The 57,671-nt window shown below is 59.8% G+C and carries 52 protein-coding genes and 1 riboswitch (1 of these 53 running past the window's edge); of the genes, 16 read left to right on the forward strand and 36 right to left on the reverse strand.

Annotated features, from left to right (window positions below):
* Window positions 1-252 precede the first annotated feature (252 nt).
* Window positions 253-801: a hypothetical protein gene (locus tag HY795_11730; protein MBI4805893.1), complete on the forward strand. Its 549-nt coding sequence runs from the start codon at window positions 253-255 to the stop codon at window positions 799-801.
* On the opposite strand, the gene HY795_11735 is transcribed toward HY795_11730, so the two are convergent.
* Together HY795_11735 and HY795_11740 are read right to left on the reverse strand one after the other, a co-directional pair.
* A complete protein-coding gene (locus tag HY795_11735) occupies window positions 798-1,433 on the reverse strand; it encodes a class I SAM-dependent methyltransferase (GenBank protein MBI4805894.1) in 636 nt (211 codons plus the stop codon). The genes HY795_11730 and HY795_11735 overlap by 4 nt on opposite strands.
* A 109-nt stretch (window positions 1,434-1,542) precedes the next feature.
* A complete protein-coding gene (locus HY795_11740; protein MBI4805895.1) occupies window positions 1,543-2,730 on the reverse strand; it encodes a pyridoxal phosphate-dependent aminotransferase in 1,188 nt (395 codons plus the stop codon).
* 210 nt (window positions 2,731-2,940) lie between these two features.
* On the opposite strand from HY795_11740, the gene HY795_11745 reads away from it, so the two are divergent.
* Complete coding sequence (locus HY795_11745) at window positions 2,941-4,920, forward strand: U32 family peptidase (GenBank protein ID MBI4805896.1); 1,980 nt, start codon at window positions 2,941-2,943, stop codon at window positions 4,918-4,920.
* A gap of 198 nt (window positions 4,921-5,118) precedes the next feature.
* Here the strand turns inward: HY795_11745 and HY795_11750 are convergent, their stop codons facing one another.
* From HY795_11750 to HY795_11760, 3 genes are read right to left on the reverse strand one after another with little or no spacing between them, the layout of a single operon-like run.
* Window positions 5,119-5,496, reverse strand: a complete 378-nt coding sequence (locus HY795_11750) for a hypothetical protein (protein ID MBI4805897.1) — start codon at window positions 5,494-5,496, stop codon at window positions 5,119-5,121.
* A gap of 44 nt (window positions 5,497-5,540) precedes the next feature.
* Window positions 5,541-7,841 (reverse strand): PBP1A family penicillin-binding protein, encoded by a 2,301-nt coding sequence (locus HY795_11755; protein ID MBI4805898.1) that lies wholly within the window; start codon window positions 7,839-7,841, stop codon window positions 5,541-5,543.
* Window positions 7,834-8,529, reverse strand: coding sequence for a zinc/iron-chelating domain-containing protein (locus HY795_11760; protein ID MBI4805899.1), 696 nt, complete (start codon window positions 8,527-8,529; stop codon window positions 7,834-7,836). Before HY795_11760 ends, HY795_11755 begins: the two co-directional genes overlap by 8 nt.
* Before the next feature lie 358 nt (window positions 8,530-8,887).
* On the opposite strand from HY795_11760, the gene HY795_11765 reads away from it, so the two are divergent.
* Window positions 8,888-9,247: an iron-sulfur cluster assembly scaffold protein gene (locus tag HY795_11765; protein MBI4805900.1), complete on the forward strand. Its 360-nt coding sequence runs from the start codon at window positions 8,888-8,890 to the stop codon at window positions 9,245-9,247.
* Window positions 9,248-9,405: 158 nt separating this feature from the next.
* On the opposite strand, the gene HY795_11770 is transcribed toward HY795_11765, so the two are convergent.
* From HY795_11770 to HY795_11795, 6 genes are all read right to left on the reverse strand, one after another.
* The gene (locus HY795_11770; GenBank protein ID MBI4805901.1) at window positions 9,406-9,879 is read right to left on the reverse strand and encodes a hypothetical protein; all 474 of its coding nucleotides are present in this window, start codon (window positions 9,877-9,879) and stop codon (window positions 9,406-9,408) included.
* 168 nt (window positions 9,880-10,047) lie between these two features.
* Window positions 10,048-10,287 (reverse strand): hypothetical protein, encoded by a 240-nt coding sequence (locus tag HY795_11775; protein MBI4805902.1) that lies wholly within the window; start codon window positions 10,285-10,287, stop codon window positions 10,048-10,050.
* 2 nt (window positions 10,288-10,289) lie between these two features.
* On the reverse strand, window positions 10,290-10,940 hold the full coding sequence (locus HY795_11780; GenBank protein MBI4805903.1) for a peroxiredoxin: 651 nt from the start codon (window positions 10,938-10,940) through the stop codon (window positions 10,290-10,292).
* 64 nt (window positions 10,941-11,004) lie between these two features.
* Window positions 11,005-13,584: a [protein-PII] uridylyltransferase gene (gene glnD, locus HY795_11785; GenBank protein MBI4805904.1), complete on the reverse strand. Its 2,580-nt coding sequence runs from the start codon at window positions 13,582-13,584 to the stop codon at window positions 11,005-11,007.
* Window positions 13,585-13,629: 45 nt separating this feature from the next.
* Window positions 13,630-13,968, reverse strand: coding sequence for a P-II family nitrogen regulator (locus tag HY795_11790; GenBank protein MBI4805905.1), 339 nt, complete (start codon window positions 13,966-13,968; stop codon window positions 13,630-13,632).
* A 12-nt stretch (window positions 13,969-13,980) separates the two neighbouring features.
* Window positions 13,981-15,198: an ammonium transporter gene (locus HY795_11795; GenBank protein ID MBI4805906.1), complete on the reverse strand. Its 1,218-nt coding sequence runs from the start codon at window positions 15,196-15,198 to the stop codon at window positions 13,981-13,983.
* Window positions 15,199-15,625: 427 nt separating this feature from the next.
* Here HY795_11795 and HY795_11800 point away from each other — a divergent pair, with 427 nt between their 5' ends.
* Window positions 15,626-17,092: a response regulator gene (locus HY795_11800; GenBank protein MBI4805907.1), complete on the forward strand. Its 1,467-nt coding sequence runs from the start codon at window positions 15,626-15,628 to the stop codon at window positions 17,090-17,092.
* Window positions 17,093-17,273: 181 nt separating this feature from the next.
* On the opposite strand, the gene HY795_11805 is transcribed toward HY795_11800, so the two are convergent.
* Entirely contained in the window at window positions 17,274-17,681 is a 408-nt protein-coding gene (locus HY795_11805) for a tetratricopeptide repeat protein (protein ID MBI4805908.1), read from the reverse strand.
* A 135-nt stretch (window positions 17,682-17,816) separates the two neighbouring features.
* Here HY795_11805 and HY795_11810 point away from each other — a divergent pair, with 135 nt between their 5' ends.
* A complete protein-coding gene (locus HY795_11810) occupies window positions 17,817-18,479 on the forward strand; it encodes an FkbM family methyltransferase (GenBank protein MBI4805909.1) in 663 nt (220 codons plus the stop codon).
* A 68-nt stretch (window positions 18,480-18,547) separates the two neighbouring features.
* On the opposite strand, the gene HY795_11815 is transcribed toward HY795_11810, so the two are convergent.
* From HY795_11815 to HY795_11840, 6 genes are read right to left on the reverse strand one after another with little or no spacing between them, the layout of a single operon-like run.
* Window positions 18,548-19,339, reverse strand: coding sequence for a polysaccharide deacetylase (locus tag HY795_11815; protein ID MBI4805910.1), 792 nt, complete (start codon window positions 19,337-19,339; stop codon window positions 18,548-18,550).
* Between the two features lie 10 nt (window positions 19,340-19,349).
* A complete protein-coding gene (locus HY795_11820; GenBank protein ID MBI4805911.1) occupies window positions 19,350-20,519 on the reverse strand; it encodes a glycosyl transferase in 1,170 nt (389 codons plus the stop codon).
* On the reverse strand, window positions 20,516-21,106 hold the full coding sequence (locus tag HY795_11825) for a histidine phosphatase family protein (protein ID MBI4805912.1): 591 nt from the start codon (window positions 21,104-21,106) through the stop codon (window positions 20,516-20,518). Before HY795_11825 ends, HY795_11820 begins: the two co-directional genes overlap by 4 nt.
* Window positions 21,103-22,200, reverse strand: coding sequence for a glycosyltransferase family 4 protein (locus HY795_11830; GenBank protein ID MBI4805913.1), 1,098 nt, complete (start codon window positions 22,198-22,200; stop codon window positions 21,103-21,105). The genes HY795_11825 and HY795_11830 overlap by 4 nt, the downstream gene beginning before the upstream one ends.
* Entirely contained in the window at window positions 22,197-23,429 is a 1,233-nt protein-coding gene (locus HY795_11835) for a glycosyltransferase (GenBank protein MBI4805914.1), read from the reverse strand. The genes HY795_11830 and HY795_11835 overlap by 4 nt, the downstream gene beginning before the upstream one ends.
* 8 nt (window positions 23,430-23,437) lie before the next feature.
* The gene (locus HY795_11840) at window positions 23,438-24,634 is read right to left on the reverse strand and encodes a glycosyltransferase (GenBank protein MBI4805915.1); all 1,197 of its coding nucleotides are present in this window, start codon (window positions 24,632-24,634) and stop codon (window positions 23,438-23,440) included.
* 118 nt (window positions 24,635-24,752) lie between these two features.
* On the opposite strand from HY795_11840, the gene HY795_11845 reads away from it, so the two are divergent.
* Window positions 24,753-26,006: an HDOD domain-containing protein gene (locus HY795_11845; protein ID MBI4805916.1), complete on the forward strand. Its 1,254-nt coding sequence runs from the start codon at window positions 24,753-24,755 to the stop codon at window positions 26,004-26,006.
* Complete coding sequence (locus HY795_11850) at window positions 25,981-27,963, forward strand: diguanylate cyclase (protein MBI4805917.1); 1,983 nt, start codon at window positions 25,981-25,983, stop codon at window positions 27,961-27,963. The genes HY795_11845 and HY795_11850 overlap by 26 nt, the downstream gene beginning before the upstream one ends.
* A gap of 312 nt (window positions 27,964-28,275) precedes the next feature.
* Here the strand turns inward: HY795_11850 and HY795_11855 are convergent, their stop codons facing one another.
* Window positions 28,276-29,775, reverse strand: coding sequence for a sigma-54-dependent Fis family transcriptional regulator (locus tag HY795_11855; GenBank protein ID MBI4805918.1), 1,500 nt, complete (start codon window positions 29,773-29,775; stop codon window positions 28,276-28,278).
* A gap of 171 nt (window positions 29,776-29,946) precedes the next feature.
* On the opposite strand from HY795_11855, the gene HY795_11860 reads away from it, so the two are divergent.
* From HY795_11860 to HY795_11870, 3 genes are all read left to right on the forward strand, one after another.
* Window positions 29,947-30,891, forward strand: a complete 945-nt coding sequence (locus HY795_11860; GenBank protein ID MBI4805919.1) for a hypothetical protein — start codon at window positions 29,947-29,949, stop codon at window positions 30,889-30,891.
* A 43-nt stretch (window positions 30,892-30,934) separates the two neighbouring features.
* On the forward strand, window positions 30,935-31,258 hold the full coding sequence (locus HY795_11865) for a pyrimidine/purine nucleoside phosphorylase (GenBank protein MBI4805920.1): 324 nt from the start codon (window positions 30,935-30,937) through the stop codon (window positions 31,256-31,258).
* Between the two features lie 90 nt (window positions 31,259-31,348).
* A complete protein-coding gene (locus HY795_11870) occupies window positions 31,349-32,287 on the forward strand; it encodes a hypothetical protein (protein ID MBI4805921.1) in 939 nt (312 codons plus the stop codon).
* Here the strand turns inward: HY795_11870 and HY795_11875 are convergent.
* The 6 genes from HY795_11875 to HY795_11900 all read right to left on the reverse strand — a co-directional run bounded on the left by HY795_11875 (window position 32,256) and on the right by HY795_11900 (window position 38,950).
* The gene (locus HY795_11875; GenBank protein ID MBI4805922.1) at window positions 32,256-33,281 is read right to left on the reverse strand and encodes a DUF1786 domain-containing protein; all 1,026 of its coding nucleotides are present in this window, start codon (window positions 33,279-33,281) and stop codon (window positions 32,256-32,258) included. The two genes, HY795_11870 and HY795_11875, sit on opposite strands and share 32 nt — an antisense overlap.
* A complete protein-coding gene (locus tag HY795_11880; protein MBI4805923.1) occupies window positions 33,281-33,850 on the reverse strand; it encodes a hypothetical protein in 570 nt (189 codons plus the stop codon). The genes HY795_11875 and HY795_11880 overlap by 1 nt, the downstream gene beginning before the upstream one ends.
* A gap of 3 nt (window positions 33,851-33,853) precedes the next feature.
* Complete coding sequence (locus HY795_11885; GenBank protein MBI4805924.1) at window positions 33,854-34,345, reverse strand: hypothetical protein; 492 nt, start codon at window positions 34,343-34,345, stop codon at window positions 33,854-33,856.
* Window positions 34,346-34,462: 117 nt separating this feature from the next.
* Window positions 34,463-36,697: a PAS domain S-box protein gene (locus HY795_11890; protein MBI4805925.1), complete on the reverse strand. Its 2,235-nt coding sequence runs from the start codon at window positions 36,695-36,697 to the stop codon at window positions 34,463-34,465.
* Window positions 36,698-36,703: 6 nt separating this feature from the next.
* A complete protein-coding gene (locus tag HY795_11895) occupies window positions 36,704-37,834 on the reverse strand; it encodes an ABC transporter substrate-binding protein (GenBank protein MBI4805926.1) in 1,131 nt (376 codons plus the stop codon).
* Window positions 37,835-38,497: 663 nt separating this feature from the next.
* A complete protein-coding gene (locus HY795_11900; GenBank protein ID MBI4805927.1) occupies window positions 38,498-38,950 on the reverse strand; it encodes a hypothetical protein in 453 nt (150 codons plus the stop codon).
* 358 nt (window positions 38,951-39,308) lie between these two features.
* Here HY795_11900 and HY795_11905 point away from each other — a divergent pair, with 358 nt between their 5' ends.
* Both HY795_11905 and eboE read left to right on the forward strand, forming a co-directional pair.
* Window positions 39,309-40,448 (forward strand): 3-dehydroquinate synthase, encoded by a 1,140-nt coding sequence (locus HY795_11905; protein ID MBI4805928.1) that lies wholly within the window; start codon window positions 39,309-39,311, stop codon window positions 40,446-40,448.
* A complete protein-coding gene (eboE, locus tag HY795_11910; protein MBI4805929.1) occupies window positions 40,445-41,593 on the forward strand; it encodes a metabolite traffic protein EboE in 1,149 nt (382 codons plus the stop codon). Before HY795_11905 ends, eboE begins: the two co-directional genes overlap by 4 nt.
* A 96-nt stretch (window positions 41,594-41,689) precedes the next feature.
* On the opposite strand, the gene HY795_11915 is transcribed toward eboE, so the two are convergent.
* From HY795_11915 to HY795_11950, 8 genes are all read right to left on the reverse strand, one after another.
* Window positions 41,690-43,303 (reverse strand): amino acid adenylation domain-containing protein, encoded by a 1,614-nt coding sequence (locus tag HY795_11915; GenBank protein ID MBI4805930.1) that lies wholly within the window; start codon window positions 43,301-43,303, stop codon window positions 41,690-41,692.
* Window positions 43,300-43,542, reverse strand: coding sequence for an acyl carrier protein (locus HY795_11920; GenBank protein ID MBI4805931.1), 243 nt, complete (start codon window positions 43,540-43,542; stop codon window positions 43,300-43,302). The genes HY795_11915 and HY795_11920 overlap by 4 nt, the downstream gene beginning before the upstream one ends.
* Before the next feature lie 88 nt (window positions 43,543-43,630).
* Entirely contained in the window at window positions 43,631-44,968 is a 1,338-nt protein-coding gene (locus tag HY795_11925) for a hypothetical protein (protein ID MBI4805932.1), read from the reverse strand.
* On the reverse strand, window positions 44,955-45,110 hold the full coding sequence (locus HY795_11930) for a hypothetical protein (GenBank protein ID MBI4805933.1): 156 nt from the start codon (window positions 45,108-45,110) through the stop codon (window positions 44,955-44,957). Before HY795_11930 ends, HY795_11925 begins: the two co-directional genes overlap by 14 nt.
* 1 nt (window position 45,111) lies before the next feature.
* Window positions 45,112-45,879 (reverse strand): hypothetical protein, encoded by a 768-nt coding sequence (locus HY795_11935; protein MBI4805934.1) that lies wholly within the window; start codon window positions 45,877-45,879, stop codon window positions 45,112-45,114.
* Window positions 45,876-47,105, reverse strand: coding sequence for a hypothetical protein (locus HY795_11940; GenBank protein MBI4805935.1), 1,230 nt, complete (start codon window positions 47,103-47,105; stop codon window positions 45,876-45,878). Before HY795_11940 ends, HY795_11935 begins: the two co-directional genes overlap by 4 nt.
* 598 nt (window positions 47,106-47,703) lie before the next feature.
* Complete coding sequence (locus HY795_11945; protein MBI4805936.1) at window positions 47,704-48,867, reverse strand: glycosyltransferase family 1 protein; 1,164 nt, start codon at window positions 48,865-48,867, stop codon at window positions 47,704-47,706.
* Window positions 48,867-49,910, reverse strand: coding sequence for a polysaccharide deacetylase family protein (locus HY795_11950; GenBank protein MBI4805937.1), 1,044 nt, complete (start codon window positions 49,908-49,910; stop codon window positions 48,867-48,869). Before HY795_11950 ends, HY795_11945 begins: the two co-directional genes overlap by 1 nt.
* 281 nt (window positions 49,911-50,191) lie before the next feature.
* Here HY795_11950 and HY795_11955 point away from each other — a divergent pair, with 281 nt between their 5' ends.
* The gene (locus tag HY795_11955; GenBank protein MBI4805938.1) at window positions 50,192-50,656 is read left to right on the forward strand and encodes a hypothetical protein; all 465 of its coding nucleotides are present in this window, start codon (window positions 50,192-50,194) and stop codon (window positions 50,654-50,656) included.
* A 91-nt stretch (window positions 50,657-50,747) separates the two neighbouring features.
* Here the strand turns inward: HY795_11955 and HY795_11960 are convergent, their stop codons facing one another.
* Entirely contained in the window at window positions 50,748-52,727 is a 1,980-nt protein-coding gene (locus HY795_11960) for an O-antigen ligase family protein (protein ID MBI4805939.1), read from the reverse strand.
* Between the two features lie 11 nt (window positions 52,728-52,738).
* The gene (locus tag HY795_11965) at window positions 52,739-53,728 is read right to left on the reverse strand and encodes a glycosyltransferase family 1 protein (GenBank protein ID MBI4805940.1); all 990 of its coding nucleotides are present in this window, start codon (window positions 53,726-53,728) and stop codon (window positions 52,739-52,741) included.
* 69 nt (window positions 53,729-53,797) lie between these two features.
* On the opposite strand from HY795_11965, the gene HY795_11970 reads away from it, so the two are divergent.
* The 3 genes from HY795_11970 (at window position 53,798) to HY795_11980 (ending at window position 56,797) form a co-directional block, all read left to right on the forward strand.
* A complete protein-coding gene (locus tag HY795_11970; protein MBI4805941.1) occupies window positions 53,798-55,126 on the forward strand; it encodes an ATP-dependent 6-phosphofructokinase in 1,329 nt (442 codons plus the stop codon).
* 74 nt (window positions 55,127-55,200) lie between these two features.
* Window positions 55,201-55,318: riboswitch (cobalamin riboswitch) on the forward strand.
* 127 nt (window positions 55,319-55,445) lie between these two features.
* Window positions 55,446-56,516, forward strand: coding sequence for a nicotinate-nucleotide--dimethylbenzimidazole phosphoribosyltransferase (cobT, locus tag HY795_11975; protein MBI4805942.1), 1,071 nt, complete (start codon window positions 55,446-55,448; stop codon window positions 56,514-56,516).
* A gap of 86 nt (window positions 56,517-56,602) precedes the next feature.
* Window positions 56,603-56,797, forward strand: a complete 195-nt coding sequence (locus HY795_11980) for a hypothetical protein (protein MBI4805943.1) — start codon at window positions 56,603-56,605, stop codon at window positions 56,795-56,797.
* Between the two features lie 59 nt (window positions 56,798-56,856).
* On the opposite strand, the gene HY795_11985 is transcribed toward HY795_11980, so the two are convergent.
* A protein-coding gene (locus tag HY795_11985; GenBank protein ID MBI4805944.1) for a DUF2142 domain-containing protein crosses the window boundary here: on the reverse strand, window positions 56,857-57,671 show its 3' portion. The gene runs 625 nt beyond the window's last position; 815 of the gene's 1,440 nt are visible here — the last part of the coding sequence; its start codon lies beyond the right edge, outside the window; its stop codon occupies window positions 56,857-56,859.

Below are 57,671 nucleotides of genomic sequence, written 5' to 3' on the forward strand. Positions count from 1 at the left end.
GCATCTTCAAAAATACCTCGATGAATTCTGCTACCGATTCAACCGCCGTTTCTGGCCTGGGCAGGGCTTCGACCGCCTCTTGAGGGCCTGCTCCAGTGCCACCCCTGTCACCTATGCGGAGTTAAGGGGATAGCCACGTATATAAATGTCAATGTAATATATCGAACGTATTAGCTTATTATTTAAGGATACCTGACTTGAAAATAATTATGTTCCTTCCACATACATGTCCCTCATGGTAGAAAGTCAATTATGCGTGCACCCAAGGAGAGCCTATTGGGCGACCACCAGCTTATCCACTACCGCATCCGGGGCAAGGAACTGCGCTGGCTGAAAACCCTGCACATCTGCTTCGCCTCCATGTGGGGCGGGGCCACCATCTGCATCACGGTCATCCAGTTCATGTTCGAGCCCCAGCTGGCCGCCGAGATGTTCGCCTACCGGACCATCCTCTTACTCGTGGACACCTGGGTCGTGGCCCCGGCCGCGCTGCTGTGCATGCTCACCGGGTTCTTCTATTCGGCCATGACCAATTTCGGCTTTTTCAAATACTGGTGGATAATCATCAAATGGGTGGTCACCACAGGCTACGTGGTGGTGGGGTTTCTTTGGCTCACGCCGTGGCTTGAGATGATGGTCCGTTTCAGCCGCAACCTGCCGCCCGACGGCATGGTGCCTCCCGGCACAATTTTGCAGTCGGCCATGAACATGACCGTGGCCCTGACCCAGCTGGCGGTGGTGAGCCTCATGATCCTCATCACCATCTTAAAGCCTTGGGGCCACACCAAGTGGCACGTTTAACTGGAAATTTTCTTCTTACACTTTATAAGCACAAATCTTATCGAGGGTTTATTATCCATATTCTTACTGGGCTCATCAATCTCTGAAAATTCCACCAAGCCATATTTTCCGAATTCCCTGCGTATTGAGTCAGAATCATAAAAAAACACTTTTACACCCTTCATCACCTCGAATCGGTTTTTACTCAACAGCCTGCCCTTTCCAAACATCGGGGCTTTCTTGGAAACCGTTGTAAAAATCATGTACCCATTTGGTTGCAACTGACTATAGCAATCTTCAATGAACTTCTTTCTCTCACGATTATTCAACAGGTGGATGAGTGCGAAGCAGAATATCCCTCCGTATAGTTTGCCGTCGAAAGGCATGGCAGATACTGGACCATAATGTATATCAACATCGATCCCGTTTTTCCTCGCTAGATCAATAGCTGTTCTCGAAATCTCAATTCCGGTCACAGAAATTTCATTATCAATAAATACTTTTGCATTTCTTCCGTATCCGAAACCAGGTATCAATATATCCTTTATTTTCCTTTCAAGAAAAAAATCCTTCGCCAGAATTGCTGAATCGGACGGTTCAAAACCCCACATCGTTTGTTTCTCTATGAAACTCGATTCCCAGAACTCTGTCATCTCTCTATCCCTTCATTGTTGGCCTTCTTGACTCAAAACAAAAACTGGGATTCCAAAAGTCAAGGCCTTTTGGAATCCCAGGGGAGAGATCGCGTCTCCTGCGTCCCGCTTAGACGCCCTTGATGGCCTTTTTGAAGCCCTCGGCAGCGTTTTCGATCACCTTCTTGTCCACGCAGAAGGTCAGCCGGAAGTATCCGGGCATGCCGAACCCCATGCCGGGCACGGCCAGCACGCGCTCTTCGCAGAGCTTGCCCACGAAGGCCACGTCGTCTCCACCCGGGGCCTTGGGGAAGAAGTAGAAGGCGCCCTTGGGCATGGCATACTCGTACCCGGCGTCGTCTAGCACCTTGCACATAGCAGCCCGGCGCTCGGCGTAAATCCCGGCGTCCACCTGGTGCCCCAGGGATTTGAGCAGAAGCGCCTGACCGATGGCCGGGGCGTTCACGTAGCCCAGGATGCGGTTGGCGAACACGATGCCGCCCATGAGCTCCTGCTTGCCGGGCATGTCCGGGGCCAGGGCCACGTAGCCGATGCGCTCGCCCGCCAGAGACAGGTTCTTGGAAAAAGAGCTGACCACCACGGTGTACCGGTAAATCTTCGGCAAGGAAGGAACGGATATGCCGTCGTAGGTCAGGAAGCGGTAGGGCTCGTCGGAAAGGAGCAGAATGGGCTTGTCGCGCTTGGCGTTCAGTGTTTCGAGCCCTTTGGCCAGCTCCTTCAGGCTCGCTTCCGGATAGATGCAGCCCGTGGGGTTGTTAGGGGAATTGAGCATGACCACCCGGGTCCTCTCCGTGATCGCCCCCAGCATGGCCGGAACGTCCAAATCGAACGAGGGGAGCTTGGCCGGAACCGTCACCAGCCTGCCGCCGTGGTTGCCCACGTAGAAGCCGTACTCCACGAAATAGGGCCTTGGGCAGAGCACCTCGTCTCCCGGTTCCAGCACGGCCCGGAAAAAGGCGTTGATGCCTCCGGCTGCGCCGCAGGTCAAAAGCAGGTCTTGGCTCGAGAAGGGAATTCCCTGCTCGGAGCTCACCTGAACGGCCAGGGCTTCGCGCACGTGGGGGTACCCGGCGTTGGGCATGTAGCCGAAGGCGAAAGGTTCGGACGCGCGCGTGGCCAGGTCCGACAGGCATTCGCCCACCACGGGCGGAGGCGGCAGGTCCGGATTGCCCAGGCTGAAGTCGTACACTTTGTCGTCCCCGTGGACCTTCTTCATCTCCGCGCCTTGCTCGAAAATGCGCCGTATCCAGGATCCCTTTTTCAGGGCTTCGGTTATCTCGCCTGACAACAAGCTCATGTTGGTCTCCATTATGCCATTATGATTAATGAGCCACGGTCACTACCCCCACCGGCTCCATTCTTCAAGCTTGCCAGAAGCCAAAGAAGGGGCTACATCCGCCCGGCCTTCTTTGAAAACCACGCCCTCCGGGCGTTTAATCATGCGTTGCCGGCACCCGTTCATTTTGGCGGGTCTTCACAAACCCCGTTTTTCCGGTATTGATCACATATGAACCACACCCCAGAAATCCTTGCTCCAGCCGGCGACGCCTACTCCTTCCTCGCCGCCATTTCCGCCGGAGCCGACGCAGTCTATTGCGGGCTCAAGCATTTTTCCGCCCGCATGCAGGCCGACAACTTTTCCATACAGGAGCTGGCCAGGCTCACCACCCTGGCCCACAACAAGGGCCGCAAGGTCTACGTGGCCATGAACACCCTGACCAAGCCCGGTGAGGAAGCCAAGGCGGGACGCCTGGCCGACCGTCTGGCCAAGGTCGTCAAGCCGGACGCCCTGATCATCCAGGACCTGGGTATGGCCGTGGTGGCCCGCCAGGCCGGGTACACGGGCGAGCTGCATTTCTCCACCCTGGCCAACGTGTCCTCTCAAACGGCCCTGCCCCTCATGCCGGGGCTTGGCATCTCCCGGGTGGTGCTGCCGCGCGAGCTGAACGTGGACGAGATCCGCCTGATGGCCGAGGCCTGCCCTGAAGGCGTGGCCCTGGAGACGTTCGTGCACGGGGCCCTGTGCCACAACGTGTCCGGGCGCTGCTGGTGGTCGAGCTTTTTGGGAGGAAAAAGCGGACTGCGCGGACGCTGCGTGCAGCCCTGCCGCAGGGTGTTCAGCCGCAAGGGCCAGCCCGGCCGCTACTTCTCCTGCCAGGACCTTTCCCTGGATGTTCTGGCCAAGGCCCTCTTGACCATGCCCAAGGTGATGGCCTGGAAGATCGAAGGCCGCAAGAAGGGCCCCCACTACGTCTACTACACCACCACCGCCTACCGCATCCTGCGCGACTCCCCGGACGATCCCCAGAGCAAGAAGGCGGCCCTCTCCTACATCGAGCAGGCCCTGGGCCGTCCGGCCACCCATTACACCTTCCTGCCCCAGAAGCCGCGCAACCCCGTGGACTCCCAGAGCCAGACCGGGTCCGGCCAGCTGATCGGGCGGCTTTCCATGAGCGAGGCCCGCAAGTACTTCGTGAACCCGCGCCAGCCGATGCTGCCCGGCGATCTGTTGCGCCTGGGCTACGAGGACGAGGCCGGGCACCAGGTAGTGCGCGTCACCCGTTCCATTCCCAAGGGCGGCCGATACGACCTGACGCTTCAGGGAAAAGGCAAGGAACGCCCACGGGCGGGCATGAGCGTCTTCCTCATCGACCGCCGCGAGCCGGAGCTGGTCAAGCGCATCAACGCCCTGGAAGACGAGCTCTTGCGGATTCCCGAGATCGATTCCGTGGAGTCCTCCTTCGAGCCCACCTTCGCCAAGCCGTTCCGGGCCCCGCGCGGTGTTCGGGCGGAGTCCGTCCACGTGTGGCGCCAACCGCCCAAGGGTCCCGCCAAGGGCGTGGCCGGGGTGTGGGTTTCCGCCACCAAGACCCAGCATCTGCCCCTGGGCCGGGCCGCTTCCACCTGGTGGTGGCTGCCGCCCGTTATCTGGCCCAACGAGGAAAAGGACTTCCTGGACATCGTTGAGATCATCCTCAAGCGCGGCGGCAAGCGCTTCGTGCTGAACGCCCCCTGGCAGATCGGCATTCTCGGGCGCAAGCGCCGCGAGATGCTCATGTGGGCCGGGCCGTTCTGCAACGTGGCCAATCCGCTGGCCCTTGGCAAATTACGGGACATGGGCTTTGACGGAGCCGTGGTGAGCCCGGAGCTTTCCGGGGAAGACATCCTGCACCTGCCCCGGGTGAGCCCGCTGCCGCTTGGCGTCGTGACCCACGGCCTGTGGCCGCTAGGCATAAGCCGCACCATGACCCCGGACGTGAAGTCCTGCGAGCCCATCGTGAGCCCCAAGGGCGAGATCTGCTTCGTGACCCGCTACGGGCAGAACCACTGGATGTATCCCAACTGGGAGCTGGATCTCTCCGAGAAGGAGGAAACCCTGGTCAAGGCCGGGTACCTCCAGATCATCCATATGCGCGAACCCATGCCCAAGACCATTGAGCGCAAGGAGCGCGGCGGCATGTTCAACTGGGAGATAGGGATTATCTAGGAGAAGAGCCTTCGGCGACCAGAGAGAGCGCCGCTCTCTCTGGACTCTCCCGCCAGGGAGACGTTCGTCTCCCTGGACCCTCATAATAGCAAAGCGTCCCTGACCGGCATGCCGGTCAGGGACGCTTTGCTTATTGCCGGGGTCCGGGGGGAGGCTCTCCCCCCGGCGGGTCCAGGGCGGAGCCCTGGGAAACTTCGGCTAAACGCGGCCGCCTTCGAAGCGGGCGAGAAACCGCTCCAGATCGTTTGGGTCCCCGTCCTGGTAATCGTCGGGATACAAAAGCGCGGACATGAAGAAGATGCTCTCCAGGTCGAGAGCCATGTTGGCCCGGCGGGCGAAGTCCTTGAGCCCCTGGCGCAAACGCTCGCTGACAGGATCGTCGCCTTTGAGATAGGGCTCGGCGTGCTCGGACATTTCGGCCAGAAGCTCGCACTTCTCCATCATCTTGAAGCGGTGGGAGTCCTTGTCGCCCTGGCCGTGCAAATCCTCCAGGGCCGACTTCTCAAGCTCCCGAATGGATGCGGCCGTTTCCCGAACCATTTCCAGCACCTTCCCGATATCCGACACGCTATCCATTCACACTCCGCTTTTTAAGAGAAGCCAGGGCTGCGCACGCCTGACTAATACATCTGTTTGAGCAACTGCTCGCCCGTGGCCAGCGGCGCGTTGGGGTCCGAGAAGTTGATGTTGCTCTCCCCGCCTATTATGCCGGCAAAGGCGCTCTTGTCCTGGCCTTCCTTGAAGGGCATGGACACCCCGTCCACGCTTGCCCAGACTATGCCCGGAGGCTGTGGGAAATCCTCGGTGGGGTACAGGGGCTCAACGGCCAGCCGGTACTCGACGAATGCGGGCAGCGCGGTGGTGCCGCCGGCTTCGCCCTTGCCCATGGACTGCGCCTGGTCGAAGCCGATGTAGACGCCGGTGAGCAAGTATGGGGTGAAGCCCATGAACCATGCATCCTGTTCGTCGTTGGTGGTGCCGGTCTTGCCCGCGATGGGCTTGCCGATGACCATGGCCCGGCCCGCGGTTCCGGCCCGGACCACTTCCTTGAGCATGGCGTCCATGATGAACGCCGTCTGGGGCGACATGGCCTCCTTGCGTTCCGGCTCGGAGCGATAAAGCTCCTGGCCGTCCGGCCCTGCCACGGAAAGCACGAAACGGGGCTTCACCTGCATGCCGGCATTGGCGAACGCGGTGTAGGCCTGGGCTAAGTTGATCAGATGAACGGCTCCCGCCCCCAGGGAGATGGGCAGGTACGGCCCGAGTTCGGATTCGATGCCCATGGCCTTGGCCCGGGCGATGACCTTCTGGATGCCTATCTGCTGCGCCACCCGGATGGTGACCAGGTTGCGGGACTTGGCCAGGGCGGCGCGCAGAGACATGGGGCCCAGGAAGCCGCCCTCGTAGTTCTCAGGCTTCCATATCTTGTGGGTGTACGGGTCCTCGTAAACGAAGGGGCTGTCCATGACCACGGTGGCCGGAGTCATGCCTTCGTCCATGGCCGCCGAATAGACAATGGGCTTGAAAGCCGAACCGCACTGGCGCAAGGCCTGGGTGGCCCGGTTGAACTGGCTCTTTTCGAAGGAGTACCCGCCGACGCAGGCGATCACTTCGCCGGATCTGGGATCCATGGAGACCATGGCCCCCTGCACGTCCGGCTCCTGCTGGAGAACGAGGTCATCGCCGAGTCGCGGCGGCTTGGCGGTCTTGCCCTTGGTCTTGGGGTCCTCAGGCGCGAGAGATACGAAGACCACCTCGCCCGCCTTGGGGCCTTTTCCGCGCGTCCAGCCCAGGTACTTGGGTTCGATGATGCCCGTGTGCTTGCCGTACTTCACAACCAGGCCCTTGGCGGAGGCCTCGGTCACCAGGGCTTTCACCCACTGGCCGGACTTGAGCACGTCCGGGTTCACATCCTGGCGCAGAAATTCGTTCCACTTGTCCGGAGGCAGGGTGTCGAGGGTGCCTTTCCAACCGCGGCGCTTGGAAGAGGCCACCAGGGCGTTCTTCAGGGCCTTTTCCGCAACTTCCTGGTGGAACAGGTCGCAGCCGGTGATCACCTTGAGGCCGCCAGTGTAGACCATGTCTTCGCCGAAGTGATCCACCAGCCAGCGGCGGACTTCCTCCAGGTAATACGCCCCGACCCCCCAGGTCTGTTCGTCCATGCTCTTGAACACCAGCTGTTCCTTGACCGCGCGATCATACTCGTCCTGGGTGATCCAGCCCAGTTCGAGCATACGGCCGAGCACGTACTTCTGGCGGCCCTTAGCTGCCTCGAAATCCTTGAGCGGGCTGTACCGGCTGGGGGCCTGGGGCAAGCCAGCCAACATGGCGGACTGGGCCAAGGTCAGCTGGCCGACGTGCACCCCGAAGTAGGTCCGGGCAGCGGCCTCGACCCCGTAGGCGCGAGACCCCAAATATATCTGGTTGAGGTAGATGGTGAGTATTTCATCCTTGGTAAGGTAGCGCTCGAGGCGGTAGGCCAGGATGGCCTCCTTTATCTTGCGCTTCAGGCTCTTTTCCGGGGTGAGCAGCAGCCGTTTGACGATCTGCTGGGTGATGGTGGAGCCGCCCTGTTTCATTCCCCCGTGCTGAAGATTCTTCAGGAAGGCCCGGAATATGGCCAGAGGATCAACTCCTTCATGCTGGTAGAAGGAAGAATCCTCGGCAGCCAGAAAGGCCTTGGGCAAGAAAGCGTGCATTTCGCCAAGATTGGCCAAAAAGCGCTTTTCGGCAAAAAGGTTGCCGAGCACCTTACCGTCACGGGTGTACACGGTAGACACCACAGGCGGCTTGTATTCGGTCAAATTCTTAAATCCCGGCAAATCACTGGCCGCCCAGAAATACAGGCCAACCAGCCCGACTCCCGCGCCCACCACACCGAGAGCGATTAGAATAGCAAATATAAGCAGTAGTTTACGCATCGTTTTTTACTCTCACCCTGGTCTTTCCTGGCTCTTCTCCATCGTCGCCGGGGGCCATTCCCCAGGCCATGCGCATGCGGCCATGCAACTCCAGGACCAGAGTCCTGCTCATTTCTATGAGGGGGAGTATCCCATGGATCGTGCGGCCCTCGGAACAGGCCACGCACCCTTTTGCTTCGAAAGCCGTGACGGCCCCTGCCGATACCCAAAACGGGAAGAGACGGCAATAATACGGTCTGGCCTCCCTGGGCAGCACACATCCCGAGGAGGTTAGAAACGAACACCGTCCGTCAGGATGCGTGGCCAGGCGGAGATGCTCGCCATGACCCGGGAACAGTGCGGCCAGGTGCTTTCTGTCCTGGGGAAACAGACGCATCAGGTTGTCCAGAAATCTTTTGGAATTGGGCGCTCCGGTGAGCCCCCCCTTTTTGGGGCCGAATTCGACTATGCGCTGCCGTTCGATCTCCGAGACGGGGAAACAGAGATCCTCCTGACCGGGGGTAAGGCTGCAGCAGGTCGGGCCCATGGCCGCGCACCGGATGCAGACGAAGGCGTCTTTTTTTCTGTTCACTGGGTGGCAATCCTCAAGTACTCCGCTGCCATCTATGACCGCAACGGCCATCTGGCAATCCCTTTTTGCCGGATGTGCTTGAATGGGCGGTAATTTTTTTGGCTTTACGGGAGGGATTTCCCGGCATGACAGTCAGAACGAAATCCGTTTATGCCTGATATGGCAGAAGACTGCAAAAGCACTGCAAATTCGCCCTGTTTCATATTCATTATAACAGGAAGCAAAGGATGCTTCTCTTCGTCTCAATCTGAATTTTCAAATTTCTCTTTTTCCTACTGTATTTTCCGTTGACCTCACCAAGAGAGGTGACTATCAGGGCCCCGGCAGTGGTGAGGCTTGTGGCGACGCATCCCGACTGAACCTATTGGTCCTATTCCATCCAGTCTCTTGCGCCGCCTTGGAGCTGTGCATACGTCTTTACGTAAGCCGGTTCCTTGGTAGCAACCTTTGTATATACCCCATTGAGGTTTTTCCTATGAAGTCCAACAAGAAGGATAAGTTTGCCGACGTGATTCGTGTAATCGATAATTGTGATGCCGAAGGTGTTCACGGATGCACCACATGCAAGAAGGCGATAACCGTTCAACTTCGTATTGTCGATGAAGTGGTTGTCGAGGCCGGAGGAAAGGCCGAAGGCTGCTTCTACAGCCGCCAGTGCCTGGCCGCGCTCATCTCCATGGTGCAGGGCAAGTCCGTGTACGAACTCTATCCCCTGACCAACCAGGAGCTTCGCCCCAATCTGGAAGTCGTGAAGGAAGATTACGACTGCGACGTCTTCACCATCGGCGCTCTCAAGCTCGCCTTGCGTAATTGGGAAAAGAAAATGGCCGCCTAAAGGCGACCAGCTGCCACCCGAGCCGCTCCGCGCATGCGGGGCGGCTTTTTTTATTGGCGGCAACAGGGGCACGCCAATGTGCTTGACCGGGAGGCATCGTGGCTACCTGTCCGAAGCCACGTCCCGCCGAAAGTCTCGATCAAGACGGCATTTCCGGTTCAGGTGGCCAACCGGATATCCCCGATGATGGTCAGCTCAAACCGTGTGAACGTTTTCTTCTCAGAAAAACTTTTTTTGAATCTCAACTCGTGCCGTGTGGTTTCCGACGACGGCAGATAGACCTTTGCCACCTCCGTATCCCCTTCGAAAAGCACGAGAAAAATCCTGCGGCTGCTCCAGCGGATGATGTCGCTGGAATCATTCAAGGCCAGCACTCCCGATATTTCGTAGTCTGAACCAGATGCCCTGTGCAGAGTCACTCTGACGGTGAAGAGCCCATCCTGAAGAACATGCTCTGTGCCGAATACAATAGGAGTACCTGGCGTTGCCGGGTCTTGCGGGGCGGAGAGCCTTCCCTGCACCCCGTAGAGCGCCTCGGACTGCTTGTCCATGGCGCGGGCCGGCTGGCCCTGCGCCAGGACTGATCCGATGAGCAATGCTCCGCAGAGAAATGTCCGAATCAGCTTCACCACCGTATCCCTCCGTCCGCCATGACGGCTCAGGGGGTACCCTCCTAGGTCCCAGCCAAAGGCGTTAAGACCTTTTGGCATCTCTACAAAACCTCGCGGGCAGGTTCTTTCAGAATCCCAAAATGCGCCGGAATCAGGTTGCAGAGCGAATGATTCATACCCACTACCCAATTACGGGTGACCCGCTGGTGTAGCCGAAAGCTTCTCCTCTCCGGAGGAAGTCAGTTGCATCCACCCCTGCTCCTCCCTGACCAGCCCGGCTTCCTCGAGCACTCTGGCAACCATGCGTATTCTGTAGAGAGGCAGTCCGGTGGAGAGGGCCGCGGCTTCTGGTGATCCATGCTCGTGCAATCCCGCAAGCACTTGCCGGCCAATTTCCGTGAGGCTGCCGTCGGGCTTGATGCACGCCACGCCTACAAGCTCTTTTTGCAGAAAAACCAGTCCAGGCACTCCACACCTTTCGCCCCAACCCGCTCCTGTGCGGCATCCTGGGTGCGAGGCGGAGGAACGATCACCTTGTCCCCGGGCCGCCAGTTGGCCGGAGTGGCCACAGCGTGTTCGTCCGTGGTTTTAAGCGCATCCACAAGCCTCACAATCTCGTCCGTGTTCCTGCCCGTGGTCAGGGGGTAATAGATCACCGCCCGCACCATCTGTTTGGGATCAATGACGAACACGGCACGCGATGCCTCGGTTTTGGATTCGCCAGGCATTATCATCCCGTAGAGCTCCGCCACCTGGCGGGACAGGTCGGCAATGACCGGAAACTCGATTTTGGCGCCGAACTTCTCTTCGATGCGTCTGACCCAGGCGATATGGGAGAACACCGAGTCGATGGACAGCCCTAGCAGTTCGCATCCCTTGGCGCGCAGGTCCTGGTGGATGGACGCGAAAGCCAGAAACTCCGTGGTGCAGACCGGCGTGAAGTCGGCTGGATGGGAAAAGAAGACGAGCCAGGAGCCCGCGAAGTCCTCCAGGCGAATGATGCCATGAGTGGATTCAGCCTCGAAAGCCGGGGCCTGCTCGCCGATACGCGGCAAGCGAGGCGGACAATTGCTCTGGTCCATGGGATCCTCCTTGACGAATGGAGCTTGCAATGAGCCTACCCCAGGCCAAGGGAGAAAGTCCACTTCAGGCCAGGCTGGCCAGCACGATGCTCGATATCTCCTCGATTCTGGATTGGTCCGTCACCTTGCGCCCCTTTTCGCCGCGAAGGTAGAATACGTCGAATACTTCCAGCCCGTGCGTGTCGATCTTGGCCATGTGCACGTTCAGAGAGAGCGAATCGAAGGCAACGGCAATGTCATAGAGAAGGCCTAGCCGGTCTGCGGCCCTCACCTCCACGGTGGTGAAATATTCGGACGAGGAGTTGTCCACCGACACCCTTGGGCGGATCCCCATGTCCGGTGCCTTGATCATAAGCGGCGAGGCACGCTTTTCCTGAATGCGGTAGTCGAGCGAGAGTTTCCCGGTAAGCGCGTAGCGCACCGCCCGGCGTACCCTGGCCCAGAGCTCTTCGGCAAAGAGCGTTTCCGGCAGAGGAGCCGTCTGGTAGGTGTGGATCTCCGTGGAATCGCTCCACAGATAGAAGTCGGCCGAGCGGATATTGACTCCATGCAGGGCCAGCACTCCGGCCATGGTGGCGAAAAGACCCGGCTGATGCCTGGCCGCCAGGGTTACCCCCCAGCCGTCTCCGGCTTTGTTCGCCTCGGTCTCGATAACGGACACACCCCGTCCGGCCTTGCTGGCCGGACGCATGCGGGAATCTTCCTCCAGGGCCGCCTCCAATTGGGAGAGAAGCCCCAGGTCCGTGAGAATGCCCTGCGTACCCCGGCTTAACAGATATCTGGGAGGCATGGCGTCCAGGTAAGCTTCCAGGCCCTCGGCCGGGAACATGCCCCTGGCCTTGGACCGGAGCTTGTCTCGCAGTGCGAGCATGGCGTGGGCGTCCGTGACGTCGAAGAGCCCCCCGCCTTCTAGCACGGACATGATCCGGGCGTGCAGCCCGCCTATGAGGCTCGCCTTCCAATCGTTCCAGGCGGATGGCCCCGTGGCCACGGAATCGGCCATGGTGAGAAGAAGAAGCATGTCGAGGCGGTCCGCGGTGCCGATCCGCTGGGCGCAGGCGGCCAGGACGTCGCGGTCGGAAATGTCGCGGCGCATGGCGGTGTCAGCCAGCAACAGATGCCTGAGCACCAAAAAGCCCACGTCCGAGATCGTCTCTTCATCGAGCCCCAAGCGCGTCAGGGCTTCGCGAGCCATGTCCGCGCCCTTCTCGGAATGGGCCCCGCCTTGGCCCTTGCCGATATCGTGAAACAGGGCTCCGAGCAGAAGCCGCTCCGGGTTGGGCAGCCGCGAATATACGGCATGGTAGGGATGATCTGGCTGTGCGGTCTTTCTCAGTTCAAGGATGGTTTCCAGGGTGTGGCGCCCCACGGGATGGATGTGGAACACGTCATACTGGACCATGTCTTGAACGCGTCCGAATTCCGGAATGATCGCCCCGAGAACCCCGGTTTCGAGCATATCCGCCAAGGCGGCCTCTCCGTGAGGTTCCATGAGGGCCTTCAGGAGGAGTTCGAAGGCTCGCGTGCCCCCCTCCGCTGTTCCGGAGAAACTTTTCAGCTCCTGAATGCCGCCCTCTATGCGCCTGCGCGCAGGAAGCGACAGCGGTTCCCCAAGCCTCAGGGCGTGGCCGAATATGTCCAGAACATCCTCTGGCCCGGAGCGACCGGATGATGACGCGTCGAAATCCAGCCCCTGGTTGGTAAGCAGTATGGAGCCGCCCAGGGGTTTTCCCGGGGCGGCCTTGCCGGGTGTTTTGGTGGCAAGCAGCGGCCAGAGGGCGCGGTGCAGGGTTCGTATCTCGGCCATTACCCGGTGGAGTTCAGCCAGAAACACCTCCACGTCCAGAACACCTTCGGAGGCCTTGAATCCAAGCCTGCCCGCCAGTTCCCTCTGCGAGTCCAGGCTCAGCCGATCTTCCTTGCGGCCGGCCAGCACATGCAGGTGGTTTCGAACCATGAGCAAGAAGGCGAGGTGCCCTTCCAACACGTCGAGCCATTCGGCGGGCAGGCCCGCTCCATCTCTTTTGGAGAGCCCTTCCAGCCAGCGAACCTGGTGTACGTCCCGCAGGCCGCCCAGGGCTTCCTTGAGGTTCGGCTCCAGCATGCCCGAGGCGTCGCCGTAGCTGGCGGCGCGCTTGAGGTTGTGCTCCGCGAGCCATTTTTTGAAGGATTCGGCTCTCCCGGGAAGAAGCTTCCTGTCGCGCTTGTTTACGAATTCGTCGAACACGCTTTTGTCGCCGGCCAGGAAGCGGGCATCCAGGAGCGAAGCGAAAACCTGCCAGTCCTTCTTGGCCAGATCCAGGCATTCGCCGACCGAGCGCACGCCGTGGCCCAAGTCCGCGCCCAGATCCCACAGGGGGAAGAAGACGTCCTTGGCCAGCTCTTTGGCCTCTGCCGGAACTGACCCCTTAAACAGGATCAGCGCGTCGATGTCCGACCTGGGGCACAATTCGCTCCTGGCGTAGCCACCTACCGCCACCAGAGCGAAAGCGGTCTTGCGAGGAGGAATCTCCACAATCCTGGCTTTGAAATACTCGTCGTAGGCTTCTGAATACTTTTGGCAGAATCCGGGGCCCAGGTCCGTAAGCAGCTCCTTGCGCTGCCTTTCCAGGTGCCTGGTCGCTTTGGAAGGGGACGGCTGCATGAAAGAAAAGAGGGGGCCGCATGGGCGACCCCCTCTTGGCTACAGTTAGATGGCGTCCTTGCCGGTTTCTCCGGTACGGATGCGCACAACCTCTTCCACCGGCGTGATGAATATCTTGCCGTCGCCCACTTCGCCGGTCCGGGCGGCGTCCTGCACGGCCTTGAGCACCGCCTGCACCAGGCCGGAGTCGATCACCAGCTCGAGCTTGATCTTGGGCACGAAATCCACCTGATACTCGGCTCCGCGGTAGATTTCCTTATGGCCGCGCTGGCGCCCGAAGCCCTTGACCTCGGAGACGGTCATCCCTTTTACGCCAGCATCGGTGAGGGCCTTCTTGATGTCTTCCAGCTTGTAGGGCCGGGTGATTATTTCGATCTTACGCATGGGGAACGCTCCTTAATTCTGATAGCCGGTTTCGCCGTGCTGGCTCACGTCCAGGCCCTTGTCCTCGTCTTCCTCGCCCACCCGGACCTTCACGATGGCGTTGACCACCGCCAGAATGACCATGGTGCCCACGAAGCAGAACACCCAGGTGGCCACCACGGAGACGAACTGAATCCAAAGCTGCTCAGGGTTGCCGAAGAACAGTCCGTCGTTTCCGGCCTCGTTCACGGCCTTGGAGGCGAAGAGGCCAGTGGCGAGGGCGCCCCAGGTTCCGCCGAGACCATGCACGCCCACGACATCCAGGGCATCATCATACTTGAACATGTGCTTCATGTTAACCCCAAAGTAGCACACCACCCCACCGACCAGGCCGATGACGATGGAAGCCATGGGGGTCACGAAACCCGCGCCCGGGGTGATGGCCACGAGGCCGGCCACGGCGCCGGATGCCAAACCCAAGGTGGTGGGCTTCCCGCGATGCATCCACTCCGCCAGAATCCAGGAGAGGGATGCGGCTGAAGCGGCCAGGTGCGTGGTGACGAAGGCCGAGGAAGCCAACCCGCCGGCGGTGAGGGCGGAGCCGGCGTTGAAACCGAACCAGCCGAACCACAGGAGCCCAGCGCCCAGGATGGTCATGGGAAGATTGTGGGGAATGAAGGGCTCGCGGCCGTAGTTCTTGCGCTTGCCCAGGAAGAGGACAAAGGCCAGGGCCGATGCGCCGGAGCTCATGTGCACCACAGCGCCGCCAGCGAAGTCCAGAGCACCCATGGACATGAGCCAGCCGCCGCCCCAGACCCAGTGGGCCAGAGGGTTGTAGATGGCGATGGCCCAGATGAGGCTGAAGAGGAGAAACGCGCTGAATTTGATGCGCTCGGCAAAGGCTCCGGAGATGAGCGCGGGAGTGATGACCGCGAACATCATCTGGAAGGCCATGAAGGCCAGGTGGGGCACGGTGTTGGCGTAGGTTTCATGGGGAGTCTGCCCGACACCGGCGAGGTTGAGAAAATCAAGCCCTCCGACGATGCCGCTGACATCCGACCCGAAGGACATGGAATACCCGATGATGGCCCACTCCACGGAAATGAGCCCGATGAGCACATAGCTGTGCATGAGCGTGCCCAAAACGTTTTTGGAGCGGACCATGCCGCCGTAGAACAGACCAAGCCCCGGAGTCATCAACAGTACCAGGGCCGCCGAGATAAGAATGAATGCTGTGTCCGCCGCGTTCATTTGAAAAACCCTCCTGTTTTCGATGGTGGCCCGCCAGCAGGTCTTTCCTGCCGGCGGCCTCGTGCCTGCCATCTTTGCCCCGGGTGTCTCCTGCCTGACCCGCCGGTTTGGCTGCACGGGTTAACAGATAGCTACGTTTTTACACTTTTGCAAGTTTTTTCTGTTTTCAGACAAAATGTAAAAACATGTTCAAAAATGTCGCACGCTCACCAATTTTTAAAAAATACAATTATTTCTGACAAATGAATTGGCCATCAACATGCGCCAACATCTGACATTTTTTTACAACTTTTGCAAAAAATATCATTTTGGCTAGAAGTCGTCATACAACGAGAAAAACGACCTCATATTCGTCCGCGCCCTTGCCATACTCGTTTGTTTGGTGGAAATAATGGGTGGAATACTCTATTAACGGACTGGAACACATATGCTCGATCCAACTCCGCCAGCCCGGTCGATCCTCACCATAGACGACGACTACTCCGTCAGGGCTACCATTGCGGCCTGGATCGAAGACTCCGGGTATACGGCCTTCCAGGCGTCGAGCGGGCTGGAAGGGATTGAGCAGCTCACGATGCACCGGCCGGACCTGATCCTCTTGGACCTTCGCATGCCGGTGATGGACGGGCTTGCTTTTCTTGAAGAGATGAAGGCGCTGGGAAACGATACGCCGGTGATCATCGTCTCCGGCAGGGCCGATCTTCAGGACGCTATCCGCGCGTTTCGGCTTGGGGCCTGGGACTACATCACCAAGCCCATCGAAAGCTTCGACCTGCTGGACCATGCGGTCACGGCCACACTGGAACGCAGGGAGCTCGCCCGGCAGGTGCGGATAGCGGAAGCCAGGTACACCAACCTGGTCCAGAACATCCCGTTGGTGATATTTAGCCTGGACGCCAGTCTTGAGCTGCAGTTCGTCAACCGCGCCTGCCAGAACCTGCTCGGATTCACGCAGGAAGAGGCTTTGGCCGAGCCTAGCTGGCTCTTGGAGCGGGTGCACCTCGACGACCGCGAACGCGTCCGTCTGGCCTTCATGCAGAACCTGGCCGACAAGGACAGCGCGTTCTCCAAAACCTGCCGGCTGATCCACAAGACCGGAAGAACCGTTCACGGCATCATCAAATCCATCCCGCAGACCACCTGCCCCAGCGGCGCCGCCCTCTCCGGGGTCGAGGGAGTCATACTCGACATCACTGACAGGCTGATGCTGGAGAAATTCCTGGTGCAAAAGGAAAAGGTGAAGACCCTGGGTGCGATTTCAGCGGAAGTGGCCCACGAAATCCGCAACCCGCTGGTGGCCATCGGCGGGTTCGCCAGGAGCCTTCTCAAAAAGGAACCCGGCCAACCGGAAGCCGAGATCATCTTCGGAGAGGCTCAGAGGCTGGAGAAAATCCTCGACCGCATACGTGATTATCTGAGCCCCGTACGCATGCACAGGGCTTCGATCCAGCTCACCACAGTGGTTCGCGACTGCCTGGAGCTTCTCGCTCCGGAAATTGAGGCGAACAACGTCTTGCTAGAACTGGATATGGAACTTCCGAACTCCCAGGTGGAGGAAGATCCGGACCTTCTCACCCAGATCGTCATCAACCTCATACGGGCCACCTTGGCGTCGCTGCCTCCCAAGGGCACCATGTGGATCCGGATGTTCTCCAGCGAGCGTTTTCTTCATATAGAGGTAGGCGGGGCTCAGGTGAAACCCGTGGAGGATGTGGAAAAGGTCTTCCTGCCTTTCGACGAAGGCGGGGAATCAATCGGCCTGCCTTTCTGCTACAGGCTGCTGCGCACCATGGGGGGCTCGCTGGTCTTTGACCAAAAGGACGGAAAAGGGATTTTCACCATGTCCGTCCTGCATGCCGACCAGGCTTTCTCGCGGAACAATCCAGAAGACTAGTTGACGATTCGGTAAATTTTTACCGGTTTGCGGTTTTAGTAATTTTACTATCCCTCAATTTATTAGCCCTCAATCCTCCACCTCCCCTCAGCAGATATCGCTCATACTGCCTTGCAAGCGAGAGAGTACACAGGGCGGGAATGATGCCGCCCTGCATGCTCCTGCACAGTCCTTTTTGGAATCATGCGCTGGACGCCTGGCTCAGATTGTTCTCTATCCGCTTGAAAAGGGAATTGTCCCTCCCGAGTTTGTTCTCCACAAGAACCAAGGCCTGGCCGAATTCGCTGGCCGCCTCGCTCGGCCTGGCCGCGAGCAGATGCACCAGGCCAAGGTTGTTGCGCAGCTTCGCTTCGTACATGGACACGCCAGCTTTTCGCGCAAGCAAAATCCCTTGGGCAAGAAGCCTACCCGCTTCTTCCAGGTCGCCTGTCTGGCATGCGGCCATTCCTTCGCGGTTGAGGTTCGTCAAAGCCTTGGCCCGGCACCCGCCACCGCAGGTCGCCTTCTGGGCCTCAGCCATGGGCTTCAAAAGAGTCGCGAACATGTCCCTCGGACGGCACTTTGATCCTATGGTCGATTTCGTGGTCATAACTCCTCCCTGCACCCTTTGGAGGGGACAATTATTCCCCCGTACCCGAGTGCTTCGTTGGATGAGCTATAGTGATAATGATTATCAAAGTCAAATTATGTTTTCCAAATCTTCTCGCCATGGTAGCATGAAGGCATGAGCCACCACCTCCCTACCATTCACTCAAAGATAGACCCGTATGTCCGGTTGGCAAGCCTTCTGGGCCCTGACGTCGCCGTGATTGTCGACGGAGGGGCCAACAAGGGCAGAACCACGGCAAGATTCCTGGACTTGTTTCCAAAGGCGTCCGTCTTTGCCTTCGAACCCATCCCCCGTTTGGCTCGCAAACTGGTCAAGAGGTTCGCAGGGGAAAGCCGCGTAGAGGTCCGCGCCCTCGCCCTGGGCTCGCAGGCCGCAGCCCTGACCCTGAACATTCTCGAGAGCGCGACCTGTTCGTCGCTGCTTGAACCAAGCGGAATACGAAGCAAACATCCGGACAAACCCATGGAGGTAGCCCAGACTGTTTGCGTGGAGGTGGTCCGCCTGGACGACCAGCTCGCGTCCCCACCGGACATCATAAAACTCGATCTTCAGGGGTTCGAACTGGAAGCCCTCAAAGGGGCTCAGGCATTGCTTGCCGGAGTTCGGGCGGTCCTGTGCGAGGTGTCCTTTTCAGACCTCTACGTGGGGCAGCCCCTGGAAAATGAAGTGACTCAGTGGATGCTGGAGAGTGGGTTCACCATCGACGGCCTCTATAATCCCTGGTTCGACACATCCGGCGCCATACTCTCAGCTGACGCCCTCTTTGTGCATGTTTGACCTGGCATCAAGAAAAAAAGGGGATCGCGAATGATCCCCTTGTGAGCCAGCGTGGCTTGAAAAACGGGCTAGCCGATCAGATGGCCGAAATGCGCGAATTCCACCTGGGGCTGCGCCCCCAGCTCCTTAATCAGCACGCTTAAGAAATCGAGAGAGGCCTGGTTCATCCTCTGGTGGTGAAGCATTATCCCGCACTGACCGCTGGCAAGGCCAGCGCGCAGTTCCTCAAGCATTGCTTCGAGCGACGCGACCGGATCGGTTTCTTTCCTGGTGTGAATGTCCATACGGATGGGGAAATCCGGGAGGCCGGCAGGAGTCTCCGGCCCGGCTCCCACGGTTCGGGAAACACCTTTGAACCCGATACCGGGCATGGCGGCCAGTGACTCCCCGTCGCACCGGTTCCAAGGAGGAACAAACACCGGAGTGAAATCCTTCTGAAGGATGTCACGCAGGCGGCCAAACCCCTTGGCCAGATCCTGGCGCTTTTCCCGTGCCGGCCGGGCCTGGCCGAATTCGCGTTTTTTTGCGCCAGGAGCCTCGAAATTCATGTGCCTCCACCCGTGCTGGCACCAGCAGAAAAGCTCATTGCCGGCTGCCACCTTTCGCAGGGCCACCCACCGGCTCGTGGTAAGCCATGCCGGAACCACGGCCATGCCCAGCGGGGCCTGTCCGTTCTTGAACGCTTCAGCCATGGCGCTAAAGGAGTTGCCAGGCACGCCCACGTCGTCGGCCCTGAAAAAAACCGTCGTCTTGCCCGCAGGGGCATCATCCAATCCCTTCCCGATGGTTTCGGCCAGCCGGGATCGATAGTTTGCGGGAAGATTCAACCAGAGTGGCGACACATTATTGGAAACAATCATGAGTACTCTTCTATAAGTTAACTGTCCGCCATTTCCGCGAGACGATGAGACTCGCGGACTCGGCCGCTCCGTCGAGCCGGAACCCGCCCTCCAAGGGCCGGGGGCCGCTTCGAAGTTGGGTGATTACCAGGGTTGCCAGCCTGCCCGGGTCTAGGTCGGAAGCTTCAAGGATACCGAGAGCGCCCAGGTTTGAAAGCCTCTCGGCTCGCGTGCGCTGTTCCCTGTTCTGGGCGAAAGGCCAAACCAGGGCGGGCACGTTGGAAGCCAGGACGTTCATTGTGGTGTTGTATCCGGCCAAAGACAATGAAACATCCGCTGCAGCCAATACATCCAGAAAATTGCCGGAAAACCGCGACACGGAAACAAACTCATGCGCGGAGGAAAGGGCCACTAATCGTTGATAGGCCTTTTCGTCAAGAAAAGGTCCTGTGAAGATTTGAAGACGAGTCCGGAATTGGGCTTCGAGCAAGGGGTAGGCCTCCACGGCCGAAAACAGCAGTTCCGATCCGACCTTGCCGCCACCTGCGCTGGCAACGACAAGCTTTTCATTGGGCGCAAGGCCCATTTGGCCCCGCATCCGTTCACGCGCACCGGCTGACGGTCTCTCGGTTACGAACCCTGTGTAGAACACGGGCACAATAACCTCGGACATGCGTGGGAACGATTCCTCCAAGGGAAAAAGCTGCGGATCGGAATGAATGAGCAACCCGTCGAACAGCGTGTTCAGCTTTCCGATGACCCTGGTCTGGTACTTTTCAGGGTCCTTCTTCTCCACCAGGATATCGCGCAGGCTGCACAAAACAGCCGGGCCTCCGAAATCCCCGCGCCGGATGGCCTCCAGAACAGGCAAAAGTTCGAATTCGAAGGACCTGCGCCCGAACGGATACAGCTCCACCACAAAAACGTCTGGTCGCTCCCGCTCGAGTATGGAGAAAAGCCTCGCCGTGCGTTTCGATTTCACTGACTCCAGATCGGTGTCGGAGAGGATTTCCTGAAACTCCTCGTCCATGGACAATACAGGAAGGCGTTCATGGACCACATGGGGGGGGAGATCTCCCGGAACATCCGGGCCGCCGGTGACGAAAACCGTCCTGTGCGGGGCCAGGGACCGCACAATGGCCAGGCTGCGCATGAAATGGCCGAGACCCAGAACATGCTGGCAATAAAAGGCGATGGTCATAGCGAGAGGTTCCAATCCTCGATGCGAAGACAGCCGCCGTGGGCCCGCAGGACGTGCAGGGACCTTGGGGCTATGATCTTGGGTTCGCTTGGCAGATAATCACGCCCCTTGAGAGCATACAGAACGGCCCGAATGACCCCTTCGTGGGTCACTGCCAGGATGGATTGCCCCGCGTGGCGCTGTGCTAGCTCCAGAAGGCACTTCCAGGCTCTTAGGAGCACTGTTTGCCTGTCTTCCCCTCCAGGCGGGGTAAAGGCCCAGCCAAGGGCTTCTTGGCGCGAAAGCTCCCCGGACGCCCTGAGTTCGGATATTATCCCTCCCGTCCACTCTCCGAAGGCCTGCTCCTCGAGGCCGGGCTTGGGCACGGGGGCAAGCCCCAATCCGGCCCCAACAAGCTCGGCTGTTCGCATGGCACGCCCCAGAGGGCTCGCATACAGGGCGGAGAAATCGTACCCGCCAAGAGTTTTTGACCACCCCCGGACCGCCTCTTCCCCGCCTGGTGTGAGCGGCGAGTCGCTCTGACCCTGGATGCGGCCCGCGACGTTCCACTGCGTCTCGCCGTGACGGATGATCGCCAGTCTGGTCACGCATGCCCCCTTGCAAGTTCGAGGAGACGCTCCTCCACCACTGAAAAATTGGCCGCAGCGTCATGGCACTCCCTGACGTACTTGGCCGCGGCCTCCGCCATGGTCCGGCGCATGTCAGGGGAATCCAGGAGCGTGGACACAGCGTGCAGGAAAGCGTCGTCGTCGAACGGCGGGGTCAGCAGTGCGGTTTCTCCGGGCCTGGTCACCTCTGGTATGCCGCCGTTGTCAAAGGCCACCACGGGCACTCCAGAGGCCTGGGCTTCCAGGTACACCATGCCCAGGCTTTCGCGTATACCCGGGAAGACGAACAGATCCGCACCGGAATACACCTCATAGAGCTTTTGCCTGGGAATCTGGCCCAAAAACACCGTCCGGCCCGGGAGGTGAACGCCGGCAAGTGCCTCAAGCTCACGGCGGGTCTCGCCGTCACCGGCCAGAACGAGCAGGAAGTCCCTGTCGAGACGCCCAAGGCTGGTGATGAGATAGCGTAGTCCCTGCGATTTCACGTCATTGCGAAACATGGCCACGCTCAAGATGACCGGACGCTCGCCCGCCCCCCAGCTTACCCTCAGTTTCTCTCCAGCTTCCGGGTCGCGCGTGAACGCGCCCGGGTCGATTCCGGGGGCCACGTAGCACAGGCGCTTTTCCGGAAGCAGACGGCGAAGGTTCTCCATGTCCAGGCGGCGGTTGGAGAACACCACATCCGCAGCCAGAAGACTCAGCCGATTGAGTTCGAAGCCCAGCCTGGTGGAAAAGCTCTTGCGGCGCTTGGTGGAGTAGATTCCCTGGAAAATGGCATAGGGCACGCCCATACGTTTGGACGCCCACGGCCCGATCACGTCGGGAGATTTATAATAGGCGTGATGGGTGAGCCACACGTCCGCCCGGATCTGGCCTGCCTTCACGGCTTCCATCGCCGCGGAGAGCCACAGCCACGGTTTGGAAGTCAGGTTCCTCGCGCGAAACCCGCTGGCCACCTCCACGTTGTGGCCTCTGGCCGTGAGAAAGCGGGTAAGCCCCAAGGCGGTGGTCAGGTCACCCGAGGGGCGCGGATGGTCCAGGGGCTTGAACGGGGCGTAGAAGGCAAGCTTCATGACATGTGGGCGCGGAAGATTGCGGCCAGCTCCCCCACGAGCCTGCGGTTATCGAAGTGATCAAGCACCCGCTGCCTGGCCTGGGGTATCACCCGGGCGCGCAGTTCGGGGTCCGCGAGAAGCCGCTTAGCAGACCGGGCCAACGCATGATGATCGCCCGGTTGGGAAAGCAGGCCGTGCTCCCCGCTTTCGATCAATTCCGGAATGGCCGAGACGGCCGTGGCCGCCACCGGGACGCCCATGGCCATGGCCTCCACGAGCACGTTGGGGATGCCGTCCCGGTCCCCGTTGGGGCTCACTTCGCAGCCGAGCAGAAAGAGATCGGCACGCTGTAAATGTGCCACCACCACGTCGTGGGGCTTGGTGCCAAGCCACTCGATGCGATCCGCGATGCCCAGTTCCCGGGCCAGGCGCTTCAGATTGTCCTTCTCCTCGCCCGAACCGATGAGCACATGTCTGAAGGGTATCCCCTGCTCGGCAAGTCCGGCCAGGGCGCGCAAGACCGTGGGCAACCCCTTTTTCGCGGTGAGCCTGGCCACGGTGAGTATCTCGTACGGGGGCGAAGCATCCATACGCACGGGTCCCGGGGAAAACAGCGCCAGGTCTATGCCGTGGTAGACACGATGGATGGAGGTGCCGTTGGGGTTTAGTTTGTCCAGGTATTCCTTGTTGTAGCCGGTGCACGTGGCCACGAAGCGGGCGTTGGCGATCTTTCCGGAAAGCCTCGCCGGGTCCTGGGTGTAGATATCCTTGGCGTGGGCCGTGAAACTGTAGGGCAGGCCGGTGAGGATGCTCAAGAAGACCGCAACGGACGTGGGCGAATGGGCGAAATGGGCGTGCAGGTGCGTGATGCCGGACCCCGGAAGAACCTTGGCGGCCAGATACCCGGCCTGAAGCAGATGCTTGGCCGTGGCCGCCTTTCGCGTAACCGCCAACCGCCTGAGCATCTCGGCCAGCCCCTTCAGGTAGCGTCCGGGTGAGCGCACCAGGCAGGCCAGATTGGCGGCCGTTAATTTCAACACGTGCCCGGTGATGGTCTCGGGGATGTAGTCCACCCTGGCCCGGATGCGCTTCACGGACTCGTGGGTGAAGTCTTCCCTGGGGTGGCGCATGGACAGGATGCGGATACGCACTCCCTCATCTTCGAGAAGGGCGATCTCGTTGGAAATAAACGTCTCGGAAATGCGCGGATAGCCTTTGAGGATCATCCCGAGAACCGGCTCCGCCATGGGACCGGTCATGGATGAAGCCCCCTGAACTCCGCCAGGCGCGACGAGATCACCTCCAGCCCGGTGAACTTGAAATCCGCTATGCCGTGGCAACAGACTTTTGGATTGGCGATCAGTCCGGTCACCTTTTCGGCCAGGCTCTCCGGGGAGAGCTCCGACCAGGGCAGGTATTCGATGAGGCCGTGGCCTTTGAAAACCTCCGCCCTGATGCGCTGCTCCAGCCTGGGCTCCTCCCTGGGAACAACCAGGGAGGGTTTTCCCAGGGAGAGTATTTCGCAGGTGGTGTTGTAACCTCCCATGGAGACCACCACGTCTGCCAGCCCCATCAGGGCCTCCATGCGGCGGTGGAAATGGTGGAACCTGGCCCGAACTTTGAGAGCCCTGCGGTGCACTTCCTCGCGCATGGGCTTGGGCATGAATGGCCCGGAGACCAGAATGGAGCGGAAGGGAGGGCACTCCATGTTCTCGAGCATGGTGAGATAGGAGTCCATGAGCGGGTACCCGTCCCCTCCGCCACCGGTGGTTACAAGCACTAGGCGTTCCTTGTGGGTAAGGCGCTCCTCCTCCAGCATTTCCGCCATCTTGCCCCGTCTCGGCAATGTCCGGGGGATGTAGCCGGTGAAGACCATCTTCTCGCTCACCCGCTTCGGGATATCGTACTCGGCTATGGAGTCGTAGTACTCGCGGTTTCCGTAGACCCATATTTCCGAATAGTACTGGTCCAGTACGTCGTAGATTCCCTTTTCCCGCCATTCCTTGCGCGTGGACTCCGCGTCGTCCATGATGTCTCTAAGGCCCAGGATGGTGCGGCAGTGTGGCAGGCGCCGCTTGATCCATTTAAGCGTGGGCAGAACCTCCCGCTTGAGCCCCAGCGGAGCCTTGTCCACAATGAACAGATGCGGTTGAAAGGCCTTGGCCGTGGCCACGATGATGTTGCGGCGGATGTTCAAGGCGTGGCGGGCGCTTAACCGAATGGAAAGGGGCAGGTATTCCTCATTGGTTTTTTTGATCATGCCCGGTATGCGAACAAAATCAACACCATCGGGAAAATCGAACCGGCCGACCAGGGGCGAGCCGGTGAGAATGAGCACGTTCATTCCACGACCGCGCAAATGCTTGGCGATGGCCATTGTCCGGCGGATATGGCCCAACCCGTAGGTATCGTGGGAGTACATCAGGATGTTGTAGGTGGATGCCGTGACCATGGCGCGGGGAATAACCCCAATCGTTTTCGACTGCAAATGCCACGACGCTTGCCAGAGGGACTCAGACGTTGTTAAGCTCTTTCACCTCTTTCTTATTGATATTTTCCTGCGGAGGCTTATGGGCACGGTCTACATTGAGGATTTGATTCCTGGCATGGTGCTCTCGAGCGATGTGCGCAGCCGCCAGGGCAGACTCCTCTTCTCCATGGGGCTCACCCTTGATGAACTCTCCATCCAGACCCTCAAGTTCTGGGGGGTGACCGAGACACTGATAGACGGGGTGGACCAGGAGACTCTCGACCGCGAACGCGTCCACGCCCTGGACCCTGGCCTGGCAAAAGCGGCCTGGGAGGAAACCAATCGCCGCTTGAGCCTCTCCGACCAGAACCACCCGGCAGTGAAGGAACTCAAAAGAATTACCTTCATAAACCTCGTGCAGGCCGGCACGATTACCCCCAATTCCCGCTCGGCTACAGTAAGCTCCACTCCGGAACCCAGGAAACGGCCCGACCTCACCCGGCTGGCCAACGGCTCGGTCAAACTGGCGTCCTTGCCGAACATCGTGATCCAGGCTTTGGACGCCCTTAAAAATCCCAACGTCTCCTATGCCTACGTGGCCGAGATAATAAGCAAGGATACGGCTTTATCCGCAAAGCTCCTCAAGCTTGTGAACTCCGCGCTTTACGGCTTCCCCGAACCCATTGAGACCATCGGCAGGGCGGTCACCATCGTCGGGGCCAACCGGCTCACCAGCCTGGCCCTCGGGGTCTCCTTGATCAGTATTTTCGGATCCATCCCCAGGGAAGTATTGGATATGCACTCGTTCTGGGAACACAGTCTGGCCTGCGGGGTTTTGGCCCGGCTTTTGGCGGTGAACGCGGGCCATCCCAACGAGGAAAGGTGCTTCGTGGCCGGTCTGCTGCACGACATCGGCAGGCTGGTGATGCTCAAGGATCATCCTGGGCACGTGGCCCAGACCATCGCCATGGCCAAAGCTGAAGGGCGGCCGCTGTACGAAGTGGAAAGGGACATGTGGTCCTTTGACCATGCCATGCTCGGCGGCAGGCTTCTGGCCAGCTGGAAATTCCCCACATCTTTGGAAAGGGCCGTGGGCGAACACCACCAGCCCGGAGTGCGCGGCATCCACCAGGATGCCGCCTTGATCCACCTTGCCGACATCCTGGCCTTGTCCATCGGACTTGGCCAAAGCGGTTCCCCGCTGGCCCCCCCACTCCAGCCGGCGGTTTGGGACCACCTCAATATTCCCAAAAGCGCCCTTGGTGCCGCAGCGGCACAGGCGCAACGGCAACTCGACGACATAGGGCAGATACTTCTGTCAGGAAACGATGCCGAAAACATCAAGGCAGTCTAAGGCATCCCCCATCAAGGAGCGCCTGGCCTTCCTCGAAGAGGCCTACCGCCATACCCTGGATTCTCTGGAAATGGCCGCCACCCTCGGCATTCCCGAGGGGGTGAAGCCGCTCGCCACCGTCACGCAGGTCCTGTCAGAAACCACCCACAGGCTGAAAAAACTCCTGAAGTTCAGAGCCCTGGCCTTCTTTTTGTTGCGGGAACCCAGTGGAGATCTCTACCTGGCTCGCTGTCACCCCCCGGCCAAAACGGCCCTCATGGAAGAACAGATGCGCCTGCTGGTGGAAAGCGGTTCGGCAGCGTGGGCCCTGCAGAGAAAGCGGGCCGTGTTTACTACTCCTTCGGGCATGAAGGGACAGCTCCTGCTTCACTCCCTGACCACCGCTTCGCGCATCCGGGGCGTCTTTCTCGGTTGGACAGACCAAAACATCAGGACCATCACCGACAGTTCGCTCACTTTGCTCACCATCGTGCTCAGAGGCTCTGCGTCGCTGCTGGAAGGTCTTGAACTCTACGGGTTGCTGCGCCAGACAAACTCCGAACTCAAGGCCAAGGTGCGGGATCTGGAAAAATCGCAGCGAACCCTCACCAATGAAATAGGCCGCCGCAGAAAAGTTGAAGAAGAGCTCAAGCACCAGGCCCTGCACGACCCGCTCACCGGGCTCCCCAACCGGACCCTCATGCTCGACCGCATCCAGCAGGCCATCCACCGGTCCCGCAGACGCAGTGATATCTGCTACGCCGTGGCCTTCATGGATCTTGATAAATTCAAGCAGGTCAACGACACCTTGGGACACGACACAGGAGACAAGCTCCTCACCCGCGTCGGGAAGCGGATTCTTGAATCTGTCAGGCAGATGGACACCGTGGCCCGCTTCGGCGGCGACGAATTCGTGATTTTCTTGGAAGAGCTTTCTGGACCCGCCGAAGCTGTCCGCGTGATGAAGCGGGTGCGCCAAACCCTGGCCAAACCCTTCGATATTGACGGCCATTCTGTGACTGTGACCGGAAGCTTCGGCTTGGTGTTCGGTCCGGTGCGATTGATCAGTCCGGACAACCTCGTCAAGATGGCCAACACGGCCATGCACACGGCCAAGGAGGCCGGACGAAACCAAATAAAGGTTTTCAACGCCAAGATGAGCGGGCGGGCAAGAAAGCAAGCCACTTTGCGCACCGGCCTGCGCCGCGCCGTGGAGAACGGCGGCACAGGTGTCCTCTTTTTACCCACCTTCTCGTTTATGGATTCGCGCTTGAGCGGCTTTGAGGCCGTGCCAACCTGGCGTTCGAAACAATGGGGCCAGCTTAGGGGCGACGAACTTCTGGAGCTTGCGGACAAAGAAGGCGTGGCCTGGCCCCTGTGGATAGTCACCCTGGAAATGGCCTTGGAAAGCTTGCGCTCCTGGAGAAAGGAAACGTCCGCTTTCAAGAAGCTCTCTGTTTCCATGAAGCTCAGATTCTCCAGACTTCTGCCTGCGGATATAGCGCAGTCCGTATTGAACCTGCTGGAGCGGACCAGGGTCATGGGCGGGGTACTGCGCCTGGAAATTCCCGAGGACACGCTGATCGCTGGCGGAGAAGCTCTCGCTTCCCAGCTGTCCAAACTCAAGGCCAGGGGTGTGCACCTCTCCATCGGAAACTTCGGGGAGCGATTCTTCACAATCCAAGGCGGTACTACCTCGCTCTTCGAGAGCGTAACCATTGACCCTTCCAAACTCACGCACCAGCCGCCCCAGAAGTCCAAGGAACTTCTCAACTCCCTGATGTCCATAGCCAAAACTCTCGACCTGTCGGTGGTCGCCGAGGGAGTGGACAACGAGGAGACCGCCGGCATTCTGGCCAGCCTGGAGTGCCTTGGCATCCAGGGGAGCAGCATCTCTCAGCCCCTGACAGCCGAGCAGACCCTGACTTTCATCAAATGCTTCGGTACTCGCGAGAACGCAGTTCGCAACACAAAATAGCGTTTGCCCCAGCGGCGCGGCAAGCCATGTCACGCCAACGCCTGACTCTCCCAAGACACCAACTCTATGCGGCAAAGGCCAAGCCGCCCTTCACCTGGACAACTACGGGCAGCATTGAGGCGCACATAAAGAGCGCGTGCGGCCGAGTGGGGATTGCGCTAATCCGTGCCCTTCATAGCGCACCATCAAGCAGGGATATACGGCTGCGTCGATCCCGGCACTTTTGAAAGGGCAATCCTCAAGACAAACTTTCTTTGGTTATGGAATGCCTGGGAATGAACTGCGAAGGAAGGCGCGGTGGCCCAGGGGAAACTACTCGATGACCATGCCCAGTTGGCGATACTCGTTTAACTTGTTGCGCAGGGTGCGCACCGAGATGCCCAGGAGCTGGGCGGCCTGGGTGCGGTTGCCCGAGGTCTGCCCCAGGCTTCTTAAAATCATCTCCCGTTCCAGAACATCCAGCGGCACAACGCCCTGGGGCATCTGCGCCAGGCCGCTGGCCTGCTCCTGCACGGCCTCATCGGCGATCGAGGACACCAGTTCCATGGACACCGGCGGTTCCTCGATCAAGGGGAACTCTTCGCCTTCCAGCAGGAAATGGACCTTTTCAATGGGACCGTTCCCGGCCAGGAGCACGGCGCGCTCCATCAGGTTCTGCAACTCACGGACATTTCCAGGCCATTCGTAGGACAAAAGCCAGTCCCGGGCTTCCACCGAAAACGCCAGGTTCCCCAACCCGTAGGCCTTGCGGAATTTATCCACAAAAAAGGACGCCAGAAAAAGGACGTCTTGTCCGCGTTCTCTCAGGGCCGGCAGCTTGAGCGGGATCACATTCAGGCGGTAGTAGAGGTCCTGGCGGAACTTGCCCTCCTCCACATACTGCTCCAGCCTGCGGTTGGTGGTGGCCAGGACGCGCACGTCGACCTTCACGGTTTCCATGCCGCCCACGCGGTCGAATTCCCCCTCCTGAAGCACACGCAAAAGCTTGGCCTGCAGGCCCAGATCCATCTCTGAAATTTCGTCAAGCAAAATAGTGCCGCCGGATGCCAGCTCGAACTTGCCGAGCTTGCGGGCGATGGCGCCGGTAAATGCCCCCCTTTCGTGGCCGAAGAGCTCGCTTTCCAACAGATGTTCCGGCAGTGCCGCGCAGTTGAGCGCCACGAAGGGCTTTGCCGCCCTGTCGGAATGGGCGTGCAGGAACCTAGCGAACATTTCCTTGCCCGAGCCTGATTCGCCGGAGATGAGCACCGTGGCCTTGGATTTGGCCACCTGTTTGGCCAGGGCCAGCACGCGCATAATTGCCGGATGCGCGCCTATTATGGCGAAACGCTCTCCTGAAATGCCTGGGGAAGATGCTGCCCTTTGAGGTGCCTGGACAGGCTGGGGGGGGATGGCCGTTTTTTGCGTGGGGCTGACTTGTTCGGCGGCGTGTTCCTCACTCTCCGCATCATCGCCTTCGTCTTCAGGGAGTACGGCCTCCACTTTTTCCCAGGCCAGGGGTTCCAGCCAGTAGTCCCTGGCGCCCTGTTCCAGAAAGGCCTGGGCCTCCTGGGGCGAGCCCCGGTCCGTGAAGACTATCACCGGAGGAAAGTCGTCCGATTCTCGCGCTGCGGCCAGCAAAGCGCTCGCATGATATGCCCCGCCTATCTTGGCCTGGGTGAAGACCACGGACGGCCTGGTCTTCTTTAAAAAGGCTAGAGCGCCGGACAGGCTGTCCGCTATGCCCGCTTCCACCCCGGCTTCCTTGAACTTCGAGAACAGGGCGGTGATGGTGTGGGCGTGGGCCACGAAGAGGATCGACTTTTGCGGCATGAAAGCCTCTTATCCGCAAGTCAAAAGCATTTCAACGGTTAGAGGAATCTTTCGCATGTTTTTTGGGCAGTTAGCATTTGGCATTTTTTCGAAGTCCAATCCTTCCGGGACTTAGCCAAAAATTGACAATTTTCGAAAACTTGTCATCTTATTCCCACAGAGAGGAATACCGTGAACACCATACAGACAAAATACGGCCCCATCGGCCCCGTGGATTTCGTGGAGACCGGTCCGTCAGGCTTTGCCACATCCTGTACCCCTTCAGGAGCAGTCAGGGTCACAACACCGCTCGGCACCTTTACGGCTCAGCACACCACCGACGACATGCGCCGGCCCAAGGTTGAACCAATCGAGTTTCATCCCAACGGAACGCTCAAGTCCATCGCATTGGAGGAGCGGACTGAAGTATCCACCCCCGCAGGGCGGATCGGCGCTGAGCTCCTCACGTTCTATCCCTGCGGCAGCCTGCGGCGGGTGTTCCCCTTAAACGGCAAGCTATCTGGATACTGGAGCGAAAAGGAGGAAGCCGCCCTGGCCGCCCCGCTTACCATCTCCACCCCGGCCGGAGCCGTGACCGCACGGATCGTGAACGTGCAGTTCTACCCCTCGGGGTCACTTCGCAGCATCACCCTCTGGCCCGGCGACACCGTGGAAATCGACACACCGATTGGCCGCCAGACCGCCCGCATAGGCCTGGCTTTTCACAAAAACGGTGCGTTGCGTTCCTTCGAGCCCGGCAAGATGATCCAGGTCCCGACTCCTCTGGGAGATATGGAGGCATTCGACCCGGACGCGCTTGGCATCCACGGGGACCTGGGTTCGCTTGCCTTCCACCAGGACGGCTCCGTGACAGGCATCGCCACGCCTCTCAACACGGTGGAAATCTCCTCTCCGGACGGCAGGACGCTCCTGTTCTCCCCCGGCAAAGTACCCAGCCTGTGCGATGAGAACATGATGGACACCAAGGCCTTGCGGATTTCATTTCATCCGGGCAGAATCGCTTTCGGCCAGGATTCCCCGGAAACCTTTCCCCTGGCCGGGCACCAGTTCAAGATCGGCAGGCTCCTTCAGGGTTGCCTCGGGCCCATCAGTTACGACTGCGGCGCCCATTGTTAGACTTCGTTTCCACAGACCGTACACATCAAGGAAGGTCTTGCCCATGAGTTCTCCCGAGTCATTCGAAAAAGTCACGGTAAAAGCCCTGGCCAACGTCTTCTTCCAGGGCAAGGTGGTCAGCCATTCCTTCCTGGACGAGTCCGGGAAGCGCCGCTCCCTTGGCGTGTGCCAACCCGGAACATACACCTTCACCACGGGTGACCCGGAGATCATGGAAATCACGGCAGGAAGAGTGAGAGCCAAAGTGGATGGCGAGGACGAGTGGGGAGTTTACGGTCCCGGCCAGTCCTTCCACATACCGGCCAACACCTCCTTTGAGATGGCGGTGGAAGACGGCCTGGCGCAGTACATCTGCACCTTCGGCTGATCCTGGAGGGAAGGTCGCTGGGGAGATCTTCCCAGACTGACTACGGTTGCGGCCTTTTTGGGATGAGCACAAGACCGTCGTACTGACACCATGGCCACCCCCAGCACTTTGTCTCAGGCAAGGGCTGCCCGCATCGCAGCGGTTACGGCGGTCCTCGCCTGGGCCCTGCTCTCCTCCGCGCAGGCTCCGGCCTGCACCCTTTGGTCCGCCTCGGGCGACTCGGCCGGCGGCGGCACCATCCTCGCCAAGAACCGTGATTTCAGCCCGGACTCTCAAGGGCGCCTCGTCCTGGTCCGTCCAGAACAAGGATTTGCTTATCTGGGATTTTACGCCTTGGTGAAGGAGCGGGAACGGCTGGTGGCAGGCGTGAACGAGACGGGTCTGGCCATGGTGGGGGCAACGGCCGGCAGCCTGCCCCGCGCGGAACGGGACGTCCCCTCCCGGGTGAAGTCGCTCATGGCCAAGATTCTGGCCAACTCAAAAGACGTGGACGAAGCCTTGGCCCATATGGACTGGTTCGCTGGGCACGCGCCGGTGATGTACATGCTCTCAGACGCTGCCAAAACAGCCTGGGTGGAAGTCGGGGCGGGCGGCAAGGTGGCCTGGCGCGAGACGGCCCAGGGGACGCTGGCGCACACTAATCATTACATATCCCCGGAACTTGGCCCCATGAACATGAAAGTCGGCCCCAGCAGCCAGGCACGTTTGGAGCGCATCCAGGAGCTCCTTGCCGGGCAAAAGAAATTCACCATCGAGGATTTCGAAAAGTTCGGCAACGACAGGTCGGATGGCCCGGACAACTCCATTTTCCGCACCGGCTCCACGCCCAAGTCCTCCAGGACCATGGCCAGGTTCCTGGTGCGCACAAGGTCCGGGCAACCCACCCAAACGTGGGTGAGCGACTATGACGATCCGGACAAGCCCTGGAGTTTTCGCCGCGATCTGGACCGGGAATTCTGGGAACAGATTCCCAGGGGGTCCATGAAAACGCTCGCCCCTACTCCCCCTGCAGATTCCGCCAAGCCTTGAGGAGCCCGAAGCACCCGGTGAGCATCATGTCTCCTCCCGGGGCCGGATGCTCGGCCTCCAACCCAGCCAATTCCCCCCGCCTGGGCCCGATAACGAAAACATCCTCGAATGCGCACGGACGCTCCATTACCGTGCAGCCGTGTCCCCCGGACGCGAAGACCTCTTCGTTGACAAGTTCCCCCTTCCTGAAGCGCTCAAGATGCCGGACCAGCTCATCCGGGGAAAGCAGCCCGGTGTGGTGCTCGTACACCCCGGCCAGGCGGCCCTGAAAGACCAGAAGCCCCAAAACATGGCTGTTGCCCATGTTGACGATGAGCGCCCCCCGCTTGCTGACCCTGACCTCGATGCCGGGATCGAAGAGCACGCCAAGAGCCGCTGCCGGACCAGTGTCCATCACCGGCCCACCGCCGGTTGAACGCTGCAGGGCGGCCAGACGGGTGAGTTCAACAGGCGGCAACTGGTAGAGCAGGTCTTCAAGGCGTCCCGACGTCCCGGCCAGGAACCGCTCCCACAGCCCGAAACGGCCCACCCGGCTGGACGCGCCTGGGTGGTGCCCATGATCCTGGGCACAGGCCAGAACCACATCCGGCGGTTCAAGGCCAACCTGGGCCAGCAGGCCGTGCCAGAATCCCGGATCGTAATCGGCAAGATGCACCGGGACATGCGCCTTGGGACAGGAATCGGACAGAACGATGCCGTGCCGGGCCAGTGACGGCGGGTCGTCGGACAAGGCCAGGGCCGCTTCGGGATGCGCGGCCACGGCCAGGCCCCCGCCCAAATGCTTGCGAACCGCGCCGAAAAAGCCGCCCCCCATATTACAGCCGCAAAGATATATTGGGCTTCCCTGAACCGTGAGACGCCTGATGCGCTCGGCCACAAGCTTGGCCGGAGAGGGCAGAACGAACTTGGGACAGTTCTCCAGGTTTTTTGCGTCGGTCCAGTACAGGGCATCCTGGGTGCCGCTGCCAATATCCAGACACAGAACTGACTGCATCAACGTCCTTTGGCCACGCCGCCCTTCAAGCTTACCCCGGGTTCCACATCGCGCATAACGCGGCGAACCAGGATAAACTCGGGGTCAGGCACCCGGGCGATCAGCTTGTTCGAACCATCGCGCACTTCCACCGCACTGGAAATCGGACGGAAGGACTTGGAATCACCCGAGAGCCCGAATTCCGCCGCATAAAAAATCATGGCCGCCCCGGACCCCACGCCGAGTTCCGCGGCTTCAGCGGAAAGCTTCAGGGGGACGCTCACAAGCACTGTTCTGGAAGGCGGCTGCCCCTTGCCTATCCATTTGGGCTGGCCTTTGAACCAGCGGTACCTGGAGAAGGCCTGGCCCAGCGTGAGCTGGCTGTCCACCTTGGGGAAGGTGCCGTTCACTATGGCGTACACCACAGGATCATCGGCGGCGGACAGGCTGGAGGCGGCACCGGCCAGGGGTGCCGAGCCTTCGGAACCGGGCCTGTCGTTTTTAACAAGCGCGGCCCCGCCCACCAGCACAGTGACCAGCGCCACCACCGTCCAGAACACCGCGTCGCGAAGAACAAGCTTCAGTACCATAGTTTACTCCACCGGACACGGCAGATTTTTGAATACATAGCTGACCTCACCCACGCGCCTGGAGGCGTCGTAGTACAAGAGGATGTCCACTTGAGACCCCGTATAGGACGTCATACCGCCCGAGGCGGAGGCCGCCTTCCCATGGCGCTTTGCTATCTCGGCGGAGAGCTTGTCGAAACTCTCGCGGCCATCCACTTCCATGTCCACCGTGAAGAGCCGCTTGTACATGAAAAGATAGCTCAGGGACTTGAGAGCCACCCCATGAAGATGCAGGTCGTCCCCGGAGCGTACGCACCTGAGCCCTTCCTCGGAATCAAGCTGGCAGGAGAAGGACTTGTCCGGCTCGTACTCCTTGGCAAAGGGGATACCCATGAAATCTCGCGGCTCGTCCCGCATGGCGGCTTCCGAGACCGGACACAGGAAAAGCACCAGAGCGAGAAACGCGAACATCATATTCACCCGGGGCTGTTTCAAGCTTAGAGACAGAGTACTCAACATCACTCTCCTTTTTAAGACACCGTCGCCCGTTTCAACGATTCCAGGCATCCCCCATTCGTTGCCGCACCCGCCGTGCCGTCTCCGGATAGCGCACATTTCCCGGAAAGGGGAGTCCTAGGCCGCATGCCCCGCACTCGCCCCGGACGCTGTCCGGGGGGCCCTGGCAACAAGGGGGAGGCTTACTATGAAGCGTGTTCCCTGACCAGGCTCTGACGCCACCTCGATGGTTCCCCCGTGCATGGTGGTGATGATGTAATACGACACTGACAGGCCAAGCCCGGTTCCTTGTCCCACTTCCTTGGTGGTGAAGAACGGTTCAAAAATATGATCAAGGACCTCTTGGGCTATCCCCGGTCCGTTATCGCTTATCTCGATTTTGGCCTCATCTTCCGTCTGCCAGGTGCGGATCGTTATTTCAGGAGCTTCCTGCCCGTCGGCGTCCGCCATGGCCTGAGCCGCGTTCTTGAAGAGATTGAGAAACACCTGCTCGATCTGGTTACGGTTGACAGGGACCTCTTCCATGCCAGGGGCGCAGTCCCGGCGGACCCGGATTTTTTTGAAATCGATCTTTTTTATCAGGTCATAGTCGTTGGCGGCCAGATCCAGGGCTCGCTCGACAAGGTCTTCAACCTTGACCGGAATGTAGCCGGAATGAGAGCGACGTGAGAATCCCAACATGTTTGAGACTATTTTTCCAGCCCGTGACCCCAGCTCCCGGATGGACTCGACCTTCTCGAATACCCCCCGCTTCTCCAGATACCGTTTGAGCGAGGCCAAATCTATCCCGGCTTCGCGCGCCGCCTCCTGGTTGGCCGGCAAGTCCGTGGAAAGCCGCCGGGCCAGGTTCTGGGCCGACATGATTATGCCCCCGAGCGGATTGTTGATCTCATGGGCCATTCCAGCCGCCAGCCCGCCCACGGTCATCATCTTCTCAGAGTGGACCATCACCTCTTCCATCCGGATGCGGTCGGTGATGTCATCCAGGCGAAGCACCACGCCGGCGTTCTCTTCCACTGAAACAGGGTAGACGAGCACATCGATGATGCGCCGGCCCTGCCCGAAATCCATGGTCACCTTCTCCCATTTCACCGCAATTCCAGCCCTGGAGGCTTGCTCCAAGGCCGGCTGGACAACGGCCAGCTGTTTAACCGCTTCCTGCGGGGTTCTCCCTCTGGCCATAGAGGCAGCAACACCGGTAAGTTTTTCCGCCTCATGATTCCATAGTTCTATGCGCAAGGCGCTGTCGGTGGAGGCCAAAAACGACGGCATAGCATCCATGATGGAAGAAATCCTGCGGCGGCTCTCCTTCAAGGCGTGCTCCCTGGCCTTCAAGTCGCCGACCATTATCCTGAAGCTCTCGGCCAGGGGTTCGAATTCCTGGACGCCGGGAGCGATGTCCACTGAGAAATCCCCTTTGGCCACAGCTCGAGCCTGGGACGAGAACGTCGCGATGGGACGCAGAAGCTGCGCCTGGAAAGCGTACATGATGAGCACGCTTAAGAGCCCAACCACAATCACCCCGACCAGTGTGTAGCTATAGAGGCTTCTCACTGACATATAGGCGTGGGAGTTCGGTTCGTAAACGACCACCTGCCAGCCTGATTTGCCAACCGGGGATACACTGGCGATTCCGCTCTCGCCGTTGTAAACGTCAGGAATAGTTCCTTCAAAACCCTCCTTTCCCCTGCGAACGCTCTCGAGGTTCGACAGGTTTTCCCGCTGCAGGGCTACTTGGGGCATGCAATGCCCTAGCACCACCCCCTTATCGTCCACCACGGCAGTGAACCCGCCGTGCGTGTGCGGCAGCACCATGGCCAGTTCCGACAATTCGCCGACCCTGAGTTGTATGACCGCCACACCCCCGGGGACGCGGGCGGAGATGGTGGCCGAAGCCGCAGAGCTCTGGGACGCGATAACGGATTCGGAATAGACCGCTCCTTGAGCCCCGAGAGCCTTTACAAAAAACGGCTGCGACGAGTAATCCATGCCAAGCAGGTCGGGGTTGGGTGGTGCCACCGCCTGTACGATGCCCTTGTTGTCCAGCATCAAAAACAACTCCCGCTCTCCAGTGAAACGCTGGACGTCCGAAACCGCTTTCTGAAGTTCCTTCCCAGACACTCCACCCTCAAGTTGCTTGGACAGGGCGCGCAAGGCGTACTCTCGATGAGAAAGAACGATGGCAACCTCGCCCGCGAGAGCATGCGCCAGTTCCTGGTTTCTCCTGGCCACATCCTCCCGAATGCGCTCGGCTATGCGCCCGAACACAGCGAATTCCAACCCCACTCCGAGGCAGGCCAGCATGGCCAGCCCCGCTATCAGCCTGAACCGGAGACTTGAACTGGAGGGCATGTCACCTTAGTCCTTCACGGCCAGCCTGCCGTTAGCCACGGTCAGAAGAAAAAGCGGACGTTTGGCGTCCCCAAACTCATCCAAAAAGAATTCCGCTTGAAGCCCCTGGTGCGGGTTATTCTCCAAAATGGCGTTTTTTAACTGTCCGCCTCTGGCATTGGGCTCACGCTTCAGCGCTCTTGCTAAAACCATGACCGCTTCATAATTGAACATGCTGGATGATTCAGGAGCCCTGCCGAACCGGGCGGAAAAGGCATCGCTGAATTCCTGATAAGCAGGGGATCGGCTGCCGGGATCAAATGATTCTATGGAGACGACTCCTTCTACGGCCTTGCCCCCGCTGCGCACGAGTTCCACTGACATCCCCCACGTGGAGGAAAACAAGGGAACGGCCTGATTGTTTAGCCGCAGGCGCTGACACATGACCGCCGTGTCCAGCGGGCTTGAAACCAACACAATTCCATCCGGGTTTGAGGCGAGAGCTTCCTTGGCCAAATCCATAAAGGACGGCGCCTGCCTGGCATCATATTCAATAATGCTGAAATTCGTCCCGCCCGCGTTCAAAAAACCCTTTTTTGTATTCCGAACGGCCGAGGCCGTGTAGGCCTCGTTCGTCGTATCAACCAAGGCCGCCAGCGATTTCAATTTGAGCGGGCCGGCGCAATAGCTACCCAGCTCAACGGAACAGTCAGCGGTCGTGGGCGCCATGCGGATAAAAAGATCGTCCTTGCCGGAAAACTCGTCGGACGAAGCCGTAGGACTCACCAGCAGCATGTCCAATTCCCGGGATGCGGCGATCATGGGCCTGGCCATGGTACTGGCGAAGGGGCCTATGACCGCGCAGGCATTCTGTTCCGCAAGCTGCCTCACCGATTGGCGAGCCATCTCGGCATCAAACCCGTCATCAAGAATTAACAATCTAACAGGCCTTCCGGACACCCCGCCGCGTGCGTTGAGGTGTTCGACAGCCAGCACAGCACCATCCCGTCCGGCAACAGCCAGGGCTGAATACTTTCCGGACAGGCTTGAAACGTAGCCGAGAAAGAGAGGCTTTGGTTGGGCGGGCGAGCCGAAGGTCAAGAAGAGTGTAGCAGCCAGCACCGCCAGCGCCGAGCCAATCCAAATGAACCGTTCCATGCTCCCGCTTAAGGATTGTCCGGCCACGGCTCTCCGGAATCAATCCAATGTAAACCGCATTCTCGGTAAGGGGTCGTGCTCAAACGGCAAAGGACCACAGCCAAAGGCCCGCCTGCCCAAGTCACAAAACCGATGCCGCCCGGATTCTGCCACATGGGCCAAGGCCGGTAAGGCCGCCACATTCCCGGCGGATTTAAGGTTACTTTTATCCGCTACTTTGGGTGCATACGGATTGGGCTGACAGCTGTCAAACTGTCACGGCGTTGGCACCAGACGAGTTTGGTCATTGCCTGCCCGCTGGAGGGGGGGTGGTATCAGGCTTTAGGATTCTGGCTCAGCCGAGCCAGGTGAGGGAATAGAGTCTGGCGTATACCAGGGAAACTAACCTTGCATTGGCCTTACCGAATCCGCAATTTCTCAGCCGGCAGTAAATGTGCGCCGGATTGAGCCTGTGTTGTAAATAATTGCGCAGCACTTTCCTTATCATGGCTGCCTCCCGCCGGTGGAACCGGGCTTCACAGAAACATGCATTACGCATGCCGGATTTTCAGGGGATGAATTGCCTGAAGTCCTGCACTACTTATCGGTCGTGCCCCCGAGAGGGTTTAGGCCAAAATGAAGGGGGCCTTGCGGCCCCCGGTACATTTTTCCCTGCAGCGAGCCCTAGTTGACCTTCACCTGGCTTTCCGGCGTTTTTGAAGTCGACACCGGTTTGGCTTCAGTCGGCTTTTTGGCTTCAGCCGCGATACCATTTTTCACGTCCTTCCCGGCCGCCTTGGACTCCGTCACTGGTTTGGTCTCCATGGGTGCGGCCTTCCCGCCCCCGGCAGGCACTTCCTTGGTGGCCTTGTGGTCCTTGGCAGGTGTCTTGACCGTTTCTGTTGTTGCGGGAGGCGTTACAGTCTTGACGGCCTCCGGCTTCTTCACTTCAGTGGCGACAGCGGCCTTCGCCGGCTCCTTTGCGGAAGAGTCCACAGCGGCTTTATCCAAGGCAAAAGCCAAAGGTGCTGTCAACACAAGAGCGCCAATAACACTTGTAGCAATGATGCGTTTCATTACATCTATCTCCACTTTCTTGTTGTTATTGCGAGCAACGGCACCTACAACAGGCGCCATTCACGCACGACTTCTTCAAAGCATCAACCGTGCCAAACCACATGTTGGCATTAGGAGCCGCTCGCAAGACACTCTCTGCGCAATACAACAACAAAAGTACGTTTTTTTCTCTTTCGACGTGCAGTTGATTACACTTTTTTCACTTCCCCCCTCGTCTGGGGCAGGGTGCGCCCCGGAAGCACAAGCAACAAACGGACACTGATCCAAGCGATTTGTGGTTCAGCCCGAACCCAAACCTGGCCCGCCTGTCATCAAGGCCCTACCGGCCGCATTCACCCACAATCCGACCACGGTTCAGCCCTCCGTGGCTGGCTCGGAATTGACGAACACGGCGCTCGGCAAATACTATCTTGGTTCCATGACAAAAATCATCCGACAGAGCATAGCGGTCTCGTATGACTTCCCGGTGATCTTTACCCGTAACGCCTTCGATCCCGGAAATCCCGTCCTCGCGGACATCCTGGCCCAAGCCGGGCCAGACCGGCACCGGCTGGCCGCCGTTGTGGACAACGGCGTGGCCCGGGCTTTTCCCGGGATGGAGCAGAAAATCGCCCTCTATTTCCAAAACAGGCCCGTGGGCCTCCTAGCCACGCCGGTTCTTACTGTTCCGGGAGGCGAAGGCGCCAAGGCGGATATGAGCGTTTACCAGGCGGTGCTCAACCTCATCTTCAACGCCAAGTTGTGCCGGCAATCCTTCCTGCTGGTGGTGGGGGGTGGCGCGGTGCTGGATTCGGCGGGTTTCGCGGCAGCCACGGCCCACAGGGGGGTGCGCCTGATACGAATGCCCTCCACAGCGCTTGGGCAAAACGATGCGGGGGTGGGGGTGAAAAACGCGGTCAACCTTTTCGGCCGCAAGAACTTCCTGGGGTCGTTTGCACCTCCATACGCGGTGGTGAACGATCATTCCCTGCTTGAAGGGTTGCCGCTGCGAGAACGCCGGGCAGGCTTGGCCGAGGCGGTCAAGATCTCGCTCATCAAGGACAAGGCTTTCTTTGAGAGACTCTGCCGCGACCAGGACAAGCTGATGGAGCTGGAATCCTCAGCATTCGACTATTCCATTGAGCGTTGCGCCGAACTCCATCTGGAGCACATTGCCACCGGCGGGGACCCGTTCGAGTTCGGCTCTTCCAGGCCCTTGGACTTCGGGCACTGGGCCGCGCACGCTCTGGAGGAAACCACCGGGGGCGAACTGGGGCACGGCGAGGCCGTGGCCATCGGAGTGGCGCTGGACAGCGTGTACTCCAACCTCACCGGGCTTTTGCCGAAGCCGGACCTGGAGCGAATTCTGGCGCTCCTTCCTGGTCTGGGGTTCACCCTCTGGCACCCGGCTCTGGAGTCCCTGGACCTTGAAGCAGCCATGGAAGCCTTCCGGGAACACCTTGGCGGACGGCTTTTCCTAAGCCTCATCACCGGGCTCGGCTCAAGCGTGGAAGTAAACGAGGTGGATTTTAGGCTCATGGGCCTGGCCGTTGCCAGCCTCAAGGAGCGCTTCTCGTGAACGACAAGCGGCGCCTCCCCGTCACCTATTGCACCAACATCCACCCTGGCGAATCCTGGGCGGCCACGCTCTTAAGCCTTGAAACGCACACTGTGGCCGTGAAAGACGCTGTCTGCCCGGCCAGCCCGTTCCCCGTGGGGCTTCGCGTGTCCGGACAGGCCAGCCGGGAGATCGACCACCGGGAAGCCGGACGGTTCAAGGAATGGCTCGACAGCAACGGCCTTTTCGTCGTCACGATGAACGGATTCCCCTACGGAACGTTCCACGACAGTCCGGTCAAGGCCCAGGTATACCAACCGGACTGGCGCTCCCCGGTCAGGCTCGAATACACTCTGCGACTGGCCGAACTTCTGTCCCGATGGCTGCCTGAAGGAATGGATGGATCCATATCCACGGTTCCAGTGGGGTTTAAGGCCGACTTCGATCCCTCCCAGACAGAACTGGCCCGGCAAAACCTTATCCGAGCCTTGCAGGGTCTCGACGCTTTGGCGCAGCGCACGGGCAAACGCATCCGGCTCTCGCTCGAACCCGAGCCCGGCTGCTTGCTGGAAACCACCCCCGAATTGGTGGTTTTTTTCGCCAACCTGAAAGTTTCAGACACACTCCGTGAACACCTGGCCGTCTGCTACGACTGCTGCCACCAGGCCCTACAGTTCGAAGATCCGGGCCAGTCGCTCAGGCTCTTGGAGGACAATTCGATTTGCATCGGCCACGTCCAGGTATCCTCGGCCCTGCACCTGCCCTGCCCCGACCTTTCCCGCCTGTCCCGCTTCGACGAGCCGGTGTACCTGCACCAGTGTGTTGCCAGGCATGGAAACGGCAGCCTTGAACGCTTTGACGATCTGGGGCTGGCCCTGGGCGCAACCGGTGGCGCACACAAGGATACCCCGGGCGCTTGCGCGGAAGACACCGAGTGCTGGAGGGTGCATTTCCATCTGCCGGTCTTTCTGCCCGAACTTCCGGAATGCCTGACCACTCAGGAGTTTCTGAAACAATTCCTTCCGATGCTGCCAGCCGATGTTCCATTGGAGGTGGAGACCTACACCTTCGCCGTCCTCCCCAGAGAGCTTCAAACCGCAACAGTGGTGGAATCGATCGTCAGAGAAATCGAATGGGTGGATTCTTGCCGCCGCGGTTTGGTGTAAGAAGAGACCGAACGCAGCTTCGCCCTCCTGGTTTGACAAAAGAAAAACCCCGCCAAAAAGCGCGGGGTAAACACATCAACAGAACTTTCCAGCCTGTCAGCTTCCCCCAAGGCGTTCCCTTACAGCCTCGCTCACGGCTTTGCGATCCACTTTGCCGTTGGCATTGCGAGGTAACTCCTTAAAGAACAGCACACGGCCTGGGAGCATGTACGAGGGCAGAAGTTTGGACACCTCCTCCAGAAGCGCTTCCTCGGCGTGTTCTCCGTCGCGGGCTGGGCCGGAAATGGCGATGGCCAGTTCCGGTTCGGCCGCCCCCGGCACGAGCAGGGCCGCTGTTTCCAATACCCCGGGCAGGCTTCCGAAAGCAGCCTCCACATCCTCCAGTTCCACACGCTGGCCGCGAATTTTCACCTGGTTGTCCGCCCTGCCCATGTAAAAGATCACGCCTGATTCGTCGGCCAGGGCCAGATCGCCAGTGTCGTAGACCATGTCCCCCAACTCCGGGTTGATGGGATTGACAATAAAGGCCTTGGCGGTTTTGTAGGGGTCCCGCCAGTATCCGGCGGTAACCTGCGCTCCGCGTATCATGAGCCGCCCGGCGGTTCCGGGAGGAACGGGCCGGTTGTCCTTGTCCAGGATCAGGCATTCGGCCTGGGCCGTGGGCAACCCGATGGGGATGGACTTGCCCGGAAGGACCGTGTCGATGGCATGGTGCGCCACCACGATGGTTGACTCTGTCGGGCCGTAGAAGTTGTACATGGCGCAATTTGGAAGGGCCTCGCGCCAAGCTTGGGCCATGCCGGGCAGCAGAGGTTCGCCGGCAAAGATGGCGGCCCGGAGTTCCGGGAATGCCCCAGGCGTGAGCTGCCGGGTCTTCACCATCATGGATATCACAGAGGGCACGCTGTTCCAGCAGGTGATGCCCCGCTTGCGGATGAACGGGCCGGGGAAGGCCTTTTCCCCAGCCGTCTCCAGCGGATGGACGCTGGCTCCCGCGAAGAACGCCCCGAAGATGTCCTGGACGGAAATATCGAAGGTGGGACTGGCGTGGTTGGAAAGACGGTCACCTGGGTTCACGGCCAGTCGCTTGACGAACCAATCCAGATACGCCCTGGCATTGGCGTGGCGCACCATGACGCCTTTTGGGCGGCCGGTGGAGCCGGAAGTATAGAGCAGGTAGGCCAGATCGTGGCTGATGTTCCGCTGTGGCTTCGGGGCGGCGGCGTTTGCCGCGTCGTCCATGCAAGCCAGTTCTCCCGCAGCGGAGAGGCCTACGGGCAGGTCTTCAGGGAGCGCTCCGTCCATGACCACCACGATCTTGGGCCTCAGCCCGCATTCCGAAATGGCGGCGGCCAGAAAAGGCAGCATCGCGTTTGAAGTCAACAGCGCTTCAGGCGCGGCGTCCTCCAGGACGCGGGCAATTCGCGAAGGCGGATTGTTCACTCCGAGCGGCAGATAGCAGCCGTCCGCCCTGAGCACGCCGAGCATGGCCGTCACGCACTCCACCGAACTTTCGAGCAGGATGCCCCCGCGCGCTCCCCGTGAAAAACCCGCCTCCTGCAGCAGCCTGGCCAACTTCCATGCCCGGCCGTGCAAGGCGGAATAGCTCACTGTCTCCTGGGAACCCACCACGGCCGGAGCGTCCGGGGTGCGCCCCGCCCAACCCTCCACGGCCATATGGATGAGATGTGGAGAGAGGGCTCCGCTCATGATTCCAGCACCTCCTGTTCCCGCAAGAACACCTGAATGCTTTGCACGGAAGTCAACTCGCCAATCAAATCGGGGGAGATAGGCACGCCGGCCCAATCCTCCAGGGCGAGAATAAGGTCCACGTGCGCAAGCGAGCTCCAGCCCCTGGTCTTACCCATGGCCCCGTCGGGGCCGATGTCTTCAACCGCCAGGGTTTTGCTGAAGAAACTGCTGAACTCCTGGATCGAACGTTTGGTCATGGCAACTTCACTCTCTGGATGCTCCGTGCTTCAACGGAGACGGCGGCAAAACCGTCGTGCGTTTTACTCCGAAGGTCATTGTGACGCGTCAATTATAAACGACTCCAAGATTACGCATGAAAGGCCAATACGATGTAACCGTGGTGTACCATGTGACAGGAGTGGCCACGAACGGAAAGAATCCGAAGGCGATAGGCTGTGGAGCCATATTGGGAGGAACGCCGCACGTTGCCTGCGGGAAGGGGATTCCGAAAAAGTTACGGAGATCGCCCTGCATCTGCTGGCCGGGGAAGAGCTTCTCCTGGATGAACGCTCGTGCGAAAAGCCGGGCATGGATGAGCTTGCCCGTGATGTAGTACATGATGCCGCGCCTGGCATCGGGTGCTTCGGCCACGTCGTTCAGGCAAAAAGCCTGCCTGGCCTCCCCGAGATCCACGATCCGCACGTTGTCGAACCCTGAGAGGGCGCGCCCGATTTCGCTGGTGAAGAAGGGGCGGTAAGACGTGTCCGCGTCCTTTTCCGTGAGGTTGTAAAGGGGCATGAGGTGCAGAACGAACATGTTGCCCCGTTCCTTGGCCATAGCCGCGAATACCGTCAGGAACTGGAGATAGATGTCGCGGGCGAGCTTTGAGCGGAAGAGTTCGTCAGGCTTGAGAAACGGCGTGACCGGCGATGTGGTCAAGACGGGAGCGCCATAATTATTGGAATGACTCCGCAGCATTCCGACCAGCTCGCGGTGGTCGATCTTGTCGAACTGATTGAGCACGGCGTGCTCGAACCCGAAAAATGAGTCCAGGGCCTGCGCCACTTTGCCGCGCGCGGAGCGAAACGCCTTGAAGGCTTCGGCCATGAGATCTTTTGCGGGTGTGGCAGGGGGATGGACAGCTTTTTGCGAGTCCTCGTATTCGTCCAGCAGGGCGCGAAGTTTGGCGGTGTGGGGCGGCAGGGATGCGAAGCCGGCGTCGATCTCATCCAGCATGAGCCTGGCGTGGTATATTTCGAAGTCGAAAATGCCCAGAACCAACGCCCCCGGAACCGTGGTGTAGACCAATGTCTTGCCGCTGTTGGCCGTCAGCACGTCGTGCAGTACCTGGATATCGGCGTGGAGGCCGAAGTTCAGATCCGGGTTTCCCACGAATGTGAACCCGCCGGGCGCGCCGTGTTCCTCTTCGAGAACATAGTTGATCAGGCGCGGAGTGAAAGCCTTCTTCAGGTTCACCCCTGCTAGCCTTTGGGAGTAGTAGGCGTCGTGGCTCATGACAATGCACCCCGAGAGATACATGAGATGCTCTCCCTGGATGGCACGCGGCCCGGTTACGTGCACGAACAGCGGTTCCTGGCTGAAAATGCGGACAGCGAAAATCAGGAAGAATCCGGCCGCGAAGGCACACACCGCCCAAAAACACGCCTTTCTAGAACTTGCCATAGAAGACCTCGGGCGTGATGGAGAGCTCTGTTCCTCCGTTCGACGCCCAAAGCAGACCCAGCGCGATATGGCAAGCCAGACCGGTCAAAAACCAGTACATGATGTTCCCAGCGGTTGATTCAATGAACTTTTCAAATAGCATGTCAGGATCCTTGCGCTAAAAAATCGCCATGGACTCTTGAAAAGTCGTGATAGACGCCGAGCGCCATCTCCCTGATTGCCGGCGCGTCGAAGAGCCGTTTCCCGAGATACAGAAGCTCCCAGCGCTGCCAGAACGCCGCGCCGTCCAAAGACGCGAGCATGGCGTTTTTTTTCAGGTTTTCCAGGTAATTATCAGCGGCACACTTGTATACTGCGAAATAAAACATCAGGAGAGGATGGTGCAGCGGTTTCAGGATGTCGCCGCTCTTCCAGGCCTCCATGTAGATGTCGCGGCGCTCGTTCCAGAGAGTGCACGCGGCCTTGCCTTCGCGAGCCAGGCAGGTGAGGTCGAAGATCGAGGCCGGATAGATATCGATCAATTCCGATTGGGCGTTGAATATGGGGAGGAAGGGATAGATACGGCAATGCAAGGGGCGCATCCGTTCGCCTCCGCAAACGCCTTTGAGTTTGCAATCCACGGCAACGAGGCGGATGGGGCCGGGACCGCCGAAATCGAAGACGATCTCGCGCGGGGAGGCGTCCGGCGGGATATGGCCGTTGGCCAGCATCCAGTCGTATTCGTCGCCGATATGCAGGATGGACGTGCCTTCGGACGGCAGGAGGTTGAAGGTAAAGTCGCCATGGCGGATATCGCAGCAGTACCCCCCGCACGTTTCCCAGCAATTCTCCTCGAACACGAAGGAAGCCCTGGATATCTCCTCCCACGGGGGAGAAGCCGGCAAGGTCGCCATGGCATCCTGTCGCGTCATGGCCAAGCTCTGCTCATTTCCAGCAGGTCATTGAAGTCCAGGGTCAGGGACAGACAGACGCAGACATAGCCTATTGTGAACACGGAGCAGAAAGTCCGGTAGATGAAGTTATCGCGTATGCCGCTCATATTGGGGATGAATTTGTCTGTCAGGCGCCCATATGCAATGGTTACCACCAAGCCAAAAGACAGGGCAAGGCCGTAGCTGATCCAGCCGATGGAGTCGCCATGCCATGCCCCCATCAAAAAGAACGTGAACACTATGGACACGCACGTGGCCATGAACGTGTCGACAATGATCTTCTTCTTCTTCAGTTTGTACATCATGTTGAAGAAGAGATAATCGCGAAACCATTGCGACAGGGAAATGTGCCATCTCTCCCAGAAGTTCTGTATGTTTCGAGAAAAGAGAGGATAGTTGAAATTTTCCGGAAGCGCGTAGCCCATGGCCCTGGCGCAGGCGATGGCACAGTCTGTATATCCGGAGAAGTTGAAATAGATATAGAAGAAGTAGCAGACGAGACTTATCGCGAACTCGCCGGGAGAGTGGTTCGGCAGCGAAACAGCGGGATTTATCGCCGCGTATTTAAAGAACAGATTGGCTATGAAGAGTACCTTGATGACGCCAACCGAACACCGGAAAATGATGTCGCGCAGGTCGGCCAATGCGAGAGGGGCCGGGTCGGCCGCGGCGTCCGCCTGGAACTGCCGGAATCTGTTGATGGGCCCCGAAACAAAGGCAGGAAAAAAAAGCAGATAGTTGGCTGCGGCCAGCAGGGAGATTCTCTGGGTGGATTTGGCGCTGAACGCGAGAAGGTCCACGCTCCTGAAAAACATGTACGACATGCCAATCCAGGCCAGGAAGCCGAGCTGCGGCTGATACGCACCGAATGTCAGGACATGACAGTAGTACGGGTATTTGAGGATGAGCATTGCCGCGAGAAACAACGAGGTGAGCACCGGATAGACGTATCCGGCTTGCTTGTTCCGCGCTAAAAGGGACGCCCCCCCCACGGCAAGCGTGCAATAGATTGCGACACCAAGGAAAAAGATCCCTTGCGATTTCCAGGAAAGCCCAGCAAGTGCTGCCAGCATGGCCACGTTGTATATGAGAAGCAGAAGTTGTCTGGATTTTGGAGAGGCGAAGCGCGTATTAATGACGCGGAATGCAATGACGCTTATTAGAAAAACAATGAAGAAAAAGAAGCTGGTGAAGTAGTTCGACATAGATACGTGTCTGACGGCCCCTGATGCCAAAGGTATAGTGAATTTTTCATAGCCTGTTTCCCCTCTCGTTTCAACCCGGAGTTTCCCTCGGGCGGTTGTGCGTACGCAGTATCGCTTGAGGAGAAAGATTCTCACACAAATGGAAAAGCAAACGCGGCCGGCATGGCGATGGGCCGGCATGGTGGTTTGTCCGGCTCACAAGTCGGTGGGCGGCAAGTCGCGATCCGCTCTGCTTGGGAGTGGCCGCGCAAGTGTGATTTCATTGCAGATTTCAAGAAGGAATAAGGAAAAAGGAGGATCGTCAAACTGACTATTCGTTAAAAAAACCGAAGATTCGCTGGCGCTTGAGCCTGATTGTCAGGCAGCCTCCCCTTCCTTCAGGTGTGGCTCTTACGGTGCGCTTGTGCGAATCCTCTTATTATGCGCCTCAGTGCGCTCGGTATGGTCGTTACGATTTATTTCGCTCACCCCTCCGTTGGAGGTTGATAACCATTGCCCTTACTTTCACAAATAGTCACCGTTCGCGGTATGTCCAGTCCCTGGGAGCCAAAAAAAAGGCCGCTCCCACCAGGGAACGGCCTTTTCTGAAAGAGACCGCTTAAAACCCGCAGGTTTTGAGAATATCTCCCAGCACCTTGTCCGAATCAAAGAACTCCTCGGCAATTCGCCTGGCGGCCTTGCGGTGTGTGGGATAGTTCGAAACCACATTTTCGATGGCGGCTTTGGCGTTGTCCACTCCGTCGAAGGTCACGAGCCCCTCGCCAACGGGAAGGAACGTGCCGAATCCGGTGTCCTCCACGATGACAGGACGCCCTGAGGCCAGATAGCTGGCGGACCGGTCGGAAAACCACCCGGATTTGAGCTGGATGTTCTGCTCTTTGGCCACGGTGAACTCGGCCGTGGAGTTCAAGATATAGTCGTGGTAGGCCCATATGTCCTTGGAAAGGTCCAGGGCGTTTTTCACATGCCAGCCGTGCCCGGCGAAACGCTGGGCGTCCTCCTTCATGCCGCTCATGGTGAGGTCCAGCGTGACTCCAGGGAGCTTGCCGGGAAGATCGATGATCTGCTCGTACTTCTCGCTCTTGCGCCAGGAAAGCTTCTTGCCTTCATGCACGATGTCGCGCCCCTGGGCGTCCCAGTTGCCTATGGTGGTGAAGCCTGACCCTGGGCTGTCCACATTGGGCCACATGTCCAACACGATGGGCACCCGGGTGGGAGTGTAGTCGATGCCGGAGAGGGCCACGCCGGTGGAGCCGGTGGGTATGTTGTGTCCCCAGGTGAAAAACACGTCGTGCTGCTTGAAATAGTCCCGGGTCCATTCGTCGTTTGCGATCTTGGACTGGGTGAAGATGGGGTCGGTGTCGATTATGGCCCGCACCTTGGCCTTCATGTAGTTTTCACGCAGGGGAATGACGCCGGACACGTTCAGGAAGAGATCCGCATCCAGGCAAAAACGGTCCAGGTCTTCGCGCTGCATCCCGTAGAGTTTGTTCTCGAAGATCGTGTTGTAAGCCCAGCTGTTGGGAAGCCCGATGCGTTCGAAGGCCTCGCCAACCACCTTGCGCCCGTGGCTGGAGTCAGCGGAGGCAAACCCCTTGTTGGGGTCAAAAGGCAGGGCCCATTCAGCGGTATCCTCCACGAAAACAACTTCATGCCCGAGGCGGGTAAGGCCTTCCATATAGTGCATGATCATCCACACCTGGCCTCCCAGAGGGAAGCTCACCGCGTACCCGCCGACAACGATCTTCAACTTGCGCATAATCAGGAACCTTTCTTAACGATGGACTTAAGTTGCGAGGCGGGCAGCGTCTTTTTCAAGTCGGCCATGCGGGTAGCCCCGTCACGAACAGTAACCAAGGGAATATTCTGCTGCTCCACCCAGGCGGAAACAGCGTCCATACTCTCGGCGGGATATGGTTCCCAGCCTATCTTGTCGCCCACGCCGTGGAAGCAGAAGACCACCCATCCGCCGTGCTCGAGGCAATGATCCTTCATGATGCGGATAAGCTGCTGTGGCGAGTCGTGCTCGTGGACCATAAAACGCTTGATTGCATACGGGTCGAAGGAGCCGGGCCTGTTGTCTGAATCCCGCCCTGTGCAGGCGCGGGAATAGTACCGTTTGCTGACAACCTCGACATCGTCGGTCCAGTAGTTGTGCGGGGCAATGTAGGTATCAACGTTGAAACCATATTCTGTCAGGATTCGCTTGGAATCCTCCATCTCCCGCTGGTAGCAGCCCGCCCGGATGCCAAGTGCGGACGGATCGCCGCACCGAAATGGATGGACATGCAGTTCAGCAATGGCCTGGTCCAGCCAGTACGAGCCCTTGGTGGCGTCGACCTGCTCCAGATTCTCAACGGACTTGAGCGGTTTTCCATCTTGAAAGAGGGCGGCAATCCGTTCGTAATCGTACATGGCCTGGTAGTGTTCAGGGTGTTTCTCGTCCACGCGCCAGCCCGTGATGATTTCCTGCTCGTAGGTTTTTGGTATCTGGATCGGACGGCTGTGGGTCATGCTGTGGGAGGCTATTTCCCAGCCGCTTCGCTCGAGCTCGCGTACCTGCTCGAGGTTCATGTAGTCGTTGTTGCCAGACAGCATCCTGGTGACCACTATGCCAGCCGTGGCAACCTGTCCACGCCGTTTCAGGATGGGGAGTGAATACGTGTAGTTGGTCACTATGCCGTCGTCGAAAACGAACGTGACCATGCCCTTGGGGAGGCGGGACTCCGCGGCCAGCACGGGTGAAGGCAAAGCGCAGGCCACTCCCAATGCGGAGAGTACCCCAAGAAAACGGCGTCTGTTCATGCGCAAGGACTCCTCGACTCCACGACTATCCCCAGCCCGTATACTCCTGAGGGCTGCATGCCGCAGGCATCTAGCAAGGACTGAGCCATTTAAGGCTTGGGGAGGAACATTCCCGACAGGCTGGCGCTGCGGGAAGGGTTCCAGTATAGGAAATCACATCCAAAATCAAACCGCCCCACTCCCGGATGACGTTTTTTGCCCTCGCCGGGAAAAAATCGTAACCGGACACACCGCTTGACCCCGTCGTGCAACCTGCTAGGAGCCCTTTCTCGGAGGAACGTATGCACAGTCCAAGAATTACCGCACTCCTCACCGGCTGTCTGCTCCTGACGGGCATGCTCCACCAGGCCTGGGCAGAATCGAAGTATTTCCAGGCATCGCAAAGGCATTTCGAAGCTCTGGCGGCCAAGGCCGCCACCCTGGCTACGGACCTGGACGCACCCGGCGAGAAAAACGCGTGCAACTATTTTACCGCCACAGCCATGATCTACGCCATCCGGGCCCATGCCCTGGCGCAACTTTCCGACGTGGCCTCCCAGCTCAAGCTCCCCGAGGAGAAAGCCCTGTTGCGCCAGAAGCTGGTCGAAACCCAGGCCTACGCCAGCAGGTATATCCAGGGGGACCTCAAGGTGCTGGAGGGCTTGGCATCTTCCTCCAAAAACTCACGCATCCGGGATATCGGAATGAAACTTATTAACGAGCTGCGCGTCTTCGATAACAACGCCTCTTCGGCAGTCAAGGGATAGCGGGAATTCGTGCAGATATTTTCGCGTGACTAGCCCTGGTCACGGGGGATTCTCCCAAAAGGCACATGAATACTTGATCTCAAGTGGATCTCTACTGCGTGAGGCCGGGCCCGGCTATCCATGCTCCCAGAGAGCGGTGATCCTTCATCCCTGAAACCAACGGGTAGTAAAGCCTGGAAACGCTCAGGTAGACCCGCTCTCCGGCCCGGGCCGAACCCAGGGGAACCGTCAAGGTTGCGACGCGTCCGGTGGAACCGTCCAGCACGGCCTGCGAAAGCACCTTGCCAGGAGCCAAAAGTCGTACCCGAACAGCCAAGGCGGCCAGATCGGGATGGGTCAGCCCGATGTCGAAGCTCCACGGCCCATCGCCTTGGAGAGTGAAGGACGAGGCCCCGGAACTCCACAGAACCATCCTTCCCTCGACCTTTTCAGGCCCCGCGAGCCCCTGCAGGTCTTGCGATCCGGACGGGGGGTAGCTCGCAAGCCCCAAACGGGCGGATGTGGCCGCGAACCCGGCGTTGTGCACATTCAGAAGCAGCGCTGCCGCGACGCACAAAGACACGGCCCAGCCGGCCCTACGTCCGGCGACAGCGGTTGACCAGCCCCCGTCCGAATCCTCCAGGCGCAGGCACCAGGCCAGCACCGCGAAGAACAACAGCCACACAGCCGGTATGTAGATCATCTCCTGGAACAAGCCGAAACCGTGAAACACCGCCAGCGAGAACAGCACGGCCAGACTCATGGCGTCTGCCCGCAAGCGATGCCTTCGAAACACAAGCTGGGCAGCCCGTCCGGCCAGGAGCATCCAGGCGGCAAGACCCAGCAAGCCCCCCCCGGCGAAAATCTGGATGAAGAGGTTGTGGGTGGCCTCGAACACTTCTGCGTCCCGGGGGATTGCGCCGGACAGTTTGCTTTTGGAGGCGTCCATGAGGTGCGGATAGTGCCAGGCGTATGTCTCGTAACCCATCCCGGCAACTGGAGATTCCATGCCCACGAGAATTCCGCTTGCGAACACGGTGGGTCTGGGAGTCTCGGAAAACCGTTCCAGGCGCTGGCTGATCATGGTGGCGAGGGGAAAGTTGAGCAGCGAGATTCGAGTGACTGACAGCGCTCCGTATACCCCAAGCGCCACCACGGCCACCGCCGCGCCGCCAAGAGCCGCCCCTTTGGCCATGCGGCGATAGTTGAGGGCGAAAAGGTCGAAGCCACTCACTGCGGCCACCACGCAGGCCACCGCGAGAATTCCGGACACCAGCCAGGCGGCCCGGGCCATGGTCAGCACCATTGCGGCCAGGCACGCGGCCAAAATGGCGTAAAGAAGCCAGGCGCCCCGCTTTCTCCCCAGGAGAAAAAGCAGGGGAAAACCGACGCAGACATACTCCGCGAACCAGCCGGGGTTTAAAAAAAGCGACGTGAGACGGTCGCTCATGGCAAAGGCCTTGCCCCTGGCCAGAAAATATTCCGCCAGGCCAAAACCCAGGGCCGCAGGGAGGGACGCGGCCACGCCCCTGGCGAAATGCACCGGGGCCTCCCCTGCCTGAAACCGGGACATCTCCCAGGCGAAAAGCGCATACAGGGCCAACCGGTCCATGGCGGCCAGGGAGTAGAAGGAGCTCTTGGCCACGGAATAGGCCGCCATGCGGGCAAATCCGAGAGGACCAAGCTCAAGGCAGGCCTGCAGGAACTCCCGGATCGGCAGGAGTGGCAGTCCGGCCAGCATGATCCCCACAAAGCCCAAAAGCCACATGCGCAGCGGGCCGTAGGCTTGCGGAGCATGGTCTATGCGGTTGCCAAACAGCATGAGCAGGACCGCCATGCTCACAAGATAATGGAGCACCTGGGCGTGGGCCGAGTAGGACTGGAAGCCGAAGAAGACCAGCACGGCCCCAAAGGCGGCCAGCATGTGGGGAATGAACTGCCTGCGCCACAGGCAGAAAACGCACGCAACCGGAAGAGCCAAAACGAACAGCTTGCCCCGCCCGCTCATCTCCCAGCACAGCATGCCGGACAACAAGGCGTTGCAGGCAAGAAAGGCGGCCTTCAAGGCGAACACGGCGCGGGAAGGAGTCATGCGAGGGCTCTCTAGCCCAACCGCTCCCAGAAATCGAGCGTGGCCTTTCGCTGCGGGCCAAGCCCGTATGCCTGAGCCGTGCGGGCGCAGCCGTCCAGGACCTGAAGGAGAGGGTCGCCCCCCGCGGACCACAATCCCAAGGCGTTTTCCAGGGCCAGCGACGCCCCGAGCACATCGTTATCCGGGCTGAAGAAGCCGTTTCCTCCCCACCCGACGGAATCCATGGGGCACTCAGGCACATACCTGCCAGGCGCGGCCTGACGCATGTAGTCCCACCCGCCGAACCCGGCGAACCCAACGGGTATGGCCCCGCTGGCCATTGCCTCCAAGGGCGGCAGCGGGCAGCCCTCGGGAAAACCCGTGGCCAAAAAGACATGGCTTTGACCCAAGGCTCTGGCCACGCCGGCCTGATCCATTCCCTGGATTTCCAGCCATGCGGGCGAAAAGCGCCCCCTGGCCTGGATGACGGCCTTTATCTGGTCGGCCAGGGCCTTATTCTTGCGGGGCATGTAGGCCACAGTAAGCGTTTCCGGTTTGTCCGCCGGAGCCTGAAAGAGTTCCAGGTCGATGCCTGGGCGCAGGATGGGAGCCTTCACACCCAAGCTCTCTTCAATAAACCAGGAAACCGGCCGGGACACGGCCATGAACGAGACACCCAGACTGCGCCAGTCCACCCCTTCGGGCAGGCCCGTAAACAGGTAGGCCCAGTTCTGGACGTACACCAGGCAGCGCGACCCGGCCCGAAGCCCAGGAGCCAGCGCGTTCACCCAGCCCTCCGGCACCACCCAGACGTCGTCCGACTGTAGGTTCGCGTCCGCGAAATCCACCTCGGGCAGCCCTTGGGAATCCGGCCGCCAGCCGGCCCGCTCCCGCAACACCAGCGAGACGTCGTGCCCGGCATCGCGCAGAAAACCGGCCATGCGGCACAGAACCGCAACCCCTCCTGCCGCCTTGCGCACCGGAGGAATAAAAAAGAGAGTCCTGGACTGTTTGGTTTGCATCGTGTCACACCGTTTTGCTAAGAGCTAGGAAGCAGTCCATCAACAAACCTCCGCACGAGAGGCTTCATCATGCACGAAAGCGAACTGCCAGGCCAGCCCTGGCCCGACCTGAACACCGACCAGACCCGCATCCCGACGCTTGGGCCGGCCAAGATTCCCAACCCGCGCAAGAATTCACTGTTCGTGGACGATGAGCAAGGGGTTTTGGTGAACATCCTGCACGAACCGTCCGGAAAACGCCCCCGCCAGGTGGCCATGGAGCAGGCCGGTCCCCGCAGCCTCATCTATTTCGACCCGCCCAAGACCAAGTGCGCCATCGTGACCTGCGGCGGTCTCTGCCCGGGCATCAATGACGTGATCCGGTCCATCGTCATGGAGGCCCACCACGGATACAAGGTCTCCTCCATTCTCGGGGTGCGCTACGGTCTGGCCGGTTTCCTCCCCAAGAACAATCCCGACGTGACGGACCTCTCCCCGGCAACGGTGGCCGACATCCACGAATTCGGAGGGTCCGTGCTGGGCACCTCCCGGGGGCCTCAGGACCCTGAAGCCGTGGTGGACTCCCTGGAGCGCTTGAACGTCGGCGTCCTCTTCATGCTGGGCGGGGTCGGCACCATGCGCGCGGCCAGCGCTATCCGGGAAGTGACGGCCAAACGCAACCTGCGCATCGCCATCGTGTGCGTGCCCAAAACCATCGACAACGACATCCATTTCGTTTCGCGCACCTTCGGCTTCGACACAGCGGTGGAGAAAGCCATCGAAGCCATCCGCTGCGCCCACGTTGAGGCCACCGGCGCTCCTTACGGAATAGGAATGGTGAAGCTCATGGGCCGCGAATCCGGTTTCATCGCGGCAGCGGCCGCCCTGTCCATCAAGGAAGTGAACTTCGTTCTTGTTCCCGAACAGCCCTTCGAACTGGAAGGTCCGGGCGGATTCCTGACGGAACTGGAGGCCAGGCTCAAGAGGCGGGGCCACGCCGTGGTGGTGGTGGCCGAGGGGGCCGGCCAGCACCTGCTGCCGGAATCCGGCCTCAAGGACGCGTCCGGCAACAAGGTGCTGGGCGACATCTGCGGCCTGTTGCTTACCAAGATAAAGGCCTACTTCAAGGAAAGCCTACCCATAACCGTAAAGCACATAGACCCCAGCTACATCATCCGCTCGGTACCGGCCGGAGCCGCGGACAGGGCGCACTGCAACATGCTCGGCGCCATGGCCGTGCACGCCGGCATGGCCGGCAAGACCGGGCTCATGGTCAGCCAGATGCACGAGATTCCTGTGCACATCCCGCTTCCCCTGGTGACCATAGGGCGCAAGCGTGTGGATTTGAACACCAGCTACTGGCAGCAGGTGATGGATTCCACCGGGCAGAGCCAATCCAAGACCGGCTCTGGCGGCTAGGCTTCGCCGGCCCCGCCGGTCTTGACACCCCTGCCCTGCCGGGGTAGCCGGGCGGTGCCATTTCCGGCCGTTACGGAACAACGGTGAGAATCCGTGGCGGACCCGCCGCAGTAAGCGGAGACGATGCCCGCAAAGCCACTGTCCCTCTGGGATGGGAAGGGCGGGCAGAGGACGACCCGCGAGCCTGAAGACGAACGGCCGGACTCGTTTCGCGGATTGAACCCATGGTAACGGCAATCCCTTGTCCCATTTGCTGGGCCGAGGGATTTTTTCTTTGCACTCTCCAAGGCCACCGCCTTGCAAGACAAAAGGACACTCCATGCGCCAGCAGCTCGACTCTCTTCTTTCAGGCATCACCCCGGTGGACGAATCTCTTCGACCCAAAGGCCAGGCACACTTAGACGACCTCACCAAGCCCCAGGGGAGCCTGGGACGCCTGGAAGAGCTAGCCCTGCGCCTTTATCTCATTCAGGGCGGGGCGGCCCCTTCGGTTGATCCGACTGTGATCTTCACCTGCGCCGGGGACCATGGCGTGGCCGCCGAGGGCGTGAGCCTCTTTCCGCAGGAAGTCACCCGCCAGATGGTGCAGAATCTCGTCAATGGCGGGGCGGGCATCAACGTGCTGGCCAAACAGGCCGGGGCGGAACTCGTGGTGGTGGACGCGGGGAGCGCGGGAGGAACCTATCCGGATCATCCCAGGCTGGTGCAGGCCAAGGTGGCGCCGGGCACGGCCAACATGGCCAAAGGCCCGGCCATGACCATGGAGCAGTGTATCCAGGCCCTTACCCTGGGCGCCAATCTGGCCGCTGACGCGGCCGGCCGGGGCTGCCGCGCCCTGGGCACCGGCGACATGGGCATAGCCAACACCACGCCTTCCACAGCCATGTACTGCGCCTACCTGGGCCTTTCCCCTGGCGACATCACCGGCCCCGGCACCGGCCTTGATCCGAAGGGCGTGTCCCGCAAGGCGGCCGTTATCGCCAAGATTCTCGAGGTCAACAAAGATGCCGTCGATTCCGGAGATCCCCTTACGGTGCTGGCCGCCCTGGGCGGATTCGAGATCGCCTGCATCACCGGTCTCATTCTGGGGGGAGCGGCCAACAAGATGGCCGTGCTGGTGGACGGGTTCATCTCCACCGCCGCCTGCGTGGCGGCCATGAAGCTCGCCCCGGCAGCGGCCGACTACTGTTTCTTCAGCCACTCGTCCGCTGAGCCGGGGCATCAGGCAGTCATGAAGGCCCTGGGTTCAAAGCCCGTGCTGGACCTGGACCTGCGCCTGGGCGAAGGCACCGGCGCGGCCATGGCTCTCATGATCCTGCGTTGCGCCGCGGCCATATTCAACGAGATGGCCACGTTCTCCCAGGCGGGCGTCAGCCAATCCAACGAGTAAGGGAGTCGACAAATTCCAAAGGCGGGCATATAGTATGTAGAAGGACGGTCCCTAGGGACCGTCCCGAACAGCCCCCGGAGCCCGTCATGAACGACGCCCTGGTCCATATTGCCACGTATGACGGTCTGGTGCACTCACCAGACGCCATCGTCGCGCACCCGGCAGGGGACCCCACAGCCCATCCGCCGGGCCACGTCATCATACCCACTCCGCCCGCCGACCAAGTGTTCCATGTGATCCAGGAAGGAGTCACCGGACACATCATCAACGAATTGGTCTGATACTTCCGCAGGTTCGGGGGAGTTCCCGTTTTGCGCCGCTGTTTGAGCGGCCTGACGAGCTATTTTGGAATACGGGCCAGGCCCACGGTCACGAAAGACCAGGCCGACATCCCCCACATGCAAAGCCCCACCACCCAAAGGGCCGAACCCAGGCGGCCAAGAAAGCTGGCGAAGCGGACCAGCACGCAGGCCGCCATGCCTAGAATCGGGAACAGGTAGCGCCCCTGGGCCTGGAAATCGGACGTCCAGGAATGCCACAGGGATTGAAAGACCGTAAGACACGTGAACACAAGGAGCAGGCAGGCCATCACCCGCGCCTGCGGCCCGGCCCTCAGAAGGGCTGCGAACAGCACCACAGCGAAAGCGTCCAGGGCCCAGCCGATATAGCGGTAGAAGATGAGCGGGGCTTCGATGTCCATGGTCCCGTACTTCCCGAACGCGCTACGGAAGGTGAAGATATGCCACTTCCACTCCCCGGTGAACATCTCCACCAGGGTCACCCCCTTGCTGCGCATGCGCGAGCCCCAGAACCCCTCTCCCTTCTCCAGGGCGGAGGGTTTGAACTCGGCTGGAGCGATCTGCTCCGCCACCTTGGCTGCCGCGTCCACAGGCTGGTGCCGCACGATCCAGACATGCGCCCCGTAACGCGCGCAGAAGATAACCGCTGCCAGCCCCAGAACCAGCCCGGCCTGTTTCAGGCCAAGCAGGCATTTCTCGCGGTCGAACCAGGCCACCACCACCCAGGAACACACCAGAAAAGCCAGGAACACATAGTAGTTCTGCTTGGAGATGGCCAGAATGCCCAGGGTAGCGCCCAACAAGAGAAGTCGCCGGTGTTTTGTACCAGATTGTCTGGCCTGGCTGGGATCGACAT

The sequence above is a fragment of the Desulfovibrio sp. genome (genome assembly GCA_016208105.1).
GTDB lineage: Bacteria > Desulfobacterota > Desulfovibrionia > Desulfovibrionales > Desulfovibrionaceae > Fundidesulfovibrio.

Bases quoted from the DNA above. Each gene is read 5' to 3' on its own strand.
- HY795_11830 (MBI4805913.1), bottom strand. From the start codon at position 22,200: ATGAAGCTTGCCTTCTACGCCCCGTTCAAGCCCCTGGACCATCCGCGC.
- HY795_11890 (MBI4805925.1), bottom strand. From the start codon at position 36,697: ATGCCCTCCAGTTCAAGTCTCCGGTTCAGGCTGATAGCGGGGCTGGCC.
- HY795_11965 (MBI4805940.1), bottom strand. From the start codon at position 53,728: ATGCAAACCAAACAGTCCAGGACTCTCTTTTTTATTCCTCCGGTGCGC.
- HY795_11840 (MBI4805915.1), bottom strand. From the start codon at position 24,634: ATGGTCACGGCATCCACCTACAACATCCTGATGTACTCCCACGATACC.
- HY795_11745 (MBI4805896.1), top strand. From the start codon at position 2,941: ATGAACCACACCCCAGAAATCCTTGCTCCAGCCGGCGACGCCTACTCC.
- HY795_11935 (MBI4805934.1), bottom strand. From the start codon at position 45,879: ATGACGCGACAGGATGCCATGGCGACCTTGCCGGCTTCTCCCCCGTGG.
- HY795_11880 (MBI4805923.1), bottom strand. From the start codon at position 33,850: ATGGTACTGAAGCTTGTTCTTCGCGACGCGGTGTTCTGGACGGTGGTG.
- HY795_11865 (MBI4805920.1), top strand. From the start codon at position 30,935: ATGAGTTCTCCCGAGTCATTCGAAAAAGTCACGGTAAAAGCCCTGGCC.
- HY795_11735 (MBI4805894.1), bottom strand. From the start codon at position 1,433: ATGACAGAGTTCTGGGAATCGAGTTTCATAGAGAAACAAACGATGTGG.
- HY795_11870 (MBI4805921.1), top strand. From the start codon at position 31,349: ATGGCCACCCCCAGCACTTTGTCTCAGGCAAGGGCTGCCCGCATCGCA.
- HY795_11795 (MBI4805906.1), bottom strand. From the start codon at position 15,198: ATGAACGCGGCGGACACAGCATTCATTCTTATCTCGGCGGCCCTGGTA.
- HY795_11815 (MBI4805910.1), bottom strand. From the start codon at position 19,339: ATGATTGTTTCCAATAATGTGTCGCCACTCTGGTTGAATCTTCCCGCA.
- HY795_11900 (MBI4805927.1), bottom strand. From the start codon at position 38,950: ATGGCGCCTGTTGTAGGTGCCGTTGCTCGCAATAACAACAAGAAAGTG.
- HY795_11835 (MBI4805914.1), bottom strand. From the start codon at position 23,429: ATGGCGGAGCCGGTTCTCGGGATGATCCTCAAAGGCTATCCGCGCATT.
- HY795_11875 (MBI4805922.1), bottom strand. From the start codon at position 33,281: ATGCAGTCAGTTCTGTGTCTGGATATTGGCAGCGGCACCCAGGATGCC.
- HY795_11955 (MBI4805938.1), top strand. From the start codon at position 50,192: ATGCACAGTCCAAGAATTACCGCACTCCTCACCGGCTGTCTGCTCCTG.
- HY795_11845 (MBI4805916.1), top strand. From the start codon at position 24,753: ATGGGCACGGTCTACATTGAGGATTTGATTCCTGGCATGGTGCTCTCG.
- HY795_11980 (MBI4805943.1), top strand. From the start codon at position 56,603: ATGAACGACGCCCTGGTCCATATTGCCACGTATGACGGTCTGGTGCAC.
- HY795_11805 (MBI4805908.1), bottom strand. From the start codon at position 17,681: ATGACCACGAAATCGACCATAGGATCAAAGTGCCGTCCGAGGGACATG.
- HY795_11730 (MBI4805893.1), top strand. From the start codon at position 253: ATGCGTGCACCCAAGGAGAGCCTATTGGGCGACCACCAGCTTATCCAC.
- HY795_11790 (MBI4805905.1), bottom strand. From the start codon at position 13,968: ATGCGTAAGATCGAAATAATCACCCGGCCCTACAAGCTGGAAGACATC.
- HY795_11905 (MBI4805928.1), top strand. From the start codon at position 39,309: ATGACAAAAATCATCCGACAGAGCATAGCGGTCTCGTATGACTTCCCG.
- glnD (MBI4805904.1), bottom strand. From the start codon at position 13,584: ATGCAGCCGTCCCCTTCCAAAGCGACCAGGCACCTGGAAAGGCAGCGC.
- HY795_11940 (MBI4805935.1), bottom strand. From the start codon at position 47,105: ATGTCGAACTACTTCACCAGCTTCTTTTTCTTCATTGTTTTTCTAATA.
- HY795_11810 (MBI4805909.1), top strand. From the start codon at position 17,817: ATGAGCCACCACCTCCCTACCATTCACTCAAAGATAGACCCGTATGTC.
- HY795_11765 (MBI4805900.1), top strand. From the start codon at position 8,888: ATGAAGTCCAACAAGAAGGATAAGTTTGCCGACGTGATTCGTGTAATC.
- HY795_11925 (MBI4805932.1), bottom strand. From the start codon at position 44,968: ATGGCAAGTTCTAGAAAGGCGTGTTTTTGGGCGGTGTGTGCCTTCGCG.
- HY795_11915 (MBI4805930.1), bottom strand. From the start codon at position 43,303: ATGAGCGGAGCCCTCTCTCCACATCTCATCCATATGGCCGTGGAGGGT.
- HY795_11850 (MBI4805917.1), top strand. From the start codon at position 25,981: ATGCCGAAAACATCAAGGCAGTCTAAGGCATCCCCCATCAAGGAGCGC.
- HY795_11750 (MBI4805897.1), bottom strand. From the start codon at position 5,496: ATGGATAGCGTGTCGGATATCGGGAAGGTGCTGGAAATGGTTCGGGAA.
- HY795_11740 (MBI4805895.1), bottom strand. From the start codon at position 2,730: ATGAGCTTGTTGTCAGGCGAGATAACCGAAGCCCTGAAAAAGGGATCC.
- HY795_11950 (MBI4805937.1), bottom strand. From the start codon at position 49,910: ATGAACAGACGCCGTTTTCTTGGGGTACTCTCCGCATTGGGAGTGGCC.
- HY795_11820 (MBI4805911.1), bottom strand. From the start codon at position 20,519: ATGACCATCGCCTTTTATTGCCAGCATGTTCTGGGTCTCGGCCATTTC.
- HY795_11970 (MBI4805941.1), top strand. From the start codon at position 53,798: ATGCACGAAAGCGAACTGCCAGGCCAGCCCTGGCCCGACCTGAACACC.
- HY795_11780 (MBI4805903.1), bottom strand. From the start codon at position 10,940: ATGGACCAGAGCAATTGTCCGCCTCGCTTGCCGCGTATCGGCGAGCAG.
- HY795_11855 (MBI4805918.1), bottom strand. From the start codon at position 29,775: ATGCCGCAAAAGTCGATCCTCTTCGTGGCCCACGCCCACACCATCACC.
- HY795_11755 (MBI4805898.1), bottom strand. From the start codon at position 7,841: ATGCGTAAACTACTGCTTATATTTGCTATTCTAATCGCTCTCGGTGTG.
- HY795_11895 (MBI4805926.1), bottom strand. From the start codon at position 37,834: ATGGAACGGTTCATTTGGATTGGCTCGGCGCTGGCGGTGCTGGCTGCT.
- HY795_11930 (MBI4805933.1), bottom strand. From the start codon at position 45,110: ATGCTATTTGAAAAGTTCATTGAATCAACCGCTGGGAACATCATGTAC.
- cobT (MBI4805942.1), top strand. From the start codon at position 55,446: ATGCGCCAGCAGCTCGACTCTCTTCTTTCAGGCATCACCCCGGTGGAC.
- HY795_11960 (MBI4805939.1), bottom strand. From the start codon at position 52,727: ATGACTCCTTCCCGCGCCGTGTTCGCCTTGAAGGCCGCCTTTCTTGCC.
- HY795_11800 (MBI4805907.1), top strand. From the start codon at position 15,626: ATGCTCGATCCAACTCCGCCAGCCCGGTCGATCCTCACCATAGACGAC.
- HY795_11920 (MBI4805931.1), bottom strand. From the start codon at position 43,542: ATGACCAAACGTTCGATCCAGGAGTTCAGCAGTTTCTTCAGCAAAACC.